Source organism: Streptomyces sp. NPDC004658 (genome assembly GCF_040609555.1).
Lineage (GTDB): Bacteria > Actinomycetota > Actinomycetes > Streptomycetales > Streptomycetaceae > Streptomyces.
The window spans coordinates 1-48,398 of the sequence record NZ_JBEXKG010000050.1 but is presented as its reverse complement, the minus strand read 5'-3'; the positions used below and the strand labels follow the sequence as shown (position 1 = coordinate 48,398).

49 protein-coding genes, 1 pseudogene and 1 riboswitch are annotated in these 48,398 nt (G+C 73.1%); of the genes and pseudogenes, 30 read left to right on the top strand and 20 right to left on the bottom strand.

All coding sequences use genetic code 11. The features are described 5' to 3' along the window. Positions 1 to 117 precede the first annotated feature (117 nt). Positions 118 to 1,206 (top strand): PQQ-binding-like beta-propeller repeat protein, encoded by a 1,089-nt coding sequence (locus tag ABZV94_RS19335; RefSeq protein WP_356341608.1) that lies wholly within the window; start codon positions 118 to 120, stop codon positions 1,204 to 1,206. Between the two features lie 36 nt (positions 1,207 to 1,242). Here the strand turns inward: ABZV94_RS19335 and ABZV94_RS19330 are convergent, their stop codons facing one another. Continuing rightward, on the bottom strand, positions 1,243 to 1,524 hold the full coding sequence (locus tag ABZV94_RS19330; protein WP_356341607.1) for an Lrp/AsnC ligand binding domain-containing protein: 282 nt from the start codon (positions 1,522 to 1,524) through the stop codon (positions 1,243 to 1,245). After that, on the bottom strand, positions 1,521 to 2,264 hold the full coding sequence (locus ABZV94_RS19325) for a rhomboid family intramembrane serine protease (RefSeq protein ID WP_356341606.1): 744 nt from the start codon (positions 2,262 to 2,264) through the stop codon (positions 1,521 to 1,523). The genes ABZV94_RS19330 and ABZV94_RS19325 overlap by 4 nt, the downstream gene beginning before the upstream one ends. Positions 2,265 to 2,417: 153 nt before the next feature. Here ABZV94_RS19325 and ABZV94_RS19320 point away from each other — a divergent pair, with 153 nt between their 5' ends. The 5 genes from ABZV94_RS19320 to ABZV94_RS19300 all read left to right on the top strand — a co-directional run bounded on the left by ABZV94_RS19320 (position 2,418) and on the right by ABZV94_RS19300 (position 7,764). Beyond that, a complete protein-coding gene (locus tag ABZV94_RS19320) occupies positions 2,418 to 2,657 on the top strand; it encodes a hypothetical protein (RefSeq protein WP_014672226.1) in 240 nt (79 codons plus the stop codon). Positions 2,658 to 2,704: 47 nt separating this feature from the next. Continuing rightward, a complete protein-coding gene (locus ABZV94_RS19315; protein WP_356341605.1) occupies positions 2,705 to 4,048 on the top strand; it encodes an NYN domain-containing protein in 1,344 nt (447 codons plus the stop codon). A 211-nt stretch (positions 4,049 to 4,259) separates the two neighbouring features. Then, positions 4,260 to 5,300 carry an NlpC/P60 family protein gene (locus ABZV94_RS19310; protein WP_356341603.1) on the top strand — a complete coding sequence of 347 codons (1,041 nt, stop codon included), beginning with the start codon at positions 4,260 to 4,262 and terminating at the stop codon, positions 5,298 to 5,300. 238 nt (positions 5,301 to 5,538) lie between these two features. Next, a complete protein-coding gene (locus tag ABZV94_RS19305; protein WP_356341602.1) occupies positions 5,539 to 6,549 on the top strand; it encodes an NlpC/P60 family protein in 1,011 nt (336 codons plus the stop codon). A gap of 27 nt (positions 6,550 to 6,576) precedes the next feature. Further along, positions 6,577 to 7,764, top strand: coding sequence for a hypothetical protein (locus ABZV94_RS19300; RefSeq protein WP_356341600.1), 1,188 nt, complete (start codon positions 6,577 to 6,579; stop codon positions 7,762 to 7,764). 42 nt (positions 7,765 to 7,806) lie between these two features. Here the strand turns inward: ABZV94_RS19300 and ABZV94_RS19295 are convergent, their stop codons facing one another. Next, positions 7,807 to 9,042, bottom strand: a complete 1,236-nt coding sequence (locus tag ABZV94_RS19295) for a glycosyltransferase family 87 protein (RefSeq protein WP_356341599.1) — start codon at positions 9,040 to 9,042, stop codon at positions 7,807 to 7,809. Between the two features lie 148 nt (positions 9,043 to 9,190). Between ABZV94_RS19295 and ABZV94_RS19290 the strand changes: the two genes are divergently transcribed. Both ABZV94_RS19290 and ABZV94_RS19285 read left to right on the top strand, forming a co-directional pair. Beyond that, complete coding sequence (locus ABZV94_RS19290; protein WP_356341598.1) at positions 9,191 to 10,333, top strand: glycosyltransferase family 4 protein; 1,143 nt, start codon at positions 9,191 to 9,193, stop codon at positions 10,331 to 10,333. Positions 10,334 to 10,383: 50 nt separating this feature from the next. Beyond that, positions 10,384 to 10,804, top strand: a pseudogene (locus ABZV94_RS19285) (GMC oxidoreductase). A 19-nt stretch (positions 10,805 to 10,823) separates the two neighbouring features. Here the strand turns inward: ABZV94_RS19285 and ABZV94_RS19280 are convergent. Continuing rightward, complete coding sequence (locus ABZV94_RS19280; RefSeq protein WP_356341596.1) at positions 10,824 to 12,620, bottom strand: AMP-dependent synthetase/ligase; 1,797 nt, start codon at positions 12,618 to 12,620, stop codon at positions 10,824 to 10,826. 307 nt (positions 12,621 to 12,927) lie between these two features. Between ABZV94_RS19280 and ABZV94_RS19275 the strand changes: the two genes are divergently transcribed. From ABZV94_RS19275 to ABZV94_RS19250, 6 genes are all read left to right on the top strand, one after another. Then, positions 12,928 to 13,725 carry a metallophosphoesterase gene (locus ABZV94_RS19275; RefSeq protein ID WP_356341594.1) on the top strand — a complete coding sequence of 266 codons (798 nt, stop codon included), beginning with the start codon at positions 12,928 to 12,930 and terminating at the stop codon, positions 13,723 to 13,725. A 122-nt stretch (positions 13,726 to 13,847) separates the two neighbouring features. Continuing rightward, positions 13,848 to 14,303, top strand: coding sequence for an SRPBCC family protein (locus ABZV94_RS19270; RefSeq protein WP_356341593.1), 456 nt, complete (start codon positions 13,848 to 13,850; stop codon positions 14,301 to 14,303). A 44-nt stretch (positions 14,304 to 14,347) separates the two neighbouring features. Then, entirely contained in the window at positions 14,348 to 15,520 is a 1,173-nt protein-coding gene (locus ABZV94_RS19265) for an ArsA-related P-loop ATPase (protein WP_356341592.1), read from the top strand. 55 nt (positions 15,521 to 15,575) lie between these two features. Beyond that, positions 15,576 to 16,064, top strand: coding sequence for a DUF5304 family protein (locus tag ABZV94_RS19260; RefSeq protein ID WP_356341591.1), 489 nt, complete (start codon positions 15,576 to 15,578; stop codon positions 16,062 to 16,064). A 67-nt stretch (positions 16,065 to 16,131) separates the two neighbouring features. Beyond that, a complete protein-coding gene (locus ABZV94_RS19255) occupies positions 16,132 to 17,085 on the top strand; it encodes an ROK family glucokinase (RefSeq protein ID WP_014672213.1) in 954 nt (317 codons plus the stop codon). 97 nt (positions 17,086 to 17,182) lie between these two features. Next, positions 17,183 to 17,926 carry an endonuclease/exonuclease/phosphatase family protein gene (locus tag ABZV94_RS19250; protein WP_356341589.1) on the top strand — a complete coding sequence of 248 codons (744 nt, stop codon included), beginning with the start codon at positions 17,183 to 17,185 and terminating at the stop codon, positions 17,924 to 17,926. 22 nt (positions 17,927 to 17,948) lie between these two features. Here ABZV94_RS19250 and ABZV94_RS19245 read toward each other — a convergent pair whose 3' ends face one another. Both ABZV94_RS19245 and ABZV94_RS19240 read right to left on the bottom strand, forming a co-directional pair. Next, a complete protein-coding gene (locus tag ABZV94_RS19245; protein ID WP_356341588.1) occupies positions 17,949 to 18,569 on the bottom strand; it encodes a hypothetical protein in 621 nt (206 codons plus the stop codon). Further along, a complete protein-coding gene (locus tag ABZV94_RS19240; RefSeq protein WP_356341586.1) occupies positions 18,562 to 19,341 on the bottom strand; it encodes an alpha/beta fold hydrolase in 780 nt (259 codons plus the stop codon). Before ABZV94_RS19240 ends, ABZV94_RS19245 begins: the two co-directional genes overlap by 8 nt. Positions 19,342 to 19,446: 105 nt before the next feature. Here ABZV94_RS19240 and ABZV94_RS19235 point away from each other — a divergent pair, with 105 nt between their 5' ends. The 4 genes from ABZV94_RS19235 (at position 19,447) to ABZV94_RS19220 (ending at position 23,313) form a co-directional block, all read left to right on the top strand. Next, the gene (locus tag ABZV94_RS19235; RefSeq protein WP_356341611.1) at positions 19,447 to 20,220 is read left to right on the top strand and encodes a lysophospholipid acyltransferase family protein; all 774 of its coding nucleotides are present in this window, start codon (positions 19,447 to 19,449) and stop codon (positions 20,218 to 20,220) included. A gap of 38 nt (positions 20,221 to 20,258) precedes the next feature. Continuing rightward, entirely contained in the window at positions 20,259 to 21,494 is a 1,236-nt protein-coding gene (locus tag ABZV94_RS19230) for a DUF5931 domain-containing protein (RefSeq protein WP_356341585.1), read from the top strand. Beyond that, positions 21,491 to 22,165: a response regulator transcription factor gene (locus ABZV94_RS19225; RefSeq protein WP_356341584.1), complete on the top strand. Its 675-nt coding sequence runs from the start codon at positions 21,491 to 21,493 to the stop codon at positions 22,163 to 22,165. Before ABZV94_RS19230 ends, ABZV94_RS19225 begins: the two co-directional genes overlap by 4 nt. Positions 22,166 to 22,284: 119 nt before the next feature. Then, positions 22,285 to 23,313, top strand: coding sequence for a 6-phosphofructokinase (locus ABZV94_RS19220; RefSeq protein WP_356341582.1), 1,029 nt, complete (start codon positions 22,285 to 22,287; stop codon positions 23,311 to 23,313). Positions 23,314 to 23,329: 16 nt separating this feature from the next. On the opposite strand, the gene ABZV94_RS19215 is transcribed toward ABZV94_RS19220, so the two are convergent. Next, positions 23,330 to 25,201 carry an anthranilate synthase family protein gene (locus ABZV94_RS19215; RefSeq protein ID WP_356341581.1) on the bottom strand — a complete coding sequence of 624 codons (1,872 nt, stop codon included), beginning with the start codon at positions 25,199 to 25,201 and terminating at the stop codon, positions 23,330 to 23,332. 99 nt (positions 25,202 to 25,300) lie between these two features. Next, positions 25,301 to 25,366, bottom strand: coding sequence for a trp operon leader peptide (locus ABZV94_RS19210; protein ID WP_356341610.1), 66 nt, complete (start codon positions 25,364 to 25,366; stop codon positions 25,301 to 25,303). Positions 25,367 to 25,462: 96 nt separating this feature from the next. On the opposite strand from ABZV94_RS19210, the gene ABZV94_RS19205 reads away from it, so the two are divergent. Together ABZV94_RS19205 and ABZV94_RS19200 are read left to right on the top strand one after the other, a co-directional pair. After that, on the top strand, positions 25,463 to 26,815 hold the full coding sequence (locus ABZV94_RS19205) for a class II 3-deoxy-7-phosphoheptulonate synthase (protein ID WP_356341580.1): 1,353 nt from the start codon (positions 25,463 to 25,465) through the stop codon (positions 26,813 to 26,815). 150 nt (positions 26,816 to 26,965) lie between these two features. Continuing rightward, complete coding sequence (locus ABZV94_RS19200) at positions 26,966 to 27,190, top strand: (2Fe-2S)-binding protein (RefSeq protein ID WP_030641969.1); 225 nt, start codon at positions 26,966 to 26,968, stop codon at positions 27,188 to 27,190. 4 nt (positions 27,191 to 27,194) lie between these two features. Here the strand turns inward: ABZV94_RS19200 and bfr are convergent, their stop codons facing one another. Next, a complete protein-coding gene (gene bfr / locus ABZV94_RS19195) occupies positions 27,195 to 27,680 on the bottom strand; it encodes a bacterioferritin (protein ID WP_356341579.1) in 486 nt (161 codons plus the stop codon). 171 nt (positions 27,681 to 27,851) lie between these two features. On the opposite strand from bfr, the gene ABZV94_RS19190 reads away from it, so the two are divergent. Beyond that, positions 27,852 to 28,484, top strand: coding sequence for a sulfite oxidase-like oxidoreductase (locus ABZV94_RS19190; RefSeq protein WP_356341577.1), 633 nt, complete (start codon positions 27,852 to 27,854; stop codon positions 28,482 to 28,484). An 18-nt stretch (positions 28,485 to 28,502) separates the two neighbouring features. On the opposite strand, the gene ABZV94_RS19185 is transcribed toward ABZV94_RS19190, so the two are convergent. From ABZV94_RS19185 to thiO, 6 genes are all read right to left on the bottom strand, one after another. Then, entirely contained in the window at positions 28,503 to 29,021 is a 519-nt protein-coding gene (locus ABZV94_RS19185) for a DUF4396 domain-containing protein (protein ID WP_356341576.1), read from the bottom strand. 74 nt (positions 29,022 to 29,095) lie between these two features. Further along, on the bottom strand, positions 29,096 to 29,986 hold the full coding sequence (locus tag ABZV94_RS19180) for a deoxyribonuclease IV (protein WP_356341575.1): 891 nt from the start codon (positions 29,984 to 29,986) through the stop codon (positions 29,096 to 29,098). Between the two features lie 57 nt (positions 29,987 to 30,043). Then, entirely contained in the window at positions 30,044 to 32,011 is a 1,968-nt protein-coding gene (gene pknB / locus ABZV94_RS19175) for a Stk1 family PASTA domain-containing Ser/Thr kinase (protein WP_356341573.1), read from the bottom strand. A gap of 118 nt (positions 32,012 to 32,129) precedes the next feature. Next, positions 32,130 to 32,924, bottom strand: a complete 795-nt coding sequence (locus ABZV94_RS19170; RefSeq protein WP_356341572.1) for a thiazole synthase — start codon at positions 32,922 to 32,924, stop codon at positions 32,130 to 32,132. A 3-nt stretch (positions 32,925 to 32,927) separates the two neighbouring features. Further along, the gene (gene thiS / locus ABZV94_RS19165; RefSeq protein WP_356341571.1) at positions 32,928 to 33,140 is read right to left on the bottom strand and encodes a sulfur carrier protein ThiS; all 213 of its coding nucleotides are present in this window, start codon (positions 33,138 to 33,140) and stop codon (positions 32,928 to 32,930) included. Further along, entirely contained in the window at positions 33,137 to 34,348 is a 1,212-nt protein-coding gene (gene thiO, locus ABZV94_RS19160) for a glycine oxidase ThiO (protein ID WP_356341569.1), read from the bottom strand. The genes thiS and thiO overlap by 4 nt, the downstream gene beginning before the upstream one ends. Continuing rightward, positions 34,346 to 34,457, bottom strand: a riboswitch (TPP riboswitch). (Overlaps the previous gene by 3 nt.) Before the next feature lie 53 nt (positions 34,458 to 34,510). Here thiO and ABZV94_RS19155 point away from each other — a divergent pair. From ABZV94_RS19155 to ABZV94_RS19130, 6 genes are all read left to right on the top strand, one after another. After that, complete coding sequence (locus tag ABZV94_RS19155) at positions 34,511 to 34,861, top strand: hypothetical protein (RefSeq protein ID WP_356341568.1); 351 nt, start codon at positions 34,511 to 34,513, stop codon at positions 34,859 to 34,861. Positions 34,862 to 34,893: 32 nt separating this feature from the next. Next, a complete protein-coding gene (locus tag ABZV94_RS19150) occupies positions 34,894 to 36,123 on the top strand; it encodes an FAD-dependent oxidoreductase (protein WP_356341566.1) in 1,230 nt (409 codons plus the stop codon). Between the two features lie 96 nt (positions 36,124 to 36,219). Beyond that, the gene (locus ABZV94_RS19145; protein WP_058080226.1) at positions 36,220 to 36,585 is read left to right on the top strand and encodes an Rv2175c family DNA-binding protein; all 366 of its coding nucleotides are present in this window, start codon (positions 36,220 to 36,222) and stop codon (positions 36,583 to 36,585) included. A 100-nt stretch (positions 36,586 to 36,685) separates the two neighbouring features. After that, on the top strand, positions 36,686 to 37,336 hold the full coding sequence (thiE, locus tag ABZV94_RS19140; RefSeq protein WP_356341565.1) for a thiamine phosphate synthase: 651 nt from the start codon (positions 36,686 to 36,688) through the stop codon (positions 37,334 to 37,336). 96 nt (positions 37,337 to 37,432) lie between these two features. After that, the gene (gene metF / locus ABZV94_RS19135; RefSeq protein WP_356341564.1) at positions 37,433 to 38,356 is read left to right on the top strand and encodes a methylenetetrahydrofolate reductase [NAD(P)H]; all 924 of its coding nucleotides are present in this window, start codon (positions 37,433 to 37,435) and stop codon (positions 38,354 to 38,356) included. A gap of 56 nt (positions 38,357 to 38,412) precedes the next feature. Continuing rightward, positions 38,413 to 39,357: a hypothetical protein gene (locus tag ABZV94_RS19130; RefSeq protein WP_356341563.1), complete on the top strand. Its 945-nt coding sequence runs from the start codon at positions 38,413 to 38,415 to the stop codon at positions 39,355 to 39,357. Positions 39,358 to 39,431: 74 nt separating this feature from the next. Here ABZV94_RS19130 and ABZV94_RS19125 read toward each other — a convergent pair whose 3' ends face one another. From ABZV94_RS19125 to ABZV94_RS19105, 5 genes are all read right to left on the bottom strand, one after another. Further along, a complete protein-coding gene (locus tag ABZV94_RS19125) occupies positions 39,432 to 40,937 on the bottom strand; it encodes an NAD(P)/FAD-dependent oxidoreductase (protein ID WP_356341561.1) in 1,506 nt (501 codons plus the stop codon). Positions 40,938 to 40,994: 57 nt separating this feature from the next. Continuing rightward, the gene (locus ABZV94_RS19120; RefSeq protein ID WP_356341560.1) at positions 40,995 to 41,597 is read right to left on the bottom strand and encodes a DUF4126 domain-containing protein; all 603 of its coding nucleotides are present in this window, start codon (positions 41,595 to 41,597) and stop codon (positions 40,995 to 40,997) included. Between the two features lie 503 nt (positions 41,598 to 42,100). Beyond that, the gene (locus tag ABZV94_RS19115) at positions 42,101 to 42,730 is read right to left on the bottom strand and encodes a TetR/AcrR family transcriptional regulator (RefSeq protein ID WP_356341558.1); all 630 of its coding nucleotides are present in this window, start codon (positions 42,728 to 42,730) and stop codon (positions 42,101 to 42,103) included. A gap of 47 nt (positions 42,731 to 42,777) precedes the next feature. Beyond that, the gene (locus tag ABZV94_RS19110) at positions 42,778 to 44,862 is read right to left on the bottom strand and encodes a YhgE/Pip domain-containing protein (RefSeq protein WP_356341557.1); all 2,085 of its coding nucleotides are present in this window, start codon (positions 44,860 to 44,862) and stop codon (positions 42,778 to 42,780) included. Continuing rightward, on the bottom strand, positions 44,834 to 45,691 hold the full coding sequence (locus ABZV94_RS19105) for an ATP-binding cassette domain-containing protein (protein ID WP_356341555.1): 858 nt from the start codon (positions 45,689 to 45,691) through the stop codon (positions 44,834 to 44,836). The genes ABZV94_RS19110 and ABZV94_RS19105 overlap by 29 nt, the downstream gene beginning before the upstream one ends. Positions 45,692 to 45,858: 167 nt before the next feature. Between ABZV94_RS19105 and ABZV94_RS19100 the strand changes: the two genes are divergently transcribed. From ABZV94_RS19100 to ABZV94_RS19090, 3 genes are all read left to right on the top strand, one after another. Further along, on the top strand, positions 45,859 to 46,464 hold the full coding sequence (locus tag ABZV94_RS19100; protein ID WP_356341554.1) for an SAV_6107 family HEPN domain-containing protein: 606 nt from the start codon (positions 45,859 to 45,861) through the stop codon (positions 46,462 to 46,464). Between the two features lie 120 nt (positions 46,465 to 46,584). Next, entirely contained in the window at positions 46,585 to 47,412 is an 828-nt protein-coding gene (locus ABZV94_RS19095) for a methyltransferase (RefSeq protein ID WP_356341552.1), read from the top strand. Positions 47,413 to 47,727: 315 nt separating this feature from the next. Then, on the top strand, positions 47,728 to 48,111 hold the full coding sequence (locus tag ABZV94_RS19090; RefSeq protein WP_356341551.1) for a DUF3040 domain-containing protein: 384 nt from the start codon (positions 47,728 to 47,730) through the stop codon (positions 48,109 to 48,111). The last annotated feature ends 287 nt before the right edge of the window (positions 48,112 to 48,398 follow it).

Sequence of the window (48,398 nt, the reverse complement as noted above, 5' to 3'; positions counted from 1 at the left end):
CGAGGGTGAGGGCCGCGTGGTCGGCGTCGTCTCCGAGGCGGACCTTCTGCCCAAGGAGGAGTTCCGCGACAGCGACCTCGACCGGGCCGCACAGCCCTCGGCGGGGGAGCCGTCGCCGTGGCCGGGGTGGGGGCCGGCGGCTGGCTGTGGGAGTACGGGTTCGGCACCGGGAGCAGCGGCGGCAGCGGAAGCTCACCGGCCCCGTCGACCCGCCGCGCGGGCCGGACGGCGGTCCTGCGCTGGCAGTACGACCTCGGCGGCATCGGCGGTCTGGACGGGCCCTGCTGCGCGCTCTCCCCGGACGGTTCCGTCGTCTACGCGGGCACCTCCGGCGGCGTGCTGCACGCGGTCTCCCGGGACGGCGCCAAGCGCTGGAAGGTCCGGCTCGGCGACGACGTCTCCACGCCCGCGGCCACCCGGGACGCGGTGTACTGCGTGGTGGGCCTGCACTCCGAGGACACGCGCCGGCTGACCGCGGTGAGCCCGTCCGGCAGCCCGCTGTGGACCCGCACCCTCGGTGACCTGCGGTACGACGTCCCCGTCCTGCTCGGCCAGGACGTCCTCGTCTCCGTCGGCGGCACGACCACGGGCGGGCTGCGCTGCTACACCTCCGACGGCGGCGAGAAGTGGACCGCCAAGACCCTGGCCGGCCCCACCGGCACCCCGATCGTCTCGGGCGGGACCGTCTTCACGGGCAGCTACGGCGACGTCCTGCTGGCGCTGGACGCGCGGGACGGTTCGCGCAGGTGGCAGGTGTCCGGGGGCACCGACGTCACCGCCCTCGTCCTGGCGGGCACCACCCTGTTCGCGGACTCGGCCGCCGAACTCCGGGGCTTCCGCGTCACGGACGGCCGGCGGCTGTGGCGCAAGGAGGACGACGGCGGGATCCTGACCGGGGGCAGCCGCACGCTGGCCGTCGGAACCGAACAGGGCGGCGTGTACGCCGTCCGGGCGGCCGACGGCTCCCGCGCCTGGAGGTACGGCTTCGAGGGTGGCAGGGCCTACCCCCGCGCGGTGCTGTCCGGCGACACCGTGTACGCGCGTGCGGGCGAGAAGATCTGTGCGCTGGACCTGAACGGCACGAGGCGCTGGAACGCCGTCCTGGGCCGGGACGCGGGCGACGACCAGCACACCCCGGTCGCGCGCGGCGGCCGGCTCTACGTCCCCTCGGGCACCGGCATCGCCGCGGTGGACGTGAGCGCCTAGGCCCGCCTGGCCGCCCCAGGCCGCTCCTGGCCGTTCCTAGTTGTCGAGGCCGATCGCGAACGCGGCCTCCAGGTCGTGCTGGGAGTAGGTGCGGAAGGCGACGTGCGTGTCCGTGGCCTCCACCCCGGGGATCTTGCTGATCCGCCCCGGAATGATCTCGGCGAGATCCTCGTGCTCCCGCACCCGGACCATCGCGATCAGGTCGTAGGTACCGGTGACGGAGAACACCTCGCTGACCGAATCCAGCGAAGCGATCTGCTCCGCGATCTCCGGGATCCGGTCCACGCTGGTCTTGATCAGAACGATCGCGGTGATCACGGCTGTCTCTCTCCCTCGGTGACCGGAGCTGGGGCGGCTTTCACTCTAGTCCCACGGCCGTATCGCACCCACGCGTAGCCGAAGCCCAGCCCGAACCCCACCAGGTGCGCCAGGTACGCCACCCCGGGGCCGTCGGAGGCGCGTCCCGCCGCGAGCCACTGCAAGGCCGCCCAGGACGGCAGCACCACCCAGGCCGGGAAGCGCAGCGGCAGGAAGAACAGGAACGGCAGGAGACTGGTCACACGTGCCCGGGGGAAGAGGTAGAGGAACGCCCCGAGGACCGCCGAGACCGCCCCGGAGGCGCCGACCAGCGACTGCTCGGAGGCCGCGTTGGCCGCCGCGTACCCCAGCAGGGCGAGGTAGCCGCAGCCGACGTAGAACAGGGTGAACTCCACCCGGCCCATCCGTTCCTCGGTCATCGCCCCGAAGACGAAGAGGAAGAGCGTGTTGCCGAGCAGGTGCACCCAGCTGCCGTGCACGAACAGCGCGGTGGCCGGGGTGAGCGCGGCCCCGGCCGGGCCGTCGAACAGCTCGGCCGGGACCACGCCCCAGTGCCGGAAGTACGCCCGCTGCGCGGCGAGCAGCGCCTCCCCGGAGCCGTACCCGGGGACCAGCCCGGAGGCCGGGCCGAGGGCGAAGATCAGAGCGCACAGGACGATGAGGCCGTACGTCATCGGTGCCGAGGTGCCCCGGACCGCTCTCAGTGTCCTGCCGGCCGCCGTGCTCCAGGTGCTGATCATGACTACAGAGCATGACGTAACGGGACGCTTGCTGACAGACCGCCTCGCCGCCGCGGACGGACGGGCGGCGGGTACCCGCCAGGCCGTAGGGTTACGAGCCACACGCGTCGGGGGACGGCGCGGACCGACACGAGAAGGAAGAGAACAGTCACCATGACGGTTCCCCTGCCGACGGCCACGACACGATGGCGCTGCACCCTGTGCGGCAACCTCACGCGCTTCGACGTGACCCGCTCGTCCAAGGTCGTCGAGTACGTCCACCTCGACCTGGCGGGCGAGCCGACGGTGGAGGAGCGCGAGGTGGTCAGTGAGACCATCGAATCGGTGCGCTGCCGCTGGTGCAACGCGGTGGACCAGGTGGAACTCGTGGACAGGCCGGGCGCCGGCTCCTGAGCGGAGCGGCCCCCGGAGAGGCTTTTTCCGGTATTGGGGTGTGACGGATGGTGGAGACCGCAGGCGGGGGGCCGGGCGACGGCACCGCTGAGGTGCTTGACCGTCCGCTGCCCGACGGCGTGCGCAGACGGGTCGTCCAGATCGTGTCGGACGGCTTCGGCGGGCTGACCGTCGCGGAACTTCCCGCTCAGCTCAGGCAGTACGCCCGGTTCGCCCCCAATCGCCGGGCGAAGTTCGCGGGAAACGCGATGGCGGCGGCGCTGGAGACCGATCCCGTGTTCCGGCAGCGGATCGGGGAGCGCTTCCGGGAGGCGCAGCCGGAACTCGCCGGCGCCCTCGACGCCGGCTCCCCGCCCCCGGCCGCGGACCCGCTCGACGTGGCGGCCGCCGCCTATGTGCTGCGCCCGGCGGGCTGGGTGAAGCTGGTCACCGCGGCCGGCGAGGAGGCCCAGCGCGCGCACGCCGAGCGCGCCGACGAGGAGAGCCGGGCGGAGCTGGAGCGGCTGCGCGCGGAACTGGCGCAGGCCCGCGACCAGACGCGCGCCGAGACCGAACGGCTGCGTACGGAGCTGGAGTCGGCCCGGAGGGAAGCCGAATCGCTTCACCGCAAGCTGCGTGCCGCCCTCAGTGACGTCAAGCGGGGGGAGGCCGCGCTGCGCAAGGCGCAGGGCGAGATGGACGCCGTACGCGCCGAGGCGCAGGCGCAGGTGTCGGCCGCGGAGAGCGAGTCCCGGCGGCTCAAGGCCCGCCTGGGCGAGGCGGAGGCCGCGCTGGAGGCCACCCGCCGGGCGGCCCGGGAGGGCCGCAGCGTGGAGGACATGCGGGTGCGGCTGCTGCTCGACACCCTGCTGGAGGCGACCCAGGGGCTGCGGCGCGAGCTGGCCCTGCCTCCGGTGTCCGTGCGCCCGGCGGAGACCGTGGACGCCGTCGAACCGGGCCGGATGACGCCGAAGGACATCGCGGCGCGGGCCCTGTCGGAGAACGATCCGGCCATTCTCGACCAACTGCTCGCCCTGCCGCAGGCGCATCTGGTCGTCGACGGCTACAACGTGACCAAGACCGGCTATCCGCAGATGCCGCTGGAGAAGCAGCGGCTGCGGCTGCTGGGCCAGCTCTCCGCGCTCGCCGCGCAGACCGGGGCCGAGGTGACGTGTGTCTTCGACGGAGCCGAACTGGCCGCGCCGGTGCTGCTCGCGCCGCCGCGCGGCGTGCGGGTGCTGTTCTCCAAGCCGGGCGTCACGGCGGACGAGCTGATCCGCCAGCTGGTGCGTGCGGAGCCGCCGGGGCGTCCGGTCATCGTCGCCTCCACCGACCGCGAGGTGGCCGACGGGGTCGCGAAGGCGGGTGCCCGACCGGTGGCCTCTGCGGTGCTTCTGAAGCGACTGTCCTGAAGGTCCAACGGGCGCAGTGAATGCCCGAATTGGACGTATCGTCACGCAACGTAGTGTCAACCCGCTCTCACTGCTCGTGAGTTGTGTGCAAAGAATGCACTGTGTGACGAGATTTTTTGCTGTGGGATTTGAACTGATCACAACGAGGTCACTAGGGTCTGGGCTCGAACCTCCGAACGGGTGATCACTCACAAGAAGGAGTTCGTCCTCCGTGGCGTCCCACCGTCGACCCAAGCAGCCGAGTCGCACCCGTGTGACCGTGCTGACCACCGCAGCCGCCGCTGCCGTCGCGCTGAGCGCGAACGCCGCCAACGCCGCCCCCAGCGAGAAGCTGAGCAAGGACGAGGTGAAGGCGAAGGTCGACAAGCTCTACGAGCAGGCCGAGCAGGCGACCGAGAAGTACAACGGCGCCAAGGAGAAGCAGCAGAAGCTGCAGAAGGAAATCTCCACCATCCAGGACAACGTCGCCCGCGGCCAGGAGGAGCTCAACAAGCTGCGCGACGGCCTGGGTTCGCTGGCCACCGCCCAGTACCGCTCCGGCGGCATCGACGCCTCGGTCCAGCTCTTCCTGTCGTCCAACCCGGACGACTACCTCGACAAGGCGTCCACGCTCGACCAGTTGAGCAGCCAGCAGGTCGACGCGCTGAAGAAGATCCAGGACAAACAGCGCGAACTCGCCCAGGAGCGGGCGGAGGCGACGGAGAAGCTCAAGGACCTCTCCGCCACCCGCACCGAACTGGGCAACAAGAAGAAGGAAGTCCAGAGCAAGCTCGCCGAGGCGCAGAAGCTCCTGAACTCCCTGACCGCCAAGGAGAAGGCGCAGCTCGCCGAGGAGCAGCAGCGCGCCAACCGCTCCTCCACCCAGCGCGTGGACCTCGGCGACGCCCCGCCCGCCTCCGGTTACGCCCAGGCGGCCTTCTCCGCCGCCCAGACCCGCCTCGGCTCGCCCTACGTCTACGGCGCCACGGGCCCCTCCTCCTTCGACTGCTCGGGCCTGACCTCCTGGGCCTACGGCCAGGCCGGCGTCTCCATCCCGCGCACCTCCGAGGCGCAGGCGCAGATCGGTACGAGGATCTACAACCAGAGCGACCTCAAGGTCGGCGACCTGGTCTTCTTCTTCAACGACCTGCACCACGTCGGCCTCTACGCGGGCAACGGCCAGATCCTGCACGCCCCGCGCACCGGCACGGTCGTCCGGTACGAGTCGATGACGACCATCGGCGGCCCGTTCATGTTCGGCGTCCGGGTCTGACACCCGGCGACACACGGACACGGTGGCGCCCGAACGGGCGAATCACCGGAACCCAAACTGACTCCACGCCCCGCCGGTGACCTGCGTCAGCGGCGGGGCGTCACCCTGTGTTGACGCCGGGGTCTTTGGTCCGGGCCGGTCCGCACGGCTACTGTCTGCCGCGTTTCCCCGGCGCCGGGGCCTCCCCGTCCCCAGGCGCCGGGGAAACGGTCTGTGTCCGCCAGCAGTTAGGACTGCCGTGGGGTCCCACCGTCGCCTTGCCCCGTCCGGATTCGACCGGGGTGCCGTCGCCCTGTGTGTGCTGTCGGCCGCCGCCGCCGCGCTCGGCGCCGTACCGGCGCAGGCGGCACCGGGTACCGGCACCCGGGCCGAGGTGGACCGCCTGTACGAGGAGGCCGAGAAGGCGACCCAGGCCTTCGACGAGGCCGACGAGCGCGCCGGCCGGCTGCGCCGGGAGGTCCGGGACGCCCAGGACCACATCGCCCGGCAGCAGCAGCGCGTCAACGATCTGCGGGAGCAGCTGGGTTCGCTGGCCGGTGCCCAGTACCGCTCCGGTGGCATCGATCCGACGGTCGCCCTGCTCTTCTCCGCCGACCCCGACGACTACCTGGACAAGGCGTCCACGCTCGACCGCATCGGCGCCCGGCAGGCCCGCCGGCTGGGAGAGTTGCAGTCGGCGCTGCGCGACCTCGCCCAGGAGCGCGCGGAGGCGGCCGGGAAGCTCGCCGAGCTGGAGAAGAGCCGCAAGGCCGTGGCCGCGCACAAACGGACCGTGGAGCGGAAGCTGGCCCGGGCCCGGCGGCTGATCAACGCCCTGCCCGCCGGCGAGCGCGCCGCCTACGACCGCGCCTCCCGCGGCGGCCGCACCGACCTGCCGGACCCGGCCGGCGTCCCCGCCCCCGACGGCCGCGCCGCCGCTGCCCTGGCCGCCGCCCGCTCCGCCCTCGGCCGTCCCTACGTGTGGGGCGCCAACGGCCCCTCCGGCTTCGACTGTTCGGGCCTGATGCAGTGGGCGTACGCGCACGCCGGCGTCCATCTGCCGCGCACCTCGCAGGAGCAGCGGTTCGCCGGCCGGCAGGTGCCGCTCTCCCAGGCCCGCCCCGGTGACCTGGTCGTCTACCGCTCCGACGCCAGCCATGTGGCGATGTACGCGGGCAACGGCCAGGTCATCCACGCCCCCTATCCCGGCGCTCCGGTGCGCTACGACCCGGTCGGGATGATGCCGGTCTCCTCGGTCACCCGGCCCTGACCGCCCTCCTCGCCGTACGATCGGGAAATGGCTGGTCGCAGGCGGGCGTGGGGGATCGGGGCCGTGGGGCTCGGTCTGCTGCTGCCGCTGGCCGGGTGCGGCGGGCACACGGTGACCGACACCGCGCGGGCCGAGGTGCAGCGGGTGCTCGACCGGCGCGCGGCGGCCCTGCTCGGCCACGACGAGACGGCGTACGGCGCGACCGGCACCCGCACCGAGTACACCCGGCTGCGCGCCCTCCCGCTGGCGTCCTGGAGCTACCGGGTCACCGCCCTGCGCCGCACCGCCTCCGGCGCCACCGCCGACGCCGACCTGCGCTACCGCGTCGCCGGCTACGACGGGGCCCCCGTCGACGCCCGCCGCACCCTCACCCTGGGGCGCTCCGCCGACGGCCACTGGTACGTCACCGCCGACAAGCCCGCCCGGAAGGCCGGGCAGCAGCTGTGGGACCAGGGCACGGTGATCGCCGTCCGGGGCGCGCACAGCCTGGTGCTCGGCGCCGGGGGGTCCACCGCCGGCCTGAGGCCGTACGCGCGGCTGGCCGACCGGGCGGTGCCGGCCGTCTCCGGGGCGTGGGGCAGGGACTGGGCCCGGCGGATCGTCGTGCTCGTCCCCCCGTCCCTGGAGGGCATGGCGGCGCTGCTCGGCTCGTCCGCCGCCGACTACCGGGGCATCGCGGCCGTCACCACGGGTGACACGAGCGGGTCCGGCCGGTCGCCGGCGGACCGGGTGCTGGTCAACCCGGAGGCGTACGCGGTGCTCGGGGACGCCGGCAAGCAGGTCGTCCTCACCCACGAGACGACCCATGTCGCCACCCGGGCGGACACCACCGCCGCCACCCCGCTGTGGCTCTCCGAGGGCTACGCCGACTGGATCGGCTATCTGGGCACCGGCCGCACCCCGGCCGAGATCGCGCCGGAACTGGCCCGGGCCGTCGAGGACGGCGAGGTGCCCGACACGCTCCCCGGTGACGCGGACTTCGCCTTCACCCGGGAGCCGACGCAGCTGGCGCGGGCCTACGAGGGCGGCTGGCTGGCCTGCCGGATGATCGCCGAGCGGTGGGGCGCGGACCGGCTCGCCGCGTTCTACCGGGTCGTCGGCGCCCACGGGAAGCGGGCGGGCGCGGTGGAGGAGGCCCTGAAGAAGGTGCTCGGGACGACACCGGAGGAGTTCACCGCCGGCTGGCGCGCCTACGTCAGGACCCGGCTCGGCTGAGCGCCCCGGACCCGGGCCGCGCCGGCCTCGGCCTGCCCGGCGTCAGGAGGAGACGCGGGTCTCCTCGGTGCGGGTGGGCTGAGGCGGGAGCGGGGCGGACGCGGCCGGTGGGACGGTCGCGCGCCACAGCCGGCGGGCCGCCGTGACCGTGGCCGCGACGAGCAGGCCGTTGCGCACGACCAGCAGCGTCACGCCGTACCAGTCGCTCGTCACCACGTGCGAGAAGCCCAGCGGGAACTCCAGGACCGTCACGAAGGACGCGAGCACGACCAGCAGCGCGGGCGGCCCCATGCGGCTCGCCCGGTACGAGACGCAGACGGCGGCCAGGCCGATCAGCCACACCAGGTACTGGGGGCTGATCACCCGGCTGGTCACCGTGAACAGCAGCACCGCCGTCAGGGCCGCGTCGGCCAGGGTGTGCGGCGCGAACCGGGTGGCGCGCAGCCGCCACAGCAGCAGCCAGCCGAACGCGGCCGCGGTCAGCGCCAGCGCGGCCGTGCTGACCTGGTCGACGTGCGGGCCGAGGAACTCGATCGAGCCGTAGTTCAGCAGCACCTCGCCCCGCCAGCCGAAGTGCCGGGCCATGTGGAAGACCAGGGCGCCCAGCGACTCCACCTCCGTGCCCCGGTCGCGCTGGAAGGTCAGGAAGGCGAAGGCGCCCGGCACGGACACCGCGAACAGCAGCGCGAGTCCCGCCGCGGTCACCACCGCCGACGCCCACGCCCGCCGCCGCACGGCACCGACCAGCAGCAGCGCCGGCCACACCTTCAGCAGGGCCCCGAAGGCCGTCAGGGCGCCCATCACCCGCGGGTGCCGGGTCCCGGCCAGCAGCGCGGCCACGGCCACCGCGGTCACCATCACGTCGTAGCGGGCGTACACCGTCGGCCCGAGCAGCGGCACGCCCGCAACCCACACCCAGGCCCCGCGCGGCGACCGGTCCGGCCGTCCGCCCGCGTACCGCAGCAGGGCCAGCACGACGGCGTCGGCGAGGCAGGCCAGCACGAAGAAGGCGTGCGCGTACGACAGGAAGGGCAGGGCGCCGGGGGAGAGGACGGGGAGGGCCGCGGCGGGCGGGTACTGCCAGGTCACGTCGTCCAGCGGAAACGTTCCTTGCCGCAGGACCTCGTACCAGCCGCGGTAGATCACCGACACGTCCGAGGTGACGTCCGGGCCCGGGAAGGCGAACACCCGGAACACGAACAGCAGCAGCGCCGCCCGGGTGGCGACCCAGGTCGCGAGCAGCCACGCCAGGGACCGCCCGGCACCCTTCGTCTCCACCCTGATCCCCCTGCCGTCCGATTCCCGCGCCGACCGCCGTGCCGTTCGCATCCGCTGCGAGCGACCATGATGTCGTGCACACCTGTGCGGATGCCACAGGCTCGGCCGCACCCGACCGCGAACGCCCCATTCGGTAGGGTCGGCGGCGATGCACAAGACCCTGATCGTCACCAACGACTTCCCGCCCCGGCCGGGCGGCATCCAGGCCTTCCTGCACAACATGGCCCTGCGCCTGGACCCGGGCCGGCTGGTCGTCTACGCCTCCACCTGGAAGCGCGGCCGGGAGGGCGCCGAGGCGACCGCCGCCTTCGACGCCGAGCAGCCCTTCACCGTCGTACGCGACCGTACGACCATGCTGCTGCCCACCCCGGGGGCCACCCGGCGGGCGGTCGGGCTGCTGCGCGAGCACGGGTGCGCGTCCGTGTGGTTCGGTGCGGCGGCACCGCTGGGCCTGATGGCGCCGGCGCTGCGGAAGGCCGGCGCCGAGCGGCTGGTGGCCACCACCCACGGGCACGAGGCCGGCTGGGCCCAGCTGCCCGCCGCCCGGCAGCTGCTGGGCCGGATCGGCGAGTCCACGGACACGATCACCTACCTCGGGGAGTACACCCGCTCCCGGATAGCGACCGCCCTCACGCCCCGGGCGGCCTCGCGGATGGTGCAGCTGCCGCCGGGGGTCGACGAGAAGACCTTCCACCCGGCATCCGGCGGCGACGAGGTCCGCGCCCGGCTCGGGCTCACGGACCGCCCGGTGGTCGTCTGCGTCTCCCGGCTGGTCCCGCGCAAGGGCCAGGACACCCTGATCCGGGCCATGCCCCGCATCCTGGCCGCCGAGCCGGACACCGTCCTGCTCATCGTCGGCGGCGGGCCGTACGAGAAGGACCTGCGCCGTCTCGCCCGTGAGACGGGGGTCGCCGGCTCGGTGCGCTTCACCGGCGCCGTGCCCTGGTCCGAGCTGCCCGCGCACTACGGCGCCGGTGACGTCTTCGCGATGCCCTGCCGCACGCGGCGCGGCGGTCTGGACGTGGAGGGCCTCGGCATCGTCTACCTGGAGGCGTCGGCGACCGGTCTGCCGGTCGTCGCGGGGGACTCGGGCGGCGCCCCGGACGCGGTCCTGGAGGGCGAGACGGGCTGGGTGGTCCGGGGCGGCTCGGTGGAGCAGACCGCCGAGCGGATCGTGGCGCTGCTCGCCGACGCCGGACTGCGCCGCCGCATGGGGGAGCGGGGCCGCCGGTGGGTCGAGGAGAAGTGGCGCTGGGACCTGCTCGCGGAGAGGCTGAAGACGTTGCTGTGAACCCTGCGGACGCACCAGGCGGAACCCGGAAATCCGCCGATGCTGCGCGCATGACAGCAAAACTGACGAGGCGTCACATCTTTGGGGCGGCCGCGCTGCAAACCGCCGCCACCCTCGGTCTCACCCGTATCGGTCTCCCGTCCGCGCGAGCGGTCGAACCGGCCGCCACCGACAACTCCCCGGCGATCGTGGTCGGTTCCGGATACGGCGGCGCGGTCGCCGCCCTCCGGCTCGGCCAGGCCGGCATCCGCCGCCACCGCCGGCCTGAAGACCACGTTCGTGCCCAACGACTGGCGGCTGCGTGCTCGGCAGGGCCACCGACACCTACGGGCGGGTCAAGGGATACCCGCGGCTGTACGTCACCGACGGCTCGCTCCTCCCGGCTCGATCGGCGTGAACCCCTTCGTCACCATCACGGCCCTCGCCGAACGCACCATGGCGCGGGTCCTCGCCGAGGACACCGCGCCATGACGCTGTTGCAGGAGGGAGGCTACTTGGCGTAGATCGCCTCGATCTCGTCCGAGTAGTCCTTCGCCACCACGTTCCGCTTGAGCTTCAGCGACGGGGTGAGGTGGCCCGACTCCTCCGTGAACTGGGAGGCCAGAACGCGGAACTTCCGCACCGATTCCGCCTTCGACACCGCGGCGTTGCCGTCGTCCACGGCCGCCTGGATCGCAGCGAGCAGATCCGGGTCGTCCCGCAGCGACGCCGCGGTGGAACCCGCCGGCTTGCCGTGCTCGGCGCACCAGCGGCCCAGGAACTCCTCGTCGAGGGTGACCAGCGCGCCCACGAACGGCCGCCCGTCGCCCACCACCATGCACTCCGCGACCAGCGCGTGCGCCCGGATCCGGTCCTCGATCACCGCCGGGGCCACGTTCTTGCCGCCCGCCGTGACGATGATCTCCTTCTTCCGGCCGGTGATCCTCAGATAGCCGTCCTCGTCGAGGGTGCCGATGTCCCCGGTGTGGAACCAGCCGTCGGCCAGCGCCTCCGCCGTCGCGCCGGGGTTGTTCCAGTACTCCTTGAACAGGTGCTCACCGTGCAGCAGCACCTCGCCGTCGTCGGCGATGCGCACCACCGACCCGGGCAGCGGCTGCCCGACCGTGCCGATCTTCTGCCGGTCCCACGGGTTGAACGCGGTCGCCGCACAGGACTCGGTCAGGCCGTAGCCCTCCAGCACCGTGAAGCCGATGCCCCGGAAGAAGTGCCCGAGCCGCTCGCCCAGCGGGGCACCGCCGGAGATGGCGTACTCGCCCCGGCCGCCCAGGACCGCGCGCAGCTTGCTGTAGACCAGCTTGTCGAAGACCTTGTGCTTGACCTTCAGGCCGAACGACGGACCCGACGGGCTGTCCAGCGCCTTGCTGTAGGCGATCGCGGTGTCCGCCGCCTTGTCGAAGACCGCGCCCTTGCCGTCCGCCTGCGCCTTGGCCCGCGCCGAGTTGTAGACCTTCTCGAAGACCCGCGGCACACCGAGGATCAGCGTCGGCCGGAACGCGGCCAGCTCGTCGGTGAGGTTCTTGATGTCCGGGACGCAGCCCAGCTTGATCGGCGCCATCATCGGCGCCACCTGCACCAGCCGCCCGAAGACGTGCGCGAGCGGCAGGAAGAGCAGGACGGAGCACTCACCCGTGCGGAACAGCGGGCGCAGCCGCTCCACCACGTTCCCGCACTCGGCGAAGAAGCTGCGGTGGGTGAGCACGCAGCCCTTCGGGCGCCCGGTCGTGCCGCTCGTGTAGACGATGGTCGCCGGGTCGTCGGCCTTGGCGAGCGAGCTGCGCTCCTCCACCGTCGCGTCGGACAGGTCCTGCCCGAGCCGGCCCAGCTCCGCGACGCCCCCGGCCTCGATCTGCCAGACGTGCTTCAGCGCGGGCAGCGACTCGCGCACCGACTCGACGGCCGCCAGGTGGTTGTCGAGCTCCACGATGCAGGCGGTCGCGCCCGAGTCGGACAGGATCCACTGCACCTGCTCCGGCGAGCTGGTCTCGTACACCGGCACGGTGATCGCGCCCGCGCTCCAGATCGCGAAGTCCAGGAGCGTCCACTCGTACCGCGTCCGCGACATCAGGCCCACCCGGTCGCCCGGCTGCACGCCGGAGGCGATGAGGCCCTTGGCGGCGGTGCGCACCTCGGCCAGGAACTCCCGGGCGGTCACGTCCTGCCAGGCGCCCCCCACCTTGCGGGCGATCACGGCGACGTCGGGATGCTGCGCGGCGTTTCTGCGGACGATGTCGGTCAGATTCCCGTCCGCGGGGACCTCGTACAAAGCCGGAAGGCTGAACTCGCGCAAGACTGCTGCTCCTCATAGGGCGCCGGCGCCACGACGTTGTGCGATGCGACGGTGCGGTCCAAGGCTCGGGCAAGTGCTCCGGAACAACATGAGCGTTCACATGTTGAAATCCTGAGCACGACTGGACTGCCCGGACGTTACCCGCCGGTATGGCGTCTTCGACAGGGGGTCCCGGCGAGATGTTCGCTGCGTCACACACGTGGGCGTTCCTTCGCGCACAGTAGTCCACGGCCGAACCGACCGGCGAGTAACCGCAGGCCGGACCGCCACTGTTCACCTGGACCGCACACGCCTACGCTTGATCGTCATGGCATCCACACGTTCCGGCGCCCGGCGGACCCGCGTCCATGTGGTCAGCGACGTGCACGGCAACGCCCGCGACCTGGCCCGGGCCGGCGACGGTGCCGACGCCCTGATCTGCCTCGGCGACCTCGTCCTCTTCCTCGACTACGCCGACCACTCGCGCGGGATCTTCCCGGACCTGTTCGGCGAGGAGAACGCCGACCGCATCGTCGAGCTGCGCACCGCCCGCCGCTTCGAGGAGGCGCGCGCGTTCGGCGCCCGGCTGTGGGCCGGCATCGGCGAGGACCGGGCCACGGCCATCGAGAAGGCGGTGCGCAGGCAGTACGCCGAGCTGTTCGCCGCGTTCCCCACCCCGACGTACGCCACCTACGGAAACGTCGACATGCCGGCGCTCTGGCCGGAGTACGCCCGGCCCGGCACCACGGTCCTCGACGGCCGGCGGGCGGAGATCGGCGGGTGGACCTTCGGCTTCGTCGGCGGCGGCCTGCGCACCCCGATGCGGACCCCGTTCGAGATCAGCGACGAGGAGTACGCGGCGAAGATCGAGGCCGTCGGCGAGGTCGACGTCCTGTGCACCCACATCCCCCCGGAGGTCCCCGAACTGGTCTACGACACGGTGGCCCGCCGCTTCGAGCGGGGCAGCCGTGCCCTGCTCGACGCCATCCGCCGCACCCGGCCCCGGTACGCGCTGTTCGGGCACGTGCACCAGCCGCTGGCGCGCCGGATGCGGATCGGCGCCACCGAGTGCGTGAACGTGGGGCACTTCGCCGGGACCGGCACGCCCTGGGCACTCGAATGGTGAGGCCCGGGCAGGCGCGGTGAAGGCGGCAGGGCGGCGGCGCGGTAGCCTTCACGCTGCACACACGTGCGCAGCCCGGCGCACACGAACCTCTCAAACGGCCCGCATCTGGAGGAGCCACGACGATGGCGGAACACACCAGTTCGAGCATCACGATCGAGGCGGCTCCGGCCGACGTCATGGCGGTGATCGCCGACTTCGCGCGCTACCCGGACTGGACCGGTGAGGTGAAGGAGGCGGAGGTCCTCGCCGCGGACGAGCAGGGCCGCGCGGAGCAGGTCCGCCTCGTCATGGATGCCGGCGCCATCAAGGACGACCAGACCCTCGCCTACACGTGGACCGGCGACCACGAGGTCTCCTGGACCCTCGTCAAGTCCCAGATGCTTCGGTCCCTCGACGGCTCCTACCTGCTGAAGCCGGCCGGCGCGGGCGCCACCGAGGTCACCTACCAGCTCACCGTCGACGTCAAGATCCCCATGCTGGGCATGATCAAGCGCAAGGCGGAGAAGGTCATCATCGACCGCGCGCTGGCGGGACTGAAGAAGCGGGTCGAGTCGGGGGAGAAGCCGGAGGAGAAGTAGACGCCTCCGTGCACGCCCCGCACGCGGCGGTACCGTTCACCGTCATGCGCACCATCCTGATCACGGGCCCCGGCGGCAGCGGTCGTACGACCGTGGCCGCCGCCACCGCGCTCGAAGCCGCCCGCGAGGGCCACCGCACCCTCCTGCTGAGCGCCGACCGCACGGACACCCCCGGCACGGCCCTGGGCACCGCGACAGGACCGGTCCCCACCGAGGTCACCCCGCACCTGAGCGCCTGGCGGCCCGACGCCACCGAACGCTTCCGGCAGGACCTCACCGCCTTCCAGACCCGCGCCGCGAACGTCCTCGACCTCCTCGGCGCCGCCCGCCTGGACGCCGAGGAGGTCACCCCGCTGCCCGGCGCGGAGGAACTGTCCTTCCTGCGGGCGCTGCGGGACGCGGCCCTGTCCGAGCGCTACGACCTCCTCGTCGTCGACCTCCCGCCCCTCCCGCAGGCCCTCGCCCTGCTCGCCCTGCCCGAGGAACTGCGCCGCTACCTGCGCCGGCTCCTGCCGCCCGAACGGCAGGCCGCCCGCGCCCTGCGCCCGGTCCTCGGCCGGCTCGCCGGCGTCCCCATGCCCGCCGACTGGCTGTACGAGACGGCAGGTCGCTGGGACGTCGAACTGGCCGCCGTCGAGGCCGTCCTCACCGACCGGAACACCGCCGTACGCCTCGTCGCCGAACCCGGACCGGCCGGCGCCGACGCCGTCCGCACCGCCACCCTCGGCCTCGCCCTGCGCGCCCTGCGCACCGAGTCCCTGATCGCCAACCGCTGCCTCCCCGAGGCCGCCCCCGACAGCTGGCTCGCCTCGCCGCTGGCCCAGCAGCGCAAGACGCTCGCCGACTGGCGGGAGTCGTACGACGTCCACCCCGTCCCGCACCTCGGCCGCGACCCGCACGGCCCGGACGACCTCACCGCCCTCGCCGTGCCCGGCGTCAACGTCGCGACCACCCCGGTCGGGTGGCCTGTCACCGACCGGCTCGCCGAGGACGGCGTGCTGGTCTGGCACCTCCCGCTGCCCGGCGCGATACGGGACGAGCTGGACCTCGTCCGGCGCGGCGACGAACTGCTGATCACCGCGGGCCCGTTCCGCCGGATCGTCGCGCTGCCCTCCGCCCTGCGCCGCTGCACCGTCGCCGGCGCCGGACTGCGCGACGGCGAGCTGCGCATCCGGTTCTCCCCGGACCCGGATCTGTGGCCCGCCGCCGGACGGTGAACGGGTACGCCCGTTCGGGTAACGTCGTAAAGGCGAACCGTCGTCAGGAGCCGCCATGAGCGAAGAGCGTCCCGCACCCGAGCCGTCCCCGCAGGAGCAGGCGAAGGCGACCGACGCCGACGCCTGGGCCACGGCCGCCGCCGAGGACCTCGCCGCCGAGCAGGCCCGCCGCCGCGCCGAGCACGGCCCCCCGCCGGGCTCGGCGGCCGAGGAACTGAAGAAGCTCGTGGACACGGTGGCCGACAAGCTGGCCGGCCTCCGGTCACCGCTCCTCGGCGGCCTCGCCGGACCCGCCGCCCAGCAGATGGTGCAGCAGGTCGTCCAGCAGGCGAAGGCCGCCGTCGAGCCCGTCATAGACCGCAACCCGGACGTCTTCGACCACCTGGCCGCGGCCGGCGGCGAACTGCTCGCCGCCTACCGCTCCGCCGTCCAGGCCCAGGAGCGCCGGTGGACCGCCGGCACGGCCGACCCGGCGCGTGACCGGAGGGACCCGCGCGACCCGGGCGAGGGCACCGGCCCGGGAGAACGCATCGACCTGGACTGAAGCCCTCGCACGGCAGGGCCTCGGGTACGGTTGGCCGTAGCGGGGCTCGACCGAAACTGAGGGATTCATGGGACTCACCATCGGCGTCGACATCGGCGGCACGAAGATCGCGGCCGGCGTGGTCGACGAGGAAGGCAACATCCTCTCGACCTTCAAGGTGCCGACCCCCACCACGCCCGAGGCCATCGTGGACGCCATCGCCTCGGCGGTGGAGGGCGCGCGCGCCGGGCACGAGATCGTCGGCGTGGGCATCGGCGCGGCCGGTTACGTCAACCGGCAGCGCTCCACGGTGTACTTCGCGCCCAACATCGACTGGCGCAACGAGCCGCTCAAGGAGAAGGTCGAGGCGCGCACCGGCCTCCCGGTCGTGGTCGAGAACGACGCGAACGCCGCCGCCTGGGGCGAGTACAAGTTCGGCGCCGGCAAGGGCCACCGCAACGTCATCTGCATCACGCTCGGCACCGGCCTCGGCGGCGGCATCATCATCGGCAACAAGCTGCGCCGCGGCCACTTCGGCGTGGCCGCCGAGTTCGGCCACATCCGGATGGTGCCGGACGGCCTGCTGTGCGGCTGCGGCTCGCAGGGCTGCTGGGAGCAGTACGCCTCCGGCCGCGCCCTGGTCCGCTACGCCAAGCAGCGCGCCAACGCCACCCCGGAGAACGCCGAGCTGCTGCTCTCGCTGGGCGACGGCACCCCGGAGGGCATCGAGGGCAAGCACATCTCCATGGCCGCCCGCCAGGGCGACCCCGTCGCCGTCGACTCCTACCGCGAGCTGGCCCGCTGGGCCGGCGCCGGCCTCGCCGACCTGGCCTCCCTGTTCGACCCGTCCGCCTTCATCGTCGGCGGCGGCCTGTCCGACGAGGGCGAGCTGGTCCTCGACCCCATCCGCAAGTCCTACAAGCGCTGGCTGGTCGGCGGGAACTGGCGCCCGGTCGCCGATGTGATCGCGGCCCAGCTGGGCAACAAGGCGGGCATGGTGGGCGCGGCGGACCTGGCCCGGGAGCCGGACCCGATCATGTAGCGCCGCGAGGGCGCGGGGAACGGCGCGGCCGGCCGCGAAGCCGCGGCAGTCGCCCACGGTCCCCGCGCCCCGACCCGGGGGGCGTACATTGATCCACATGGAGCTGCTCCCCAACTCCCGCACAGAGTCCAACGGTTCCGCGGTCATCAGGGTCCTGAGCTACAACATCCGCTCGATGCGCGACGACACGGACGCTCTGGCGAGGATCATCACCGCCTGCGCCCCCGATCTGGTCCTCGTCCAGGAGGCCCCCCGCTTCTTCCGGTGGCGCAAGAAGCTGGCGCGGCTCGCGGCGGCCTCCGGCCAGGTGATCCTCACCGGGGGCGCCACGGCGGCGGGACCCGCGATCCTGTGCTCCCTGCGCGCCACGGTCGAACGCACGGAGGACGTCCTCCTGCCCCTCACCCCCGGCCTGCACCGACGCGGCTTCGCCACGGCGGTCGTCCGCTTCGGCGGCGCCCGCCTCGGCGTGCTCAGCTGCCATCTGTCGCTCCAGCAGGACGAGCGCCACGACCAGGGGGGCCTGCTCCTCGACCGCCTCGCCGGACTCGGTGTCGAGCACGCCGTCGCGGGCGGCGACCTCAACGAGGGCCCCGACGGCCGCACCTTCCGCAGGCTCGCCGAGACCCTCCAGGACTGCCGTGCGACCGCTCCCTGGGGCGGCGAGTTCACCTCCACGCCCGCCCACCCCCACCAGCGCATCGACGCGATCTTCGCGACCAAGGGCATCGAGGTGCTGGGCTGCGGGGTCCCCCTGGACCAGCCGGGCGTCCGCGAGGCGGACCTGAGGGCGGCCACGGACCACCTCCCGGTCCTCGCCGCCCTCAGAATCCCGGCCTGAGCCCCCGGCGTCCCGGCCCGGCTCAGACCACCGCGCCGCGCCCCGGGTCGTCGTCCTCCTCGTCGTCGGTCCGCATCCGCGTCACCAGCGTCACGAAGCCGCCGAGGAACCCGCCGATGCCGAGGGTCGCCAGCCACCAGGTCATGTCCCAGCCGAGCAGCACCGCCAGCAGGAGCAGGACCGGGCCGCCGACCACGCCGAGCCAGGCGAACCGGGCGGTCGTGTCCGCGGTCGGCAGCGGGGGCGGCTCCGGCGGCACGAAGTGCCCCTCGTCGTCCTCGTCGAAGTCGCCGTCGGACGGCTCGGGCGCCGTGTAGTCACGCGGGCCGATGCCGGGCGCGAAGGACACCGAGCCGCCCAGCGGACGTGCGGGCCGCCGGCCCGCGGACTCCTCCGGGTCGCCGCCGGGCTCGCTGTCCTGGTCCTTCGCCGCGTTCTTCTCCAGCAGCGCGAGATCCTCGACCGGCTTGAAGGGCCGGGCGCCCGGCGGGTCCGGCGGCTCCTCGCCGTACCCGGCGACGATGGCGCGCCAGGCGGCGTCCTCGTCGAACGGCACCTCCTGCCGGTCCGGCTCGCGGGCCTCGTGGCCGCCCTGGTCCTCGCGGCCCTCGCGGTCCTCACGGTCGGAGTCGTGCTCAGCCAACTGCGGCCGTCCCTTCCTTGCCGACACTGGGTGCGAGCCGGCCGATGAAGGCGAGGCTCTCCTCGAAGATCCGGTCCGCGTCGTTGTCCAACGTCGCGACGTGGTAGCTGTGTTCCAGGACGATCTCCGTGACGTCCGTGGCCGACACCCGGCTCAGCACCCGCGCCGAGTCGGCCGCCGGGACGACATGGTCCTGGGCGCTGCGCAGCAGCAGCAACGGCTGGGTGACCTGGGGCAGCTCGCCGTCCAGCCGGCGCAGGAACACCCGCAGTGAGTGCGCCGCGTGCAGCGGCACCCGGTCGTAGCCCAGCTCGGCCGCGCCCTCCTTCGCGATGTCGCTGGCGATGCCCCTGGTCGTCCGCACCAGGTGCCGCGCCACCGGAAGGGCGTAGGCCGACAGGCCGTGCACCTTGTTGGCCGGGTTGACGACCACCGCGCCCGCGACCCGCTCGCCGTGCCGGGCCGCCAGCCGGAGGGCCAGCGCCCCGCCCATCGACAGGCCCGCGACGAACACCCGGGAGCAGCGCTCGGCGAGCAGCCGCAGTTCGCGGTCCACCTGCGCGTACCAGTCCTGCCAGGTCGTGAGCTGCATGTCCTCCCAGCGGGTGCCGTGGCCGGGCAGCAGGGGCAGGGACACGGTCAGGCCGTGGGCCGCGTGGTGCTCGGCCCAGGGACGCAGCGACTGCGGCGAGCCGGTGAACCCGTGGCAGAGGAGAACCCCCACCTCCCCGCCCTCGTGGCGGTACGGCTCGGCTCCGGGGAGAACTGGCATGTGCTTCACCGTACGCGACCGCACTGACACCGACCAGGGTCGTCGGGCCCATTGTCGGTGCGCCGGGTTAAGGTCTGTTCGACGGAAACAGGAGGCGCACGGGTGTTGTACGGCACGATGAAGGTCGCCATCGGAGGGCCGCTGAAGGTTGCCTTCAGGCCCTGGGTGGAGGGCCTGGAGAACGTTCCGGCCACGGGCCCGGCCATCCTGGCCAGCAATCACCTGTCCTTCTCGGACTCGTTCTTCCTGCCGGCCGTGCTGGACCGCAAGGTCACCTTCATCGCCAAGGCGGAGTACTTCACGACTCCGGGCGTGAAGGGCCGGCTCACCGCGGCCTTCTTCAAGGGCGTCGGCCAGCTCCCGGTGGACCGCTCCGGGGCCCGCGGCGCCGGCGAGGCGGCGATCAGAAGCGGCATAGAGGTGCTGGAGCGTGGCGAGCTGTTCGGTATCTACCCGGAGGGCACCCGCTCGCCCGACGGGAGGCTGTACCGGGGCAAGCCGGGCGGCCTGGCGCGCGTGGCCCTCGCCACGGGTGCGCCGGTCATCCCCGTCGCCATGATCGACACGGAGAAGATCCAGCCGCCCGGCAAGGTCGTGCCGAAGCTGATGCGGCCCGGCATCCGCATAGGCAAGCCGCTGGACTTCAGCCGGTACCAGGGCATGGAGCACGACCGGTTCGTGCTGCGCGCGCTGACCGACGAGGTCATGTACGAGATCATGAAGCTCTCCGGCCAGGAGTACGTCGACATGTACGCGACCGCCGCCAAGCGGCAGATCGCGGAGGCGGCCAAGGTGGCCAGGGAGGCGGAGAAGGCCGAGAAGGCGGCGAAGGCGGCCAAGGAGGCGGAGAAGGCCGGCAAGAAGCAGGCCGAGTCCTAGACAGGGGCACCAGGGGGAGCCGGGGGGAACCGGGGGACATGCCCGAGCGTGAGCGCGTCATGCGCATGTCGGTCGAGCTGCCGCTGTGGCGCGCGCTCGCCGGCTACCGCGTCCTGACCATGCTGTACGCGATCGGCCTGTGCGCCACCGCGTACGACCAGTTCGTGCGGCCCTGGGTCGCCGTCGCCTACTACGCCGTCCTGGCCGTGTGGACCCTCGCCACCCTGCCCAAGGTGGCGAGCGCGGCGAGCTGCACCCGGCGCTTCCTGGCCGCCGACCTGACCGTCGCCCTCGTCGGCATCCTGCTCACCCCGGTCGCCGACAGCCACGAGCGGATCGCGGGCGGCGGCCCCACCCTGCCGTCGATCTGGACGGCCGGCGCGGTGCTGGCCTTCGCCGTCAAGGGCGGCTGGCGCTGGGCGGCCGTCGCCTCCACGGCCGTGGCCGCCGTCAACCTGGTCGAGCGCGGCCACCCTGCCCGCGACACCGTGCACAACGTGATCCTCGTCTGGGTGGCCTCCATCGCCATCGGCTACGTCGTGGAGGTGGCCCGCGCCTCCGAGCGCACCCTCGCCCGCGCGCTGGAGATCGAGGCCGCCACCCGGGAGCGGGAGCGGCTGGCCCGGGACATCCACGACAGCGTGCTCCAGGTGCTGGCGATGGTGAAGCGCCGGGGCGCGGCCCTCGGCGGCGAGGCGGCCGAGCTGGGCCGGCTCGCCGGTGAGCAGGAGGTGGCCCTGCGCACCCTGGTGTCGGGCGGCATGGTCCCGGTGTCCCGGGTCTCGGAGGACCTGGCGGCGGGCGCCGTCGTCCGCGCGGTGGAGGAGCCGGACGAGGAGGAGGGGGCGGGCCCGGTCGACCTGCGCTCCCTGCTCGCCCGGTACGCGTGCGCCCGGGTCAGCCTCGCCGAGCCGGGCGCCCCGGTGCTGCTGCCCTCGGCCGCGGCCCGCGAGGTGGCCGCCGCGGTCGGGGCCGCCCTGGACAACGTGCGCCTGCACGCGGGAGCGGAGGCGCGGGCCTGGATCCTGGTCGAGGACGAGCCGGACGAGATCGTCGTCACCGTCCGGGACGACGGCCCCGGCATCCCCGAGGGCCGGCTGGCGCAGGCCGAGGGCGAGGGCCGGCTCGGGGTGGCCCTGTCGATCCGGGGCCGGCTGCGCGACCTCGGCGGCAGCGCCGAGATCATCTCCGTGCCCGGTCAGGGCACGGAAGTGGAACTGAAGGTACCGAAGGGCGCCGTGCGGGCGCGGGGGAAGAAGACGGAGCAGCGATGACACAGCAGGACCCGATCAGGGTCATGGTCGTGGACGACCACCCGATGTGGCGTGACGCGGTCGCCCGTGACCTGGCCGAGTCCGGCTTCGAGGTGGTCGCCACCGCCGGCGACGGAGAGCAGGCGGTCCGCCGCGCCAAGGCCGCCGCCCCCGACGTCCTGGTGCTGGACCTCAACCTGCCCGCCAAGCCCGGCGTCCAGGTGTGCAAGGAACTCGTCGGCCACAACCCGGCGTTGCGGGTCCTCGTCCTCTCGGCGAGCGGCGAGCACGCGGACGTCCTGGAGGCCGTGAAGTCCGGCGCGACGGGCTATCTGCTGAAGTCGGCGTCCACCGAGGAGCTGCTGGACGCGGTGCGCCGTACCGCCGTCGGCGACCCGGTGTTCACGCCGGGCCTCGCCGGGCTGGTCCTCGGCGAGTACCGGCGGCTGGCCGCCGAGCCCGCGCCCGCGCCGGACGCCGACGAGCCGGGCGCGCCCCGGCTGACCGATCGTGAGACCGAGGTGCTGCGCCTGGTGGCGAAGGGCCTGAGCTACAAGCAGATCGCCGAACGCCTCGTCATCTCCCACCGCACGGTGCAGAATCACGTGCAGAACACCCTCGGCAAGCTCCAGCTGCACAACCGGGTGGAGCTGGTGCGGTACGCGATCGAGCGCGGCCTCGACGAGGAGTAGGACCGGCGCCGCCCGCTTCCGGCCGTGCACCGGAATCACCCTTCCCGCCCCTCCCGGTGTGACCTGAATCACCATTAGCGTGACCAGGTGTCAGGGAACCGCTGCGAAGGGACATTTCCATGCGGGTCGGAGTACTGACCGGAGGCGGCGACTGCCCCGGGCTCAACGCCGTCATCCGGGGCATCGTCCGCAAGGGCGTGCAGGAGTACGGCTATGACTTCGTCGGCTTCCGGGACGGCTGGCGGGGCCCCCTCGAAGGCGACACCGTCCGTCTCGACATCCCCGCGGTGCGCGGCATCCTGCCCCGCGGCGGCACCATCCTCGGCTCCTCGCGGACCAACCCCCTCCAGGCCGGCGACGGCATCCGCCGGATCAAGGACAACCTGGCCAAGCTGGACGTCCAGGCCCTCATCGTGATCGGCGGCGAGGACACCCTGGGCGTCGCCGCGCGGCTGTCCGGCGAGTACGGGGTGCCCTGCGTCGGGGTGCCGAAGACGATAGACAACGACCTGGCCGCCACCGACTACACCTTCGGCTTCGACACCGCCGTCAACATCGCCACCGAGGCCATCGACCGGCTGCACACCACCGCCGAGTCCCACATGCGGGTCCTCGTGGTGGAGGTGATGGGCCGGCACGCCGGCTGGATCGCCCTCCACTCGGGCCTGGCCGGCGGCGCCAACGTCATCCTCATCCCCGAGCAGCGCTTCGACGTCGAGCAGGTCTGCGGCTGGGTGACCTCCCGGTTCCGGGCGTCGTACGCGCCGATCGTGGTCGTCGCCGAGGGCGCCGTGCCGAAGGACGGCGACATGGTCCTCAAGGACCAGTCGCTGGACTCCTTCGGGCACGTCCGGCTGTCCGGGGTGGGCGAGTGGCTGGCCAAGGAGATCGAGAAGCGCACCGGGAAGGAGGCCCGCACGACGGTCCTCGGACACGTCCAGCGCGGTGGCACCCCCAGCGCCTTCGACCGCTGGCTCGCCACCCGCTTCGGCCTGCACGCCATCGACTGCGTCCACGACGGCGACTTCGGCACGATGGTCGCCCTGCGCGCCACCGACATCGTCCGCGTCCCCCTCGCCGAGGCGACGGCCCGGCTGAAGACGGTGGACCCGAGGCTCTACCAGGAGATCGGGGTGTTCTTCGGCTGACCCCGGCCCCCGGCGGCTACACGGTCGTACGGCGCGGCTGTCCGATCAGCTCCCGTACGACCGCCGCGCCGTTCAGGGTCAGCACCGACTCGGGGTGGAACTGCACGCCCGCGAAGCCGGGGCCCCGCAGGGCGTGCACCTCGCCGTTGGCCGCGCGGCTCACCTCGACGCCGTGCGCCGCCAGCTCGCGGGCCGCCTCGTCGTCGCAGTGCGCGACGAAGCTGTTGTAGAAGCCGACCGTCTCCGGCCGCCCGAACAGGTCGATCTCCGTCTGCGCCCCCTGGTACGGCACCTCCTTGCGGACCAGGTCCAGGCCCAGCTCGGCCGCGACCAGCTCGTGCCCCAGGCAGACGCCCAGCACCCCGTGCCGGTGCTCGCGGATCACGGTGGCCGCCAGCTCCCGCAGGAACCGCATCTTCGGGTCGGCCCCGTCGCGCGGGTCGCCCGGGCCGGGGCCCAGCACCACGGGCCCCTCGTGCGCGAGCACCGCCGCCCGCAGCCCCGGCTCGTCGTACCGCCGTACCGTCACCTCCAGGCCGCCCGAGCGCAGCACGTGCGCCAGCATCGCCGTGAAGGTGTCCTCGCCGTCGACCACCAGCGCGTGGCCGGCCGGCTCCGGCGTCCGCTCCTGCATGCGCAGCCAGAACGGCGCGAGGCCCGCCCGGCGCCCGTCCAGCGCCGCCCGCACCCGCGGGTCGTCGGCCAGCCGGGGCCGCTCCCGCTCCGCCCGGGGCCGGGACGGCCGTACCCCGAGGGCGGCCAGCACGCCCGCCGCCTTCGCGTGGGTCTCCGCGACCTCGCCGGCCGGGTCGGAGCCGCGCACCAGCGTCGCCCCCACCGCGACGCGCAGCCGGCCGCCGGCGGAGATGTCGGCGGTGCGGATCAGGATGGGGGAGTCGAGGGTCTGCGCGCCCCCGGAGTCCCGCCCGAGCAGGGCGAGCGCCCCGGCGTAGTACCCGCGCCCGGCGCCGTCCCGCCCGAGGGGCTCGTGCCGCTCGATCACCCGGCACGCGTTCTGCACCGGCGACCCGGTCACCGTCGCCGCGAACATGGTCTCCCGCAGCACCTCCCGCACGTCCAGCGAGGACTTCCCGCGCAGCTCGTACTCGGTGTGCGCGAGGTGCGCCATCTCCTTCAGCCGCGGCCCGACGACGACCCCGCCCCTGTCGCCGACGGTGCACATCATCTTCAGCTCCTCGTCGACGACCATCGACAGCTCCTCGATCTCCTTGCCGTCGGCGAGGAAGCGGAGCAGGTGCTCGGGCGTCGGGCCCTCGGCCGGATAGCGGTACGTTCCGCTGATCGGGTTCATCACGACGGTCCCGCCGCTCATCCGGACGTGCACCTCCGGGCTGGCCCCCACCAGCGTCCGGTCCCCGGTGTGCACGACGAACGTCCAGTACGCGCCCCGTTCGCCCTCCAGCAGCCGCCGGAACAGCGCGAGGGCGTCGGCGCGGCCGAAGCCGGGGATCTCGCCCTCGTAGGTGCGCCGGATCACGAAGTTCGCGCCCTCGCCGCGGCCGATCTCCTCGCGCAGCACGCGCCCGACGGTCTCCGCGTACTCCTCGTCGCTCACGTCGAAGCCGCCGCCCTCGACCCGCACGTCGTGCGCGGGGAGCCGGCCGAGGGCCTCCTCCAGGGGCAGCGTGTGCGTCTCCTGCGGGGTCAGCACCAGCAGCGGGGTGCCGTCGTCGCGGACGTCGAAGCCGCGCTCGCGGATCTGCCGGAACGGGATCAGGGCGAGACCCTCGTCGGGCAGGTCGGCGAGCTTGTCCCGGCGGGTCACCGGGCCGAGCAGCACCTCCACCAGGTCCTCGTCGCGGCCCGGGGTGCGGCGGCGGAGCAGGGCGAAGGGGCGGGGGTCGGACAGCAGGTCCATGAGGTCCACGGGCGGGTTCCTTCTCGATCGTCTGACGGAGAGGAACGACCCCGGACACACCGAAGGCCGCCCCTCGGGCGGCCTTCGCGAAGTCGTGCGTACGCGCAGTCAGTGGGCCGCCGGATGAGCGGTCCACCACCAGTTCTGGCAGTTCTGGGTCGAAAGCGCGAACATGCCGTGCAGCCTATCGCATGTCCGCACTGTGCCCACGGTGTCTCATCAAATGAGCACCGGCAGGACGCCACCCCGTCACCCCGTAATGTTGGGGTCGTGACCGTGAACGCTAAGACCAGCCCGAGCGCTGGCAACACCTGGCGAAACCTGCCCGCGGCGCAGCAGCCCGAGTACCCCGACCCCGAGGCTCTGCGCGCAGTGATCGCGGACCTCGAGTCGTATCCGCCGCTCGTCTTCGCGGGCGAGTGCGACCAGCTGCGCGCCCGGATGGCGGCCGTCGCCAAGGGAGAGGCGTTCCTCCTCCAGGGTGGCGACTGCGCCGAGGCCTTCGACGCGGTGTCCGCCGACCACATCCGCAACAAGCTCAAGACGCTGCTCCAGATGGGTGCCGTCCTCACCTACGCGGCTTCCGTGCCCGTGGTCAAGGTCGGCCGGATCGCGGGCCAGTACTCCAAGCCCCGCTCCAAGCCGACCGAGACCCGCGACGGCGTGACGCTCCCCGTCTACCGGGGCGACTCCGTCAACGGCTTCGACTTCACCGAGGCCAGCCGCATCCCGGACCCGGAGCGGCTGAAGCGCATGTACCACGCGTCGGCCTCGACGCTGAACCTGGTGCGCGCCTTCACCACCGGCGGTTACGCCGACCTGCACCAGGTGCACGCCTGGAACCAGGACTTCGTGCGGACCTCGCCGTCGGGCCAGCGCTACGAGCAGCTCGCGCGCGAGATCGACAACGCGCTGAACTTCATGCGGGCCTGCGGCACCGACCCGGAGGAGTTCAAGACCGTCGAGTTCTACTCCTCGCACGAGGCGCTGCTGCTGGACTACGAGTCCGCCCTGACCCGGGTCGACTCCCGCACCGGCAAGCTGTACGACGTCTCGGCGCACATGGTGTGGATCGGCGAGCGCACCCGGCAGCTGGACCACGCGCACATCGAGTTCGCCTCGCAGATCCGCAACCCGATCGGCATCAAGCTCGGCCCGACCACCACGGCCGAGGAGGCGCTGCGGTACATCGACCGCCTCGACCCCGAGCGGGAGCCGGGCCGGCTGACCTTCATCGTCCGCATGGGCGCGGGCCAGATCCGCGACAAGCTCCCCGAGCTGGTCGAGAAGGTCACGGCGTCCGGCGCGACCGTGGCCTGGGTGACCGACCCGATGCACGGCAACACCTTCGAGGCGGCCTCCGGGCACAAGACCCGCCGCTTCGACGACGTGCTCGACGAGGTCAAGGGCTTCTTCGAGGTCCACAAGGCGCTCGGCACCCACCCGGGCGGCATCCACGTGGAGCTGACCGGCGACGACGTCACCGAGTGCGTGGGCGGCGGCGACGAGATCTTCGTGGACGACCTGCACCAGCGCTACGAGACGGCCTGTGACCCGCGGCTGAACCGCAGCCAGTCGCTGGACCTGGCGTTCCTGGTGGCCGAGATGTACCGGGACCAGTGACCCGGGACCGGTAGCGGCCTTCTTGGGGCGCGGATCACATCCGATCCGCGCCCCTGCCACTTTCACGGGTGCCGGGGATGGGTTAGGTTAGGTTTGCCTCACCGAAATGGGGATGGCAGAGAGAGCGACCCCGTCGGGAGGTGAATCCGCGTGTACGTCTGCAGCTGCTTCGGTGTCACCGAGGACCAGGTCAAGCAGCACGCGGAGAACGGCGCCTGCACCCCGCGCCAGATTGCCTCCGCCTGCAAGGCGGGCACCGACTGCGGCGGCTGCGTGCGACGCATCCAGGCGCTGCTCGGCCGTGGCGCCTGTCCCCGCCGGGAACTGATCGACCAGCGCGCCCCGGCCCTCGTACCGCTGGACGACGCCGCGTAGCGTCCTAGGAGTCGGGCTGGCTCTGCTCGACGACCGTCGACAGGTAGAGCGCCTCGCCCAGCTTGTCCACCAGTTCCAGCTGGGTGTCCAGGTAGTCGATGTGGTGCTCCTCGTCGGCGAGGATCGCCTCGAACACGTTCGCCGACGTGATGTCGTCCTTCTCGCGCATCACCTGGACGCCCCGGCGCAGCCGGTCGATGGCCTCGACCTCGATCTGCCGGTCGGCCTGGAACATCTCGGTCACGGTCTGCCCCACCCGCACGTGGAAGAGCCGCTGGTAGTTGGGCAGGCCGTCGAGGAGCAGGATGCGGTCGGTGAGGATCTCGGCGTGCCGCATCTCGTCGAACGACTCGGCCCGCGTGTACCGGGCGAGCTTCGTCCACCCCTTGTGGTCCTGGAGCTTGGCGTGCAGGAAGTACTGGTTGATCGCGGTCAGCTCGGCGGTCAGCTGTTCGTTGAGCAGTTCGATGACCTCGGGGTCGCCTTGCATCGCTGTGGACTCCTTCCAGGTGGACCCGGCCGATAGCGCCGCATGATTGCACCGGTGGGGAAGATCGTCCAGTAAGTACGCACTTAGTAAGTACGTCCCGAGGTGATGGTGGTTGCCCGGTTCGGGAGTGGGTGGTCAGGGGCACTGCCCGAGGTCTGTCAGGATGGATACATGGGTCATCCGGTGGAGCGAGAGTCTGGGGCAGCGGCAGGGTCCGAGCTTCCGCCGGGTCAGCGGCTCCAGCGCGGCTGGCCGGTCACGCACTACGGGCCGGTCCCGAAGTTCCGGCCGGAGCGCTGGGAGTTCCGGGTCTTCGGCGCCACCGCCGACGGTGGCAAGCGCACCTGGAGCCACGAGGAGTTCACGGCCCTTCCGTACACCACCGTGGTGGCCGATCTGCACTGCGTGACGAAGTTCAGCATGGTCGGCGCGGAGTGGGGCGGCATCCCGGCCCGCGCGATCGTGGACCTGGCCCCGCCGGCGCCCGACGTCACCCATGTGATGGTCTGGGCGGAGTACGGCTTCAGCTCGAACCTGCGCCTCACGGACTTCGTCTCCGACCGCACGCTCTTCGCCACCCACAAGGACGGCGAGCTGCTCACCGCCGAGCACGGCTTCCCGGTCCGGCTGATCGTGCCGCACCTGTACGCCTGGAAGGGGCCGAAGTGGGTCCGGGGCGTGGAGTACATGACCGCCGACCGGCGCGGCTTCTGGGAGGAGCGCGGCTACCACAACATCGGCGATCCCTGGAAGGAGCAGCGCTACTCCTACCAGGAGGAGCCCGGGGAGGGCCCCGAGCTCTGACTCCCGGCCCCGGGGACCTCAGTGGTGGTACCGGTGCACCACCGCGTGCCCCTTGCCCCGGCCGATCATCCACTTGTTGACCGGGGTGGTCACCGCGAACGCGATCACGAACGAGACCGCGAGCGAGATCCAGAACCGCGCGTCGCCCAGCGTGGCGTCCATCGCGGACGGCCAGACCAGGATCACCCCGTTGTCCATCAGCTCCATCACGGCGATGGACAGGGTGTCCGCGGCCAGCGCCACCCGGAAGGCCGTACGGAAGTCGACGCCGGCCCGCAGGACCCCGCGCAGGGTGAGCGAGTAGCCGAAGACGAAGGCCAGGGCGATCGCCAGCACCATGGTCGGCAGGTTGCCCCAGCCGAAGGCCGTGCCGACGACCATGCCGAGCACCTCGCCGACGGCGCAGCCGGTGAGGCAGTGCAGGGTGGCCTGGGCGGCCATGGCCCAGGTGGCGGCGGGTGCGTGGTGGTGCGGCCCGTGGTCCGCGTCCGCGTGCCCGTGGTGGTGTGCGTGCGCTGCGTGCGCCTCGTGCTGCATGACTGCCCCCAAGTCGGATGACGGCTCCTGCGCCCGACAGGAACCATATACCCCCTGGGGGTATTCCCCAACGGTCAGTCCTCGCGGAGTTTCTTCAGCCGCTCCACGTCCGCCGCGTGCCCCTCCCTGCCGCCGGGCGTCTCGATGATCAGCGGTACGCCCTCGGTCGCGGGGTGCGTCATGAGCGCCCGGAACGGGTCCTCCCCGATGTGGCCGGCGCCGATGTTCTCGTGCCGGTCCTTGTGGGCTCCCACCACATCCTTGGAGTCGTTGGCGTGGATCAGCTTCAGCCGGCCCGGGCCGACCGTGTCCACCAGCAGGTCCAGCGTCCGATGCATGCCGCTCGGCCCGGTCAGGTCGTGCCCGGCGGCGAAGACGTGGCACGTGTCCAGGCACACGCCCAGCTTCGGATGCGCGTCCAGCGCCTCGAAGTACGGCCCGAACTCCCAGGTCCGCGAGCACAGCGAGGCGCCCTGCCCGGCGGTCGACTCCAGCAGCAGGAACGGGTCGTCGTCGTGGGTCAGCTCGTCCAGCAGCGGCAGCAGGTGCGCGCGCACCTGCCGCAGCGCCACCTCCCGGGGCCGCCCGCCGGTGGCGCTGCCGGTGTGCACCACGACACCCAGCGCGCCGATCTCCCGCCCGCGCCGCAGCGAGTGCCGCAGCGACTCCACCGACCGCTCCACGGTCGCCTCGGTGTGCGAGCCGAAGTTGATCAGGTACGGCGCGTGGACGTACGCCGGGATCGACTCCTCGGCGCAGGCCGCGCGGAACGCCTCGTCCTGGCGCGGGTTCCCGGCGGGCGTGGCCCAGCCGCGCGGATTGGCGACGAAGACCTGCACGGTCTCGGCCTTCAGGTCACGGGCGTACGACAGCCCGACGGAGTGCAGGCCACCGGCCACGGGCACATGGCCGCCGACCGGGTTGCGGGGGATCTTCCGGGCGGGGGACGACTGAACGGGACTCACCCGTTCAGGGTGTCATGTCCGCCCCCGCGCCCGGACCGCGCTCCCCGGTGAGGCCGGTCACCGGATGGTGATCTTGATCGTCGACCCCTTGGGCGCCTGGTCGCCGCCCTCCACCGACTGCTTCTTGACGGTGTCCCCGAACAGCCCGAGCAGCCCGCGGTCCTCCTTCACCTTGAAGCCGGCCTCCTCCAGGGCCTGGTGGGCGTCGTCCACACTGTCGCCGACCACGTCCGGGACCTCGATCATCTCCGGACCCTTGGACAGGGTCAGCGTCACCGTGTCGCCCTCGGCCGCCTGGCGACCGTCGCCCGGGCTCTGCGCGGCGACCTCGCCCTCGTCGTACTCGGAGTTGACCCGCTCCTCGGCCACCTTCACCTTCAGCCCGGCGTCCGTCAGGTCCTGCTTCGCGCTCTCCAGGTCCTCGCCGGTGACGTCCGGCACGTCGATCGGGCTGCCCTTGCTGACGATCAGCGCGATCGCCGAGCCCGCGTGCCGCTCGGTGCCCGCCTCGGGTGTCGTACCGATCACCGAACCCCTGGGGACGTCGTCGCTGAACGCGCGGGTGACCATGCCCGGCTCCAGGTCGTCCGCCTTCAGCCGCGCCCGCGCCTTCGCGAGCGACTGCCCCGACACGTTCGGCACGTTCACCGTCTCCGGTCCCAGCGACACGGTCAGCGTCACGGAGTCGTGGTCCCGGATCCGCGCGCCGGGCGCCGGGTCGCTGCCGATCACCGTGCCGCGCTCGACCGTGTCGCTGTACGCGCGCCTGACCTGCCCGACGTCCAGCCCGGCCGCCTTCAGCCGCTCCCTGGCCTGCGCCTCCGTCTTCGCCAGCAGCGGCGGCACCTTGGTGAACTGGCCCGAGTTGATGTACCAGACCCCGGCGCCCACGCCGAACACCACCAGCACGGCCGCGATCACCGCCAGGACGGTGCGCGAGGGCCGCGCCGGGCCCCGGCGGGGCGGCACCGGCGGGCTCGGGAACCGGGCGGTGCGGTCGATGCCGTCCACCGGGGCGTCCGTGTCCTCGTCGACGGGCAGTGGACGGGACGGGGGTCCCCCCGCGCGAGCGAAGCCGAGCGTGGGGGAGGTCAGCGCGCGCGGGATCACGCTCGTGCGGTCCTCGGCGTTGTCGTGCTCCGCGGTCAGCGCCTGCGGCGGCAGCGCGTCCAGCTGCTCGTCGGTCAGCGACAGGCGGGCCTCACGCACCTGGGCGAGCAGGGCCACGGCGTCGTGCGGCCGGATGTCCGGGGTGCGCGCGGTGGCCGACGCGACCAGCTCGTCCAGCTGGTACGGCAGGCCGGGCACGCGTGCCGACGGCGGCGGCACGTCCTCGTGCAGGTGCTGGTAGAGCACCTGGGCCGGGGAGTCCCCGGAGTGCGGCTTGGCGCCCGTCAGCATCTCGTACAGGACCACACCGCACGCGTACACGTCGACGCGCGGGTCGGTGGTGCCCTGCTCGATCTGCTCAGGCGCGAGATAGGAGACGGTCCCGAGCACCGCACCGGTCGTGCTGGTCACCGTGTCCACGGAGCGCACCAGCCCGAAGTCGGCGACCTTCACCCGGCCGTCGTCGCCTATCAGCACGTTCTCGGGCTTCATGTCCCGGTGCACGAACCCGGCCCGGTGCGCGGCACCGAGCGCGGCGAGCACCGGCTCCAGGATGTCCAGCGCGGCCCGCGGCTGCACCGCGCCCCGCTCGCGCAGCACGTCCCGCAGGGTGCAGCCGGCGATGTACTCCATCGCCAGGTAGACGTACGACCCGTCGGTCCCCTGGTCGAAGACCTGCACCACGTTGGGGTGGTCCAGCCGGGCGACGGACTTGGCCTCCCGGATGAACCGCTCGACGAACGCGCCGTCGGCCGCGAGCGCCGGGTGCATCACCTTCAGCGCGAGCACGCGGTCCAGGCGGGTGTCCAGGGCCCGGTAGACCGTGGCCATCCCGCCGGCCGCGATCCGCGCGTCGACGCGGTACCGGCCGTCGAGCACCTGCCCGACGAGGGGGTCCTGAAGGGTCGTATCCACGAGAGGGGAGTCTACGAGGGCGCACCGACGCTTCCCCCGCCGAGACCGCTTTCCCACCAGCACTGCAGCCGACCTGTGACGCACTCACGACCTCGCGGACGCCGACGGCGGACGGGCCCTAGAACGCCGGCCGCTCGGGATCCAGCCGGGCCACCCCCTCCACGGGGGACGACGCCTCGGCGAGGTACCGCCGGGGAATCCGCCCGGCCAGCCGGGCCAGCCGGCCCCCCTCCACCGCCAGCTTCATGGCGGTCGCCATCAGTTCCGGCTCCTGGGCCCGGGTCACCGCGGAGGCGAGCATCACGCCCGCGCACCCCAGCTCCATCGCCAGCGCCGCGTCCGACGCCGTACCGGCCCCCGCGTCCAGGATCACCGGCACGCGCGCGTGCTCCACGATCAGCTGGAAGTTGTGGGGGTTGCGAATCCCCAGACCGGACCCGATCGGCGAGCCCAGCGGCATGACGGCGGCGCACCCCACGTCCTCCAGCTTCCGCGCGAGCACCGGATCGTCGTTCGTGTACGGCAGCACCGTGAACCCGTCGTCGACCAGTGTCTCCGCCGCCTCCAGCAGCTCCACGGGATCCGGCAGCAGCGTCCGCTCGTCGGCGATGACCTCCAGCTTCACCAGGTCCGTGCCCAGCGCCTCCCGGGCCAGCCGGGCGGTCAGCACGGCCTCGCCCGCGGTGAAGCAGCCGGCCGTGTTCGGCAGCACCCGGATGCCGAGCCTCTCCAGCACCGACAGCACCGACCCGTGCACGGAGGGGTCCACCCGGCGCATCGCGACCGTGGTCAGTTCCGTACCGGAGGCGACCAGCGCCCGCTCCAGCACGTCCAGGCTGGGCGCCCCTCCCGTGCCCATGATCAGCCGGGAGGAGAAGGTCAGGTCACCGAGGACCAGGGGATCGTCGGCCATGGCTCAGCCTCCCTGCACGGCGGTGAGGACTTCGACCCGGTCGCCGTCGGCGAGGGCGGTCGTCGCCCACTGCGCGCGCGGGACGACGGTCTCGTTGACGGCGGCGGCCACCCCGCGCGGGGCGGCGGTGAGGGTCCGGACGAGGGTGTCGAGGGCGGTGCCCGGGGCGATCTCCCGGCGCTCCCCGTTGACGGAAATCATGACCGGGCCGTTCATGCGGGCTGCTCCAGCTCTTCCATCGTCTCCTCGGATGCGGTGTCCTCGCCGGGCGCCGCGTTCTCCCCCGGCGCGCCGAAGCGCCGCGGCGTGAACGGGCGGGCCTCCTCGGGAAGCTCACCGGTGACCAGGGCGTGCGCCAGTACGTCCCCGGTGACCGGGGTGAGCAGCACGCCGTTGCGGTGGTGCCCGGTGGCCAGCAGCAGCCCGGCCAGCCCGGACGGGCCGAGCAGCGGCGCGTTGTCGGGGGAGCCGGGGCGCAGCCCGGCCCGGGTCTCGGTGAGCGGCAGCTCGGTGATGCCGGGCACCAGCTCGTGCGCGTCGCGCAGCAGCTCGTACACGCCCCCGGCCGTGACGGTCGTGTCCCAGCCCAGCTCCTCGCTGGTGGCACCGACGACCAGTTCGCCGTTCTCCCGGGGCACCAGGTACACCTGGCCGCCCCGCACCACGGCCCGCACGGTCCGGCTCAGGAACGGCGCGTAGCGGCGCGGCACGGTCAGCCGCAGCACCTGTCCCTTCACCGGCCGCACCGGAGGCAGCAGCTCGTCCGGCACGCCCGCGAGGCGTCCGCTCAGGCTGCCGGCCGCGAGCACCACCCGGTCCGCGCGCAGCGCGGTGCCGTCCGCCGTGGTGACCCCGGCGGCCCGCTCCCGCACCACGTCCAGCCGCTGCGCCCACGCGCGGTGGAACACCACACCGGCCCGCTCGCACGCGTCCACCAGGGCCGCCGCCAGCCGGCGCGGGTCGATCTGGTGGTCGCCGTCGACCCGCAGCCCGCCCCGCACCCCGGGCGCCAGCATCGGTTCCAGGCGCCGGCACTCCCGCCCCGACAGCCACTCCGAGTCGAGGCCCGAGCGCTGCTGGAGCGCGTGCAGTTCGCGCAGGTGGGCACGGTCGTCGGCGTCCAGGGCGACGGCGAGGGTGCCGCAGCGGCGGTAGCCGAGGTCACGGCCGGTCAGTTCGGTCAGCTCGGCCGCGAAGGCCGGGTAGCGGCGGGCCGATTCCAGGTTCAGGGCGAGCAGGGTCTCCTCGCCGTAGTGCAGTTCGGTGACCGCGGCCAGCATCCCGGCCGCAACCCGCGCGGCCCCGCCGCCGGGTTCGGGGTCCACGACAACCGTGGCGAGCCCGCGCTGCGCCGCGCGCCAGGCCGTGACCAGGCCGATGATCCCGCCCCCGATGACGAGGACGTCGGACGTACGTGACGACATGGGCGTCCAGCCCCTCCCTTCGCCGGCATGACCCGGATCAGGTTCGTACGGTCGGAGGCCGCCAGCCTCCCTCTCAGCCCGGTGCGTCCGGGCTCCCGCGAGTGCTTGTACGGTGGCAACCCTAGCCCGCCGCCCTCCTCACCCGTAAGGGAGCCCCGTTCCATGGCCCGATCGCTCGACGGACTGATCCTCGCCCCCGTGGCGGACCAAGCCCCAGGTCAGGTGGGTACCCGCACGCGGTTCGCGTACCACGAGAAGGACGGCGAGATCTGGGCCGAGTACGCGGGCGGCGATATCGTGCGCGGCCATCTGGTCGGCACCCGCGAGGGCGACCGGCTGGACTTCCGGTACGTGCAGCTCAAGACCGACGGGACGACCTCCTCGGGGCACTGCGTGTCCACGGTCGCCGAGCTGCCCGACGGGCGGGTACGCCTGGACGAGACCTGGGAGTGGGAGTCCCGGGCCGGCTCCGGCACGAGCGTGGTCGAGCAGGTCACCGAGCACGCCCCCTGACTGACGGATCGTCAATTGTCTATGGTGATCGGGTGAGCGAGCAGACAGCGCAAGAGGGCACGGCACCGGAGCGGCGCGTGGTCGTCGTCGGCGCGGGCATGGCCGGGGTGCAGACCGCGGTCGCCCTGCGGGAGCAGGGCTTCCGGGGCGACGTGACCATCATCGGCGCCGAACCGCACCAGCCGTACGACCGGCCGCCGCTGTCGAAGGCGGTCCTGCTCGGCAAGGCCGAGGGCTCCGCCTTCGAGGTCGACTTCGAGTCCCTCGGGGTCGAGCTGCGGCTCGGCTGCGAGGTGTACGGCGCGCGCCCCGCCGAACACGAGCTGGACACCGAGACGGGGCCCGTGCCGTACGACGTCCTGGTCGTCGCCACCGGTGCCGAACCGGTCCGGCTGCCCGGCACCGAGGGCGTGCCCGGCGTGCACCTGCTGCGCACCCTGGACGACGCCGAACGGCTGCGCCCCGTGCTCGCCCGGCAGCACGACATCGTCGTCGTGGGCGCCGGCTGGATCGGCGCCGAGTTCGCGACCGCCGCCCGGGAGGCCGGCTGCGCGGTGACCGTCGTGGAGGCGGCCGGCCATCCGCTCGCCGGCGCCCTGCCCGCCGAGGTCGCCGCACCCATGGCCGCCTGGTACGCCGAGGCGGGCGTGGAGCTGCGCACCCACGCGCGCGTGGAGCGCGTCGAACCCGGCGAGGTGGTGCTCGCCGACGGCACCCGGCTGCCCGCGGGCGCCGTCGTCGTCGGCATCGGCGCCCGCCCCGCCACCGGCTGGCTGGCCGGCTCCGGCATCGAGCTGGGGGCGCACGGCGAGGTCCTCACCGACGACCGCCTGTGCACCTCCGCGCCCGACGTGTACGCCGTCGGCGACTGCGCCTCCTTCCCGTCGGCGCGCTACGGCGAGCGGCTCCTCGTCCACCACTGGGACAACGCCCTCCAGGGGCCGCGCACGGTCGCCGCGAACATCCTCGGCGAGACCCCCGCGGTCTACGACCCGGTGCCGTACTTCTGGTCCGAGCAGTTCGGCCGGTTCGTCCAGTACGCCGGCCATCACACCGCGGCGGACCGCCTGCTCTGGCGCGGCGACCCGGCAGGGCCGTCCTGGACGGTCTGCTGGCTCCGCGAGAACCGCCTGGTGGCCCTCCTGGCCGTCGGCCGCCCCCGCGACCTGGCCCAGGGCCGCCGCCTCATCGAGGCCGGCCGGCAGATGGATCCGCAAGCCCTGACCGACCCGGCGCGGCCGCTGAAGAACGCCACGGCGTAGCACATCCTCCCGCCGGGACCTGCACGGCCCGGCACATCCTCCCACCTGGACCTGCCTGGCTTCCGACTGTCGGTGGGGGATGGCAGGCTAGGAAGCGTGACCGAGATTGACGCAAAGATCGATGCTCTCGTCCCCGCCTGGCTCACCCTGCCCGACATCGCCGACATGCTCGGTGTCGAGGTGACGCGTGTCCGGCAGCTGGTCAAGGAGGGCCAGCTCATCGCCGTACGCCGTGGTGAGAACAGGGCGCTGCACGTCCCCGCCGCCTTCATCGACGGGGACAAGGTCGTCAAGGGCCTGTCCGGGACCCTGACGCTCCTGCGGGACGACGGCTTCACGGTCGAAGAGATGATCGAGTGGCTCTTCACCCCCGACCCGACCCTGCCCGGCACCCCCGCGCAGGCCCTGAGCGAGAATCGCGGCACGGAGGTGAAGCGCCGCGCCCAGGCGCTCGCCGTCTGAGCCGAACCGCAACAGGCAGGTGGCGTGCGGGCCGGACGCCCGTGCGCCACCGCGCACCGCACGCCACCGCCAGGGACACCGACCACGGGGGGACCCACGCATGTCCGACACCGCCCGCGCCGCGCTCGCCGACGCCCGCCTGTACCTCTGCACGGACGCCCGCAAGCGCCAGGGCGACCTTCCCGGGTTCCTGGACGCGGTCCTGGCCGGCGGTGTCGACATCGTGCAGCTGCGGGACAAGGGCATGGAGGCCGCCGAGGAGCTGGAGCACCTGGAGGTCTTCGCCGACGCGTGCGCCCGGCACGGCAAGCTGCTCGCGGTCAACGACCGGGCCGACGTCGCCCACGCCGCCCGCGCCGACGTGCTCCACCTCGGCCAGGGCGACCTTCCGGTGCCCGCGGCCCGGGCGATCCTCGGCGACCGGGTGCTGATCGGCCGGTCCACGCACGCCGAGGCGGAGGCCGCCGCTGCCGCCGTCCAGGAGGGCGTGGACTACTTCTGCACCGGCCCCTGCTGGCCCACCCCCACCAAGCCCGGCCGCCACGCCCCCGGCCTCGGCCTCGTCCGCTACGCGGCGGCCCTCGGCACCGACCGCCCGTGGTTCGCCATCGGCGGCATCGACCTCGGCAACCTGGACCAGGTGCTGGACGCGGGTGCCCGCCGGGTGGTCGTGGTCCGCGCGATCACCGAGGCGGACGACCCGGGCGCGGCGGCGGCGGAGTTCGCGAAGCGGCTCCGCGACGCTCACTAGAGCCTTTCTGTCCACGTGCTGGACAGGAGAGCGGCAAATCGGGCAAATTCCCGGCATCCGGTTGGGGGACCGCCCACCCCTGGCTAACCTGCCGGTATGGCCCTCGGAACTGCATCCACCAGGACTGATCGCGCACGCACCGTGCGCGACATCCTCGCCACCGGCAAGACGACGTACTCGTTCGAGTTCTCGGCGCCGAAGACCCCGAAGGGCGAGCGGAACCTGTGGAGCGCGCTCCGGCGGGTCGAGGCGGTCGCCCCCGACTTCGTCTCCGTGACCTACGGCGCCGGCGGTTCCACCCGCGCGGGCACGGTCAAGGAGACCCAGCAGATCGTCGCGGACACCACCCTGACCCCGGTCGCCCACCTCACCGCGGTCGACCACTCCATCGCCGAACTGCGCAACATCATCGGCCAGTACGCGGACGCGGGCATCCGCAACATGCTCGCCGTGCGCGGCGACCCGCCCGGCGACCCGATGGGCGAGTGGGTGCCGCACCCCCGAGGCCTGACCTACGCGGCCGAACTCGTCCGGCTCATCAAGGAATCCGGCGACTTCTGCGTGGGCGTCGCCGCGTTCCCGGAGATGCACCCGCGCTCCTCGGACTGGGACACCGACGTCGCCCACTTCGTGGACAAGTGCCGTGCGGGCGCCGACTACGCCATCACACAGATGTTCTTCCAGCCGGAGTCGTATCTGCGCCTGCGCGACCGCGTGGCGACCGCGGGCTGCGACACCCCGGTCATCCCGGAAGTCCTGCCGGTCACCAGCGTGAAGATGCTGGAACGGTTGCCGAAGCTCAGCAACGCCCATGTCCCGGACGCCCTGAAAGAGCGGATCCTCACAGCGAAGTACGATCCGGCGGCGGTACGCTCCATCGGTATCGAGTTCGCCACGGAGTTCTGCGCGCGGCTGCTGGCCGAGGGAGTGCCCGGACTGCACTTCATCACGCTCAACAACTCCACGGCGACCCTGGAAATCTACGAGAACCTGGGCCTGCACCACCCCCCGCAGGCCTAGACCGGCCGCACCGCGATACGACACACTGCGTAGCGGTCACTGGGAGAGGGGCGTACATGGGCTGGACGGTCCTCTACATCGCGTTCGGCGGCGTCGCGCTGTGGTTGCTGGGCGAGGTGCTGCTGCAGTACAAGGCGCGGCTGCGCTGGCGCCTCCTCGCCTTCGGCGGCTTCCTCGGCGTCGTGGTGGGCGTGCTGATGCCGTCCGTCGTCGTGATCGGGCTGGGCGCGATCGCCTTCGCGGTCGGCCAGACCTACGTCACGCTGTCGTTCCGCCGCGGCTTCGCCTCCGGCTGGGCGGTCAAGCGGCCCGGCCCCGAGGCGGCGGGCGGCAGCAAGCGGCGCCGCGGCCGGGCGGACCGGCACGAGCCGCAGCCGCAGGGCCCCGACGCCGAGTTCGGCCAGGACGCCGACGACCGCGACCCCGAGCACGCCGGCGGCCCCGGCTCCTACGGCCACGGCGAGACGCACGGCGGCTACGACGACGACTACGACCGCGACGACGTCTTCACCCCGGTCGCCGCCCGAGCGGCCGATCCCACCGCCGCCGAGACCACCGCCGTCTACGAGCCGCAGCCCCTCCCCGACGACACCGGCAACTACGGCGTCTACGGCGACCCCGCCCACGCGCACACGGCCCAGCAGGGCGACCAGCAGAGCTACGCCTACGACTACTCCGGCTACGGCCAGCAGGGGTACGGCTACGACAGCGCCGCCCAGCAGGGCTATGCCAACTACTCCGACCCGTACATCGGCAGCCAGTCCTACGGCTCCTACGACCAGGGGTACGGCCAGCAGTACGGGCAGCAGCAGGGCTACGCGCAGGACCCGTACGCCACGGGCGGTTACGGCGAGACCCCGGCCGGCGGGGTGTGGGTGCCGCAGCAGCGCACCGACGAGAACTACGGCGGCGAACTCCCGCAGGAACAGCCGTACCCGCACCAGCAGGGCGGACAGCAGCCGCAGCCCGGCGCCGGGTACGACGAGCAGTACCGCTTCTGAGGGACCGGACCCCGGCTCACGGCCCGTCCCCGCGGGGCCGCCCGCCGTTCACCGCGCCCGTTCACCGCGCCCGTTCACTGGGAGCCGCGGAACTCCGGGCCCTCCACGATCAGTCCGGCCACCAGCGCGCCCGACATGCCGGCGTGCGGGAGGCCGCCGCCCGGGTGGGACCAGCCGCCGACGGCGAACAGACCCGGCAGCGCCGTGGAGTTGGCCGGATGCAGCACCCCTTCCGGCGCGGCCAGCGCGGGCGGCGGCACGGCACCGCCCGCGGCTCCCGTCTCCCGCTCGGTGTCCAGCGGTGTGCGGACCTCGCGCCACAGCACCCGCTCGCGCAGCCCCGGCACGGCCCGCTCGGCGGCGGCGGCCATCCGGTCCGCGAAGGCGCCGGCGGCACCGGGCGCCGCCCAGTCGTACTCCGCCGCCGACGGCACCGTCGCCGTCAGCACCACGCTCTCGTGCTCCCCGTCGGGGCGCAGGGACGGGTCGTCCGGCCGGTCGACGACGGTCGTCGGCAGGTCGGGCAGCACCCCGTGCCGGAACAGATCCAGATCACCCTCGCCGTCGGCCGCGTGCACCACCGTGCGGTGCACCGCGCCGGGCTCCCGTGCCCCGCGCAGCGCCAGGCACACGACCATCCGGCCCGGGTACCGGTCCTCCGGTTCCGGCTCGACGGCCCCGGCCCCGTACACCTGGCGGCCCGTCAGGCCGCGCAGTCTCCAGGGGCCCTGGCCGACCACGAAGTCCGCCTCGGCCACCGTGCCCCCGGCCAGCTCCACCCCGGCCGCGCGGCCGTCCTTCTCCAGGATCCGGGTGACCTCGGCGCCGAACACGAACTCCACCCGCCGTTTCCGGCACCGGTCGTACACCGCGCGCGCCAGCTCGCGGATGCCGCCGCGCACGTACCAGGTGCCGAAGGCGTGCTCCATGTAGGGCAGCACGGCCGCGCTCGCTGGGGCGGTGCCCGGGTCGACGCCGTACGCGAGCGCGTACCCGTCCAGCAGCTGCGCCAGCCGCGGGTCGCGCAGTTCCCGTCCGCCGATCTCGGACAGCCTGGCCACGCGGCGCCTGCCCAGCAGCCGCTTGTAGGTGGTGCCCGGATACGGCTCCTTGTCGGCCAGCACCTGCCAGTTGGGCCACAGCGGCTCCTCCAGCAGCGGCCGGCGGGTGCGGTCCCAGGCCTCCCGGGCCCGCACCAGGAAGTCGCCCCAGCGCTCGCCCGCCCCCGCGCCCAGTGCCTCGTCCAGTGCCGCGACGACGCCCGCGCGCGAGGCGTTGGGCAGGGACACCTGGGTGCCGTCCGCGAAGACGTGCCGCGAGGACGGGTCGACCTGGACCAGCTCGACGCACTCCTCCAGCGGTTCCTTGCCGGTCTTGATGAACAGGTCGCGGTACACGGCGGGCAGCGTCAGCAGTCCCGGGCCCGTGTCGAAGCGGAACCCGTCCCGCTCGAACCGGCGCACCGCACCGCCGTACGTCTCCGTCCGCTCGTACACCGTCACCCGGTGGCCCGCGACGGCCAGCCGGGCGGCAGCCGCCATCGCGCCCGTCCCGGCGCCGATCACCGCAATCCGTGCCATGCCCGTGACTTTATCGACCGCCACCGACAGCCCGGCCGCGGGGCGCTCCGGCGCAGGTCAGGGGGCCCGTGAGGCGAGCCGCCGCTCCTCCCGGCGCTGGGCCCGGCGGCGCAGGAAGCGGCGGATGCGGGAGACGAGGAACAGCAGGGTCAGCAGCCCGCCGGCCAGCAGGACGGCCGCGATGACCGCCGCCGCCTCCGGGTGGAACACCGCGAGCGTGACGATGCCGCCGACCCCGAGATCCTCGGCGAGGCTCAGCGCGATGTTGCTGAACGGCTCGGGCGAGGTGTTGACCGCCATCCGCGTCCCGGCCTTCACGGCATGGCTGGCCAGCGCCGTCGAACCGCCGATCAGGCCGGCCGCCACGTCGGAGAGGGAGCCGCTCTGCCCGGCGAGCAGCGCCCCGACCCAGGCACCGGCGAGCGGCCGGACCACCGTGTGCACGGAGTCCCACAGCGAGTCGACGTAGGGGATCTTGTCGGCGACGGCCTCGCACAGGAACAGCACACCCGCCGCGATCAGCACCTCGGGGCGCTGCAGCGTCTGCGGGACGTCGTCGGCGACCCCGGTCGCGCCGAGGACACCGAGCAGCAGCACCGCCGCGTAGGCGTTGACGCCGCTGGCCCAGCCGCTCGTGAAGACCAGAGGGAGTACGGACACGGACGCGATCGTAGCCAGGCGGGCGGACCACAGGCGTGGGCACGCGCGCGGACGGCTGAGTACGCGTACTCAGACGGCCAGATGAGTACGCGTGCGGATGGGCCGGGGCCCGCGCGGACGGGAGAGTGGAGGCACGGCAGAGGGGCGCGGCACGGCACCGCCGACACGGGGCGGCGGAGCGGCGCCCGCCCCCTGGCCGCTCCTTCCGCCGATCCGTCGGCGGAAGCGAGACACGGGGGCCTCGGGGGAAGACCACCACGGGGGTCCGCCACGGGGGAAGCCCGTACGGGGAGTACGGGAGGGAAGTACGGGGGAGCGACGGGGGAAGCCACCGGGAGGAACGGGGGAGAACGGGGGAATCCCGGTGGCGGCACGGGGAAGGGGAAGGCGCCGGTCCACAGCGGACCGGCGCCTTCCGCGTACGTCTCCCCGCCCGGGTGCGCCTCGCGGGCCGGATGCGTCTCCCGGGCCCGGTGCCTCTCGCGGGCCCGGGCGCACCGTGCTCAGACCTTGCCGCTGACCCGCCCCTGGAGCAGCCGGGACAGGGCCGCGTGCACGTCGTCCAGGGAGCGCTCGGGCTGGAACGACTTCCAGTCCAGCGCGGCCACCAGGACCATGCCCACCAGCGCCGCCGCCGTCAGCTGGACGTCGATCTCGTCGCTGAACTCGCCGGCCGCGACGCCCTCGCGCAGCACCCCTTCCACCACCGCGACCGCCTCCTGCCGCACCACCATCAGGGTGGACTGCCAGGCCCGGTTGGTGCGCCACAGCTCCGCGACGTACAGCTGGGTGAAGGCCGGGTAGCGGTCGATGAAGACCAGGCCCGCGCGGATCATCGCGTCCAGCGCGTCCACCTTGCCGCGGCCCTCGCGTGCCGCCTGCTCGGCCGCCTCCTTCAGGGAGGAGGTGAGCAGGCCGACGCCGTGCCTGAGCAGCTCCTCGAAGAGAACGGACTTGCTCGCGAAGTTGTAGTAGACCGTGCCCTTCGCGACCCCGGCCCGCTCGGCGATCTCGTCCACCGTGGTCGCGGAGAAACCCTGCTCCGCGATGAGCGTGACGGCCGCCTCGTAGAGCTTCTGCCGGGTGGCCTCGCGGCGCGTGCTGCCGCCGGCCTTGGCGCTGCTGCTTTCCATGGCCCCGATTCTCACAGGTACGCGCGCGTGCGGGCGCTCGGCCTGGATCACAGGCTCAGCTCCGGGTGCAGCCGGGCCGGCGTCCACACCTGGCGGCGGCGGGCCGCGAGGGCGGTCAGCGCGAGGGCGCCGGCGGTGAACGCGGTGAGCACACCGCACGCCAGCCACACCGGGCCGAGCCCGCCGCCCGTGATCAGCCGGCGCAGGGCCTCCACGATGTAGCTCATGGGCAGGAACGGGTGGATCGCGTTGAAGAAGCCCGGGCTGGTCTGGACCGGGTAGGTGCCTCCCGCCGAGGTCAGCTGGAGCATCAGCAGCGCGAGCACCAGGATCCGGCCGGCCGCGCCGAAGCGGGCGTTCAGCCACTGCACGATCGCCGCGAAGCAGGCCGTGACCAGGAACAGGAAGCCGATCGTGCCGGCCGCCCGCAGCATCTGCAGGCCGACCGCCCAGTGCAGGACGGCCATCAGGGCGGCCACCTGGAGCACGCCCACCGCGACCACCGGCAGCCAGCCCGCGCACGCGATCCGCCAGGCGGAGGCGCCGGCCGCGAGGGCGCGCCGGTTCAGCGGCGGGATCAGCATGTAGGCCACCATCGCGCCGACCCACAGCGACAGCGGGATGAAGTAGGGGGCGAACCCGGTGCCGTAGTTCGGCGCCTGGTGCAGGTCGTGGGAGGCCAGCCGGACCGGGTCGGCCATCACGCCGGTGCGCCGGTCGCGGTCCCGCTTGTCGTAGTCCGGGATCTTCCTCGCGCCCGAGTGCAGCCCGCCGGCGAGCTTCCCGGAGCCGTCGGACAGCTTGTACAGGCCGCCGTTGAGGGTCTCGGCGCCCGACTTCGCGGTGCCGATGCCCTTGTCCAGGGCGACCGCGCCGGTGTGGGCGGTGCCCAGGCCGGTGTGCAGCTTCTCGGCACCGGCGGCGACCTGGTGCGCCCCGGTGTTCAGCTTGTCGATCTTCTTGACGGCGTCCTCGACGTCCTCGGACAGGTGCGGTGCGCGCCGGGCGAGGGCGTCGGCCTGCTTCTGGAGCGTGCCCAGGTTGTCCCGCATCGTCTTCAGGTCGCCGTCCTGGTCCGCGATCAGCGTGTTGAGGTCGTCGGCGACGGTGGCCACCTCGGCGGCGGCCGTCCTGGCCCGCTTCAGTTCGGGGCAGGCCGGGTCGGGGACCGGCGCGCTCTCGCAGCGCTCCTTGTACACCTCGTCCAGGACGGCGGAGGAGGCGTGCGCGGTCCTGGCGGCGCCCGGCGCGAGCTTCACCAGCACGTCCAGGTTGTCCTTGACCGCCTTGGCCGAGTCGGAGACCAGCCGGGCGGTGTCCCCGATGGTCTTCTCGTTCTTCTTCAGGAACGGGCCCGCCTCGGCGTAGACGCCGTCGACCTTGTCGGCCAGCGCCTGGGTGCCGTCGGCGACCTGCCGCGAGCCCTCCTGGAGGTCGCCCGAGCCGGTGTCGAGCTTCTTCAGGCCCTTGGCCAGCTTGCCGCTGCCGCCCTTGGCGTCCTTCAGCCCGTCAGCGAGGTCCTTGGACCCCTTCTCCGCCTTCCCGATCCCGCTGTTCAGCTTGTCGGCGCCCCGGGCGGCCGTGACGGTCCTGTCGTGGATGTCGGAGAAGGACACGAAGATCTTGTCCAGGAAGCCCCGGGAGGCCTTGCTGGAGGCGGCCGAGCGCACCTCGTTGAAGACGGTGCGGGAGATCTGGCCGACGATGTAGTTGTTCGCGTCGTTGGTGCGCACCCGGAGGGCGCCGGTCTCCGGGGAGTCGCCCGAACTGGAGGCGATCCGGCGGCTGAAGTCGGCCGGCATGGTCAGCGACAGGTAGTAGGTGCCGTCCTCGACGCCCGCGCGGGCCTGCTCGTCGCTCACCTCGTGCCACTCGAAGGTCCGGCTGTCGCGCAGTCCGTCGACGATGTCGTCGCCGGCGGTGATCTTCTTGCCGCCCGCCGTGGCGCCCTTGTCGTCGTTCACCAGGGCCACCGGGATGCGGTCCAGGCGGCCGTACGGGTCCCAGAACGACCACAGGTACAGGGCGCCGTAGAGCAGGGGCAGCACGAGCAGCGCGACGAGGGCGGCCCGCGGCAGCTTCCCGCGTCCGAAGCGCCTCAGCTCAAGCGCGGCCAGCCTCGGTGAGCGCATCACCGGTGTCCTCCTTCGTGGGCCCGGGGTTCTTCGGTCCGGTCTGTTCCGGTTCGGCGCGCTCCGGTTCGGTCTGCTCCGGCCCGGTCCTCCGCGGGCCGGCCGTCCGCGGCTCGGTCGACACGGTGACGCAGTCCGCGGGAGCGGTGCGGCACACGGCCACGACCGTCGTGCCCGCGCGCGCGAGCGACCGCAACTGCTCCCAGAGCGCGGTGCGTTCGGCGTCCGAGAGCTTCGTGTCGACGTCGTCCACCCCGAGCAGCAGGGGCCGGCCGAGCAGGGCCAGCGCGAGGGACAACCGCAGCTCCTGCGGCCGTTCCAGATCGCGTACGGCCGTCCGGGAGCCCTTCGGCAGCGTCTCCAGGTCCAGTCCGGCGGCGGCCAGGGCCGCGTCGACCCGCAGCCGCGCCTCGTGCGCGCGCTGGACGCGGGGACGCAGCAGCTGGCGCAGGGAGTCGCCGAACCGGCGCTGCAGCAGGGCCCGTTCGCGCAGGTGCTCCCCGACGGTGAGGGCCGGCTCCAGGTCGGTCACGCCGGCCACGTTCGCCACCGCGCTGACCCGGCGAAGGGCCGCCATCTGGCGGGGAAGTTTGAACCCGGCGACGGCGGCCACTCCTTCGGTGGGCTTCATCCGTCCCGTGAGCGCGAGCAGCAGACACGTGCGGCCGGAGCCGGACGGTCCCTCGATCGCGATCAGCGAGCCGGGTTCCGCGTCCAGGGCGACGCCGCGGAAGGCCCACCCCCGCGGTCCCTTGAGCCCGAGCGCCTCGGCCCTGACGTCGGCGCCGGCGGTTCCGTCCGCGCCGACCGTTCCGTATGCGTCGTCCACAAGCCCCCCTGCCGACTTAGGCAAAATTAAACTGACTGGTCAGTGCAAAAATACGCCCGAACCTACGATCGAGGCAAAGGCCCAGGTCAGAACGGATTGTCAGTGGCATACCGCACGATGGGCACATACGGCATGCGTGCCGTCACCCAGACGACAGGAGGTTCGTCATGGCCCACTCGTCCGCAGCCGCCGCCCGCCGGCGCCGCGCCACCGGCCCTGCCCCCTCACTGACCGGCCCGGCGAGCGACGTGCACCCCGTGCTCCGCCGAGCCACGGCCCCGCCCGCCGCCCTCGACCTGCTCGCCCAGGCCCGTGCCGGACTGGAGGAGGCCGCCGTCCTGGAGACACCGAACGAGCGCTACGCGACGGCCCACCTCGCCGCCCTGCGCACCGCCGCCGCCGTGCTCGCCGCCCGGGGCCGGCCCGAGACCACCCCGCGCCGGCGGGCCCGGATCCGCAGCGCCTGGGAGGTGCTGCCCGAGATCGCCCCGGAGCTGACCGAATGGAGCGCGCTGTTCGCCTCCGGCGCCGCCCGCCGCGCCCGCGCCGAGGCGGGCATCCAGGGAGCGGCCGGGCAGCGGGACGCCGACGACCTGATACGCGACGTGGAGATGTTCCTCCGCATCGTGGAGCGGATGCTGGTCGTCCAGCCGGTCCTGCCCCAGCCCCGCCAGGACACCGCCGGCGACACCGGAGCGGCCGGCGGCGGCCCCGGCGGGGACGGGCCGGGGAGGGGAGGCGCTCCGGGAGGCGGCCTGCCGGACGCGGGCTGACCACGGCCCGCCCGCCGAGGAGGCGCACGCGGCCCCGCGCCGTCGCGGTGACCAGGCGCGGCGTGGAGGCAATAGGGTGGACTTCGCCTGAAGTCCCGCCCCGCCGAGGAGTCAACTGCCGTGTCGGACTCGATGCGCCCGCCCGTCTCCCACCACCACCCCCAGACGACGTCGCTGCGCTCCGACCCCTCCCGTCCTCGCGCCTCCCTGCGTACGGCCGTGGTCTGGGAGATCCTTCAGGACGCCCTCGACCGCCGGGTCAAGGCCACGGGCCGGGACGCGCTGGACGTCCTCGACGCCGGGGGCGGCAGCGGCAGGTTCGCCGTGCCCCTCGCCCGCCTCGGCCACCGCGTCACCGTGGTCGACCCCAGCCCCAACGCCCTGTTCGCGCTGGAGCGCCGGGCCGCCGAGGCCGGCGTCGCCGACCGGGTCAGAGGCGTCCAGGGCGACGCGCACGGACTGTTCGACGTGGTCGAGCGCGGCGGCTACGACGCCGTCCTGTGCCACGGCGTCCTGGAGTACGTGGACGACCCGGCCGAAGGCATCCGCAACGCGGTCGCCGCGCTGCGCCCCGACGGCGTCCTCAGCCTGCTCGCGGCCGGGCTCGGCGGTGCCGTGCTCGCCCGCGCCCTGGCCGGCCACTTCACCGAGGCCCGCCAGGCGCTCAAGGACCCCGACGGCCGCTGGGGCCCCGGCGACCCGATGCCCCGCCGCTTCACCGCCGAGCAGCTCACCGCGCTGGTCGAGGGCGCGGGCCTGCGGGTCGGCGCGGTGCACGGCGTGCGCGTCTTCGCCGACCTGGTGCCCGGGGTCCTCGTGGACACCGAACCGGGAGCCCTCGACGCGCTGGTGCAGCTGGAGGCCGCGGCGGCCGAGCTGCCCGCGTTCCACTCCGTCGCCACCCAGCTCCACGTGCTCGGCGAGACCACGGGTGCGCGGGAGGTCTGAGATCACTTTCGGCACGTGAGCGCATCACGGGGAACCGGGCGCACTGCCGGGCCGAGCCGCTGATCAGCGCCTCGGCCGCAGATGGAGTACGCCACAAGCCCCCCGATCGAGGGGTTTGCGCCGTATGATCGAGGTACACCGTCCGGCATGACGGGTCGGCCGCCGGGGAATGGAAGCCTCAGCGAGTCGGATGGCCATGACGGGCTCCGGTTGGCCAATTGGCGTAGAGGGGCGGGTTTCACGGGGGCGATTCCCTGCCTATCCTGAAGGGACCCCCCGGGTCGCCCCCGGCGACTGCACGATGAGGAGGACTCCGTGCCGCTCTCTGAGCACGAGCAGCGAATGCTTGAGCAGATGGAGCGAGCGCTGTACGCCGAAGACCCCAAGTTCGCGTCGGCGCTTGAGGGAAACGGGCTGCGGACGTACACCCGGCGGCGGGTCTACCAGGCGGTCGCAGGCTTCCTCGCGGGTATCGCGCTCCTCATGGCCGGAATGGTCGCGCAGCTGATCTGGGTCAGCGTGGTGGGTTTCCTCGTCATGCTGGGTTGTGCCGTGCTCGCCGTCACCGGCTGGCGCAAGGCACCGAAGCCGGGTGAGCAGCCTCCGGGCACCCCGCGCCGTCAGGTGCGGCCGAAGCGCTCCGTGATGGACCGGATCGAGCAGCGCTGGCAGCGCCGCCGGGACGAACAGGGTCACTGACCGCTTGGCGCCTCCCCGGCGCCGGACGAACAGACAGACGTGAGGGGCGGCCACCAGCCGGTGGCCGCCCCTCACGCGTGCTCCGGCCTTGACCCTGCGCTCTGGTCACCCCTCACGGTGCGTTCGGCCGCGACGCCGCGAGGGGTGCGCGTACTCCGGCTGCCGTGAGGGGTGCGCGTACTCCGTGCGCCGCGAGGCAGGCGCGCACTCCGGGCGCCGCGAGGCAGGCGCGCACTCCCGCTGCCGTGAGGGGTGCGCGGCCCCCCGCTGCCGAGCCGCCGTCGGAC

What these genes read in the sequence shown, in the direction of transcription:
- ABZV94_RS19325 (WP_356341606.1), bottom strand. Translation starts at nt 2,264, where the DNA reads ATGATCAGCACCTGGAGCACGGCGGCCGGCAGGACACTGAGAGCGGTC.
- ABZV94_RS19320 (WP_014672226.1), top strand. Translation starts at nt 2,418, where the DNA reads ATGACGGTTCCCCTGCCGACGGCCACGACACGATGGCGCTGCACCCTG.
- ABZV94_RS19315 (WP_356341605.1), top strand. Translation starts at nt 2,705, where the DNA reads ATGGTGGAGACCGCAGGCGGGGGGCCGGGCGACGGCACCGCTGAGGTG.
- ABZV94_RS19300 (WP_356341600.1), top strand. Translation starts at nt 6,577, where the DNA reads ATGGCTGGTCGCAGGCGGGCGTGGGGGATCGGGGCCGTGGGGCTCGGT.
- ABZV94_RS19290 (WP_356341598.1), top strand. Translation starts at nt 9,191, where the DNA reads ATGCACAAGACCCTGATCGTCACCAACGACTTCCCGCCCCGGCCGGGC.
- ABZV94_RS19275 (WP_356341594.1), top strand. Translation starts at nt 12,928, where the DNA reads ATGGCATCCACACGTTCCGGCGCCCGGCGGACCCGCGTCCATGTGGTC.
- ABZV94_RS19270 (WP_356341593.1), top strand. Translation starts at nt 13,848, where the DNA reads ATGGCGGAACACACCAGTTCGAGCATCACGATCGAGGCGGCTCCGGCC.
- ABZV94_RS19265 (WP_356341592.1), top strand. Translation starts at nt 14,348, where the DNA reads ATGCGCACCATCCTGATCACGGGCCCCGGCGGCAGCGGTCGTACGACC.
- ABZV94_RS19260 (WP_356341591.1), top strand. Translation starts at nt 15,576, where the DNA reads ATGAGCGAAGAGCGTCCCGCACCCGAGCCGTCCCCGCAGGAGCAGGCG.
- ABZV94_RS19255 (WP_014672213.1), top strand. Translation starts at nt 16,132, where the DNA reads ATGGGACTCACCATCGGCGTCGACATCGGCGGCACGAAGATCGCGGCC.
- ABZV94_RS19250 (WP_356341589.1), top strand. Translation starts at nt 17,183, where the DNA reads ATGGAGCTGCTCCCCAACTCCCGCACAGAGTCCAACGGTTCCGCGGTC.
- ABZV94_RS19240 (WP_356341586.1), bottom strand. Translation starts at nt 19,341, where the DNA reads ATGCCAGTTCTCCCCGGAGCCGAGCCGTACCGCCACGAGGGCGGGGAG.
- ABZV94_RS19230 (WP_356341585.1), top strand. Translation starts at nt 20,259, where the DNA reads ATGCCCGAGCGTGAGCGCGTCATGCGCATGTCGGTCGAGCTGCCGCTG.
- ABZV94_RS19225 (WP_356341584.1), top strand. Translation starts at nt 21,491, where the DNA reads ATGACACAGCAGGACCCGATCAGGGTCATGGTCGTGGACGACCACCCG.
- ABZV94_RS19220 (WP_356341582.1), top strand. Translation starts at nt 22,285, where the DNA reads ATGCGGGTCGGAGTACTGACCGGAGGCGGCGACTGCCCCGGGCTCAAC.
- bfr (WP_356341579.1), bottom strand. Translation starts at nt 27,680, where the DNA reads ATGCAAGGCGACCCCGAGGTCATCGAACTGCTCAACGAACAGCTGACC.
- ABZV94_RS19190 (WP_356341577.1), top strand. Translation starts at nt 27,852, where the DNA reads ATGGGTCATCCGGTGGAGCGAGAGTCTGGGGCAGCGGCAGGGTCCGAG.
- ABZV94_RS19185 (WP_356341576.1), bottom strand. Translation starts at nt 29,021, where the DNA reads ATGCAGCACGAGGCGCACGCAGCGCACGCACACCACCACGGGCACGCG.
- ABZV94_RS19170 (WP_356341572.1), bottom strand. Translation starts at nt 32,924, where the DNA reads ATGGCCGACGATCCCCTGGTCCTCGGTGACCTGACCTTCTCCTCCCGG.
- thiS (WP_356341571.1), bottom strand. Translation starts at nt 33,140, where the DNA reads ATGAACGGCCCGGTCATGATTTCCGTCAACGGGGAGCGCCGGGAGATC.
- thiO (WP_356341569.1), bottom strand. Translation starts at nt 34,348, where the DNA reads ATGTCGTCACGTACGTCCGACGTCCTCGTCATCGGGGGCGGGATCATC.
- ABZV94_RS19155 (WP_356341568.1), top strand. Translation starts at nt 34,511, where the DNA reads ATGGCCCGATCGCTCGACGGACTGATCCTCGCCCCCGTGGCGGACCAA.
- thiE (WP_356341565.1), top strand. Translation starts at nt 36,686, where the DNA reads ATGTCCGACACCGCCCGCGCCGCGCTCGCCGACGCCCGCCTGTACCTC.
- metF (WP_356341564.1), top strand. Translation starts at nt 37,433, where the DNA reads ATGGCCCTCGGAACTGCATCCACCAGGACTGATCGCGCACGCACCGTG.
- ABZV94_RS19130 (WP_356341563.1), top strand. Translation starts at nt 38,413, where the DNA reads ATGGGCTGGACGGTCCTCTACATCGCGTTCGGCGGCGTCGCGCTGTGG.
- ABZV94_RS19125 (WP_356341561.1), bottom strand. Translation starts at nt 40,937, where the DNA reads ATGGCACGGATTGCGGTGATCGGCGCCGGGACGGGCGCGATGGCGGCT.
- ABZV94_RS19115 (WP_356341558.1), bottom strand. Translation starts at nt 42,730, where the DNA reads ATGGAAAGCAGCAGCGCCAAGGCCGGCGGCAGCACGCGCCGCGAGGCC.
- ABZV94_RS19110 (WP_356341557.1), bottom strand. Translation starts at nt 44,862, where the DNA reads ATGCGCTCACCGAGGCTGGCCGCGCTTGAGCTGAGGCGCTTCGGACGC.
- ABZV94_RS19100 (WP_356341554.1), top strand. Translation starts at nt 45,859, where the DNA reads ATGGCCCACTCGTCCGCAGCCGCCGCCCGCCGGCGCCGCGCCACCGGC.